Genomic DNA, 53,030 nt, shown 5'->3' with positions numbered 1-53,030 from the left:
TGGAGGCGATGGGCCGGCAGCCCGTCGCCACCGCGGCGTCGGGCAATCCGCAGCTGAGCACCCTGGTCGCCGCGGTGCAGCAGGCGGGCCTGGTGGACACGCTCAACAACGCCGAAGCGGTCACCGTGTTCGCGCCCGTCAACGACGCGTTCGCCAAGATCCCGAAGGGCGACCTGGACAAGGTCCTGGCCGACCAGGACATGCTCAAGAAGATCCTGACCTACCACGTGGTGGCGGGAAAGATCGCGCCCGGACAGCTGGCCGGCATGCACAAGACGCTGGAGGGCCAGGACCTCACCGTCAGCGGCAGCGGCAGCGACTTCAAGGTCAACGGGACCTCGGCGATCGTGTGCGGCAACATCCCGACCCGCAACGCCACCGTCTACCTCGTCGACAGCGTCCTGATGCCGTCCTGACCGAGACCGGAAGGGCACCTGCGCAACCGGGGGTGCCCTTCCACCACGACGAAGGAGGCGCCCTCATGCGCCGCCGTCTTTCCGCAGCTTTGACCGGCCTGCTCGCGGCCGCCGGCGGCGTCTGCGCCGCCGAACTGACCGCGTCGCTCACCCGCCCCGCGGCCTCACCGCTGGTCACCATCGGCGGCACCGTCATCGACGCCACCCCGACACCCGTCAAGGAGTACGCGGTACGGACCTTCGGGACGTACGACAAACCGCTGCTCATCACCGGCATCGTGGGGACCCTCGGGCTGCTGGCCGCGCTGGTCGGCGTCCTGGCGATGCGCCACCGCACCGCCGCCGTCGCCGCCATCGGCCTGGCCGCCGCCGCGGGCGCCGCAGCCGCGCTGACCCGCCCGGACGCCTGCCCCCTGGACGCCCTGCCCGCCCTGCTCGCCGGAGGCGTCACGGCGGCTCTGCTCACGTGGCTGATCATGCGGTTGCCCGGGTCCGCCGAGCCGGCCCCGTCATCCGAGCCCGTGCCTGCCGGATCCGCCGGCCGGCCGGACGGTGCGATGGTCACGTCCGAGTCGGGTCAACCGTCAGGCGGCACACCACCCGCCGTGACCCAGCGGCGGCGGTTCCTCATCGCGGCCGGTACGACGTCGCTCGGCATCGTCGCGGGTGCGGCCGGGACGGCGCTGCTGCGGCGGCACGGCACCGAGGCTGCCGACGCCGCCCGGGACGCCGTGACCCTGCCCGCCCCGGCCGATCCCGCCCCACCAGCGCAGACGACGCCGGGCTTCTATACCGCGACGAAGGACTTCTACCGGGTCGACATCGCGCTGACCCTGCCCCGCATCGACCCTCGCGCCTGGTCGCTGACCATCGGCGGCATGGTCGACCGGCCGGCCCGGCTCAGCTTCGACGACCTGCTCAAGCTGCCGCTCATCGAGCGCGACGTCACGCTCAACTGCGTGTCCAACGAGGTCGGCGGCCCGTACATCGGCACCGCGCGCTGGCTCGGCGTGCCGCTGGCCGCGGTGCTGCGGGCCGCGGGCGTGCAGGCCGGTGCCGACCAGGTCGTCGCCCGCGCCGCCGACGGCATCACCATCGGGACTCCCGCCGCGGCGGTCCTCGACGGCCGCGACGCGATGCTCGCCCTGGCCATGAACGGGCAGCCGCTGCCCGCCGAGCACGGCTTCCCCGCCCGCATGCTCACTCCCGGCCTGTACGGATACGTCGGCGCGGCCAAGTGGATCACCTCGCTGGAGCTCACCACCTTCGCCGGGTTCGACGCGTACTGGGTGCAGCGCGGCTGGGCCGCTCAGGCGCCGGTCAAGACCGCGTCGCGGATCGACCGGCCCACCCCGCTGGCGCGGCTGACCCCGGGCCCGGTGGCCGTGGCCGGGGTCGCCTGGGCACAGCGGCGCGGCATCAGCGCCGTGCAGGTCCAGGTCGACGACGCGCCGTGGCGCCCGGCCCGGCTGCTGCCGACGTCGTCCACGGACACGTGGGTCCAGTGGGTGTACGACTGGACGGCCACCCCCGGCAATCACACCCTGCGGGTACGCGCTGTCGACGGCACCGGGGCGATGCAGGCCGAACACCGGGCCGCACCGTTCCCCGACGGCGCGACCGGCTGGCACACCCGCCTGTTCACAGTCGACGCCACCCGGCCGCCGAGCTGAGTGCACCGGCGCACCGGCTACCTCAGCAGGTGGGTCCGGTCGGGGACGGTCTCGTCGGGCTCGCGGCTCCGCGGCCGGCCGTACCGGCGGATCTCCTCGGCCCAGCGCCGGGCTGACGCGTCCGCCTCGGCCCGGCCGGCGACGACCTCCTGATAGCGGTAGCCGGCCTGATCCGCCATGCCCAATGTGTACGCGACGACCGGCCACCGTCCGGTGTGCACCCGCCACAGCCGCACGGCGCCCGCGGGATCGCGGCCAGTCGCCAACATGCGGCCAATATGCGGACCTTGGACAATCCGGCACCTGCATTCAAGATCAAATCAAGAAAGTTAATGCGGCAGCTTTGACAACTTAAGAAAATCAAGATACTAATTAATCGTCGGTATGGCGTCGAAGGTGAGGAGCCGAGGGTGGACTGGCATGAGCTGACGAACCTGACGCACGGTCAGCCGTTCGTGGTCGAGCGGGTGCGTCTGGCCGGCAGCGGCGTGGCGATCGAGGGCCGGTTCGAGCCGCCGCAGCTGGCTCAGCTCAGCGTCGACGATCAGGTGTTCGTCGCGGCGTTCGTGCGGTCGCACGGTTCGATCAAGGAGATGGAGCGGATCTTCGGGGTGAGCTACCCGACGATCAAGTCCCGGCTGAACCGGATCGCCGAGCAGCTCGACTTCGTCGACACCGACCCGCCGCCGCGCAGCGCGGACGTGCTCGAACGGCTGCGGCTGGGCGAGATCAGCGTCGACGACGCGCTGGCCGAACTGGAGCGGTCGCGGTGATCCCGCAGCTGCTCACGGTGCGCTACCGCCGTGCCGGCGGCCGCCTGCGGCGGCTGTACGTCCCGCTGCTGCCGGTGCTGCTGGTCCTGTCGCCGGTGCTGCTGCTCGCCGTGCTGGGCGGGCTGACCGCGTGCCTCATTTACGGGGTGCGGCCGGTCGGCGCGCTGCGCGGCCTGGGGCGGCTGGTGTGGGCGCTGCCCGGCACCAGCTTCGAGATCGAGCAGGGCCCGGCGGCCGTGCTCGTAAGCATCAGATGAGTGTGGGGAGAAGCGAGATGAACGAGCAGCGCCGCCAGATCCTGCAGATGCTGGCCGACGGCAGGATCACCGCCGATGAGGCCGAGCGCCTGATCGACGCCGTCCAGCGCGAGGGGACGGAGCCCGTCGCCGGGGGCACGGCCCGCCCGAAGGTTCGGCCCAGGTACCTGCGCGTCGTGGTCAACGCGAACGACCTGGTCGAAGGGCCGTCCCGGATCAACGTCCGCGTGCCGCTGCAGTTGCTGCGCGCCGGGGTGCGGCTCGCCAGCCTCGTCCCGCCGCAGGCGCTGCACCAGGTCAACGCGGAGCTGCACCGCTCGGGCGTGCCCATCGACCTGACTCAGCTCAAGCCGCAGCAGCTCGAGGAGCTGATCGAGCACCTCGACGAGATCAGCGTGGACATCGACTCGGTCGACGGCAAGGTGCAGGTGTTCTGCGAGTAGTGCCGCCGCCCGGGACGCCGTGAGGCTCGCCGGGCGCCGATCCCGTCAGCATGCTCGGCCAGGTCGACTGTTTTCGGCCGCCCTTCAGATCCGCGGCGCCATGTCGCCTGCTGCCTTTCTTCATTGCCGCTCGCCGGGTTACCCCGTCTATCCAACTACCTTGACAGTCACAGTAGTGGGATCTACGGTGTAACGCAGGAGGTGAGGTATGAGCACAAGCAAAATCACGTCCGACCTGCTACGTGGCAACACGGACACGATGATCTTGCGGTTGCTGATGGAGGCGGACCGCTACGGCTACGAGATCGTCAAGCTGATCGCCGAACGCTCGCAGGGCGAATACGAACTGAAGGAAGCCACGATGTACTCCAGCGTCCGGCGCCTGGAGGCCGACGGCGACATCACGTGGTACTGGGGCGACGAGTCCCAGGGCGGCCGCCGCAAGTACTTCAAGATCACCGACAAGGGCCGCGCCACCTACGCGCACAACAAGACCACGTGGGAGTACGCCAAGCGTGTGCTCGACACGCTGCTGTGAAGGGCGGACAACCATGACCGACAGGCTGAACCAGTACCTCGACGGCGTCTTCGCGCCCTACGAGGGCACCCGCAGCATCACCGAGCTGAAGGCCGACCTGCTGGCCGACCTGCAGGAGCGATACCGCGAGCTGCGCGCCGAGGGCAAGGACGAGGCGACCGCGTTCGAGCTGACCGTCGACAGCATCGGCGACATCGAGGAGACCGTGCAGGAGGTCACCAACCTGTCCCGGACCCTGGAGCGCCAGGTGGTGACCCGCTTCGACGCCAGCGCCCTGGAGGGCAGCGACTTCGCCGGCGTCTCGGCCCGGTCCGGGCGGTTCGGGTCCAGCGCGCTGCGCGGCTCGGACTTCTCCAACGCCGACCTGGCCGGCAGCAGGTTCAAGAGCAGCGACCTGAAGGACACCAGCTTCGACGGCGCGAACCTGACCGACGCCGTCCTGACCACGGCCGAGCTGAAGGGCTCGACCTTCCGCAGGGCGCGGCTGGTGCGCACCGACTTCAGCATGTCCGGGCTGCACGAGGTCCGGTTCGAGGACGTGGCGCTCACCGACGTCGCGTTCCGCCAGACCGACCTCAAGCGCACCGTCTTCGCCCGCTGCACCTTCACCGGCGTCGACTTCAGCCAGTCCGACCTGCGCGGCCTCACCTTCGACGGGGAGACGTTCACCGGCGTGAAGTTCGACCAGGCGGGGCTCGAAGGGGTGTCGCTGCGCGGCGCGATCCTGCGCGACTGCTCCTTCCGCGGCGGCTGGAGCAAGAAGTACTACAAGGCCCTGCGCACCGTGAACTTCGACGGCGCGCGCCTGGACAAGCTCACCTACGCGGCCCTCAAGGGCCTCGGGTTCACCCCCGCCAACGTGATCGTCGAATAAGGAGCAGCCACCCCCATGGACACCCCACCCCCCGCGATCCACGTCAGCGGGCTGCGCAAGTCATACGGAAGACTCGAAGTCCTCAAAGGCGTGGACTTCACCGTCGCCGCGGGCAGCATCTTCGCCCTGCTCGGCTCCAACGGCGCCGGCAAGACCACCGTCGTGCGGATCCTGTCGACGCTGCTCAAGCCGGACGCCGGCACGGCCGGCGTCGCCGGGTTCGACGCGGTGGCCCAGCCGGAGCGGGTCCGCGAGTCGATCAGCCTCACCGGCCAGTTCGCCGCGGTCGACCAGATCCTCACCGGCCGGGAGAACCTCGTCATGGTCGCCCGGCTGCGCCAGGTGAGCGACCCCGGCCGGGTCGCCGACGACCTGCTGGCGCGGTTCGGCCTCACCGAGGCGGGCGCCCGCCGGGTGGCGACCTACTCGGGCGGCATGCGCCGCCGGCTCGACATCGCGATGAGCCTCATCGGCGATCCGAAGGTCATCTTCCTCGACGAGCCGACCACCGGCCTGGACCCCGAGGCGCGCATCGAGGTGTGGAAGGAGATCCAGGGCCTGGCCGACAGCGGCACCACGGTCCTGCTGACCACGCAGTACCTGGAGGAGGCGGAGAAGCTGGCCGACCGGATCGCCATCCTGCACCAGGGCACGATCATCGTCTCCGGCACCCTGGCCGAGCTGCGCGGGCTGCTGCCCGCCGCGAAGGCCGAACTCGTCGAACGCCAGCCCACCCTCGAAGAGATCTTCCTGGCCGTCGTCGGAAACAAGGAGCAGTCGTGAGCGCGCACGTCCTGTCCAACACCGGTGTCATGCTCGGCCGCTCCATCCGGCACGTCACCCGCAGCATGGACACCATCATCACCGTCACGATCATGCCGATCGCGTTCATGCTGCTGTTCCGGTTCGTGTTCGGCGGCGCGATCCAGGCCGGCACCGACAACTACACCAACTACCTGATGCCCGGCATCCTGCTCATCGCGATCTCCAGCGGGATCTCCTACACCGGATTCCGGCTGTTCAACGACATGCAGAGCGGCATCTTCGAACGGTTCCACTCGATGCCGATCGCCCGTTCGGCGGTCCTGTGGGGACACGTGCTGACGTCGGTGGTGTCCAACGCCATCTCCGTCGTCGTGATCATCCTGGTCGGGCTGCTCATGGGCTTCCGGACCTCGGCCGGAGTGCTGGACTGGCTCGCCGTGGCCGGGATCCTGATCCTGTTCACGCTGTCGCTGACCTGGCTCGCGATGATCGCCGGCCTTGCGGCGTCGTCGACCGACGGCGCCACCGCGTTCTCGTACCCGCTGATCTTCCTGCCGTTCATCAGCTCGGCGTTCGTGCCCACCGCGACGATGCCGGCCGCGGTGCGGGCCTTCGCCGAGAACCAGCCGGTCACCTCGATCGTCAACGCGCTGCGGGCGCTGTTCGACCAGCAGCCGGTCGGCACCGGCATCTGGGTCGCGCTCGGCTGGTGCGCCGGGATCCTCGTGGTCGCGTACGCGTTCGCGATGCGGGTCTACCGCCGCAAGGTCGCCTGAACCACCGCGCAGGCCCGCACGCCCGGCCCGCACCGTGCGGCGGTTTCGGGGAAACTGCAGGATTCCCTCACTTGATGACTGCAGTTTCCCCGAAAACGGTCCCGCGTGCCGAAGGACAAGCGGGCCGGGTCAGACCAGGATGCGGCCGGTGAGGATGGCGCGGCCCGCGTAGATACCGCAACAAGCGGATCTTCCTGGCCGCCGGCACCTCGCCCGCCTGCGCCGCGCCGGCTGACGCGTAAACGGGTGGCTCCCCGGCGGCGGGCACGCGATCCTGACGGTCATGGGAGTCCTCGATGCGGTGGCGGCTCGGGTCGCGGCCGGGGCGACGGTGGTGTTCCGGCCCACCGGCAACTCGATGGTGCCGCTGATCCGCAGCCGCGACCGGGTCACCGTCGCGCCCGTCGACCCCGCCGCGGTGCAGCCCGGCGACATCGTGCTGGCGCGGGTGGCGGGCACGGTCTACCTGCACCTGGTGTCGGCAGTCGACGCCGCGAACTGCCGGGTGCAGATCAGCAGCAACCGCGGCCGGGTCAACGGCTGGACCAGCCACGCCAGGGTGTACGGGATCTGCACCCGCGTCGAGGACGCCGACCGGCCGCGTACCGAGGGAAAGGTCAGGAACGCCGAGCCGTGACGGGCTTGCGCGCCTCGATGAGGAAGCGCTGCGCGTGCGACACGAACGAGCCGTCCCGCCGGATCCGCCGGTGCAGGTCGGCCAGCCGCTCGCGGTAGCGCTCGACGCTGAAGGCGTCGACGGTCCAGATCACCTTGCGCAGGAACACGATGACCGCCGCCACGTCGTGGAACACCACCCGCAGTGTCGCCTCCCGGACGTCGCGCACCTCCAGCCCCGCAGCCTCGGCCCGCGCGACCCGGTAGCCGGTCAGCCAGTGCTCGGGAATCTCCTGCGGCCCCTTGAAGAAGCTGGTCAGCTCGATGTTGGTGCCCGCCCCGATCTGCTGGGACAGGAACGTGCCGCCGGGTGTCAGCACCCGGGCGATCTCGGTCCAGTCCGTGACGGTCGGATGGCGGCTCACGACCAGGTCGAACGACGCGTCCGGGAACGGCAGCGGCGCGTCCTCGGCCACGTGCTCGACCGTGCCGCCGAGCGGGGCCAGGTTGGTCCGGGCGATCGCGAGGTTCGGCGGCCACGCTTCCGTGGCGGCCAGCACCGGTGGTGCGGCGGGGATCTTCGCGAGCACCTCGCCGCCGCCGGTCTGGATGTCCAGCGCGGCGTGCGCCGTGGCCATCCGCTCGGAGATCAGGCGGAGGTACCCCCACGGCGGCCGTTCCTCGGTCGCGCGCCCCTCGAACCAGGAGAAGTCCCAGCCGTCCACGGGAACGGATGCGCCCTCCGCCACGAGCCGCTCGAAGTCATCCATGATCACCAGCCTGCCAGCCGCGTCAACCCGATTCGGCGCATCGGGCCAGGGCGGTGCTCAGCCGCGGGGGAGCGGGGCGGCGAAGATCTCCGTGTAGTGGTTGCTGACCGGATGGTCGCTGCGCATGAGTGACAGCGCGGCGGCCGGCCAGGCCGGTCCCGCGTACGCGTCGAGCCGGTCCAGCACCTCGCGCCACTGGCCAGGGTCGAGCCGGTCGCCGGGCCGGGCCAGCGTCAGGTGCGGCTGGTACGGCCGCGCGTCGAACGGCACATCCGCCCCCGCCAGCGCGCCGCGCAGCCGGGTCGCGAGATCGTGCAGCACCTCCAGGTCACCGTCGAGGCCGGTCCAGGCCGCGCCCGCGCGCCCGTTGTCGAACCGGCCGCCCCCGGTCAGCCGCAGCCGGGGCGCCCGTACGGTGCCCGCCGCCGCGGTGCGCATCGCGGCCTGCGCGGCGGCGGTCTGCGGGTCGTCGAGGATGCCGAGGAAGGCCACGGTGACGTGCCACTGTTCGGGCGGCACGGGCCGCAGCGAAAGGCCCTCGGCGTGGGGACGGCTAAACGGCAGCTGGGAGGCGACGGCGGCCAGGTCGGCGACCGCCGCCGCGGGCGGGTAGATCGCGATGAACAGGCGCTGCGTCACGGCAGCAAACCTACGGCCTGTTTCATAACTCGGTGGAGTCGTGAGACAGCGCCCTTCTCGGGCGTCCGCTCCTCACTCGGGGTGAGGTGGGTGCGGTTCCCGCGTCGTTGGGGCTGGTTTCGCCTGCGCGGGTGCGCGGGCCAGAGCCTTCCCCTCGGCGGGCTTTGGTGACCGGGCCCCCTGCGTGGAGGTCCCGGATCTGGGGATGGTGCTGCTCGGCCCAGATGGCGAGGTTGACCGCGGCGTTGAGGTCCCGGTCGGCCTGGTACCCGCACGCGCCGCAGGTGAACGTGCGTTGCTCCAGGGGCATGGACGGGTTCACGGTCCGGCAAGGAGCGCAGGTCTTGGTCGACGGGTACCAGCGGTCGACTGAGGTGAGGTGGCCGCCGCGCCACTGCTGCTTGTAGGTGATTTGGCGGGCCAGTTCGCCCCAGGCGGCGTCGGCGACCGCTGCGGCCAGGCGCCGATTGGTGAGCATGCCGGTGATGGCGAGGGTCTCGATGGCGAGCTTGTCGTGGGTCTTGACCAGCTTGTTGGAGACCTTGTGCAGGAAACGGCTTCTGATCGCCGCGATCCGGCCGTGGTGGCGGCCCAGCCGGGCTGTGGCTTTGGCGCGGTTGCGGGAGCCGGGCGGTTTGCGGGTGACGGCGCGGGCCAGGCGGCGCTGCCGTGCCATGCCCGTCCGGGAGGGCCGCGGCCAGTCAGCGACCCGTGCGGCTTCGGTGCCGTCGGCGCGGCCGGCCACGACGAACGCGGCCAGCCCACGGTCGACACCCACCCACGTGGTACCGCTGTCGGGCTGGTGGCGGGCAGTATCGTGCAGGTCAGCGGCTTCGCAGGTCAGCGACACCGCCCACCGGCCGGCCCGGCGGCTGACGGTCGCCGACAGGACTTTGGCCCTGCCCTTGGCCAGCATCCGCCGCAGCCGCCGGGTGTCCTCCCGTACGGCGATCGTGCCGATGCCGGGCAGGGTCACCGTCCGTGGCCCATGCCCACCGATCCGGATTCCTGCCTTACCCGCGGCGGAGGTCTTGCTGCGGATCCGAAACGACAACTGCGCGCGCTTCTTCGATTTGAACCTGGGAAACCCGATCCGGCGGCCTCTGCGATCGCCGTTGCGCGACGCCGTGTACGCAGCCAGCCCGCGGCCCAGATCGACGGCCGCTTCCTCGAACACCTGCTGGCACACCTCGGCCCGCCAGGCCAGGCCGGTGGCCTGCACCGTGGTGGTGCCGTCGGCGGCGGCCACCAGCACCCGGCCCGCCGCGGCCGAGCGCTTCCACGCGTTGAACTCGTTGATCAGGTCGAAACCCGACCACGGCACCTTGCTGACCGTCCCGCCGCGCTTGCCGTCCAGGGCCTGCTTGACCAACCGCAGGCACTGGTTGTAGCCGAACCGGGCCGCACCGGCATGCCGACGCAGCACGACCTCCTGCTCGACGTTCGGGTCCAGACAAAACCGGAACGTGGTGAAACGGCCCACGACAGCACCCTGCCACACACCACCGACAACACCCACGACCAGCAAAGCCCGCACATACCACGACCGGAAACCCGTGACGCCCGACGCCGCCGATCACTTATGAAACACGCCGTAGCGGCCCTGGCCACGGCCGGACAGCCCAGGCCCGGCTCCGCGCCCGTGGCCGGAACCGCCGGACGCTCAGCCGCGTCAGGGCAGGGACCCGACCGTGCTGTTGAGCACGCCTAGCAGGAGCTTCTCGTCGACGGGTTCGCTGAACGCGCTGTAGGTGACCTGGATGAGGGTGTGCCCGACCCGGACCAGCATGATGATCAGCGTCCCCTCGAACGAGATGCCGGAGATCTCGGCAGTCATCGCCAGATCCGCCCGCCAGGCCTGGTCGCCCAGCGCGGGTGCGCGGGCCGCGTGAACGGTGTAGTGCAGCGGGGTGCCCTCGCTGGTCGTCTGCGTGAACCGGGGACAGGACGCCCGCGCGTTCTCGGCCACGGTCAGTGATTCGGCGGGCACGGGCTGCGTGAACGAGCGGACCGTGACGTAGATCGACGAGGTGGTGATCTTGTCGCCGTCGGTCCACCGGCCGCGGGCGACGATCGGCTGTTGCTCGTCGAGGTCCGTCAGGTAGGTCTCCTCGACCAGCGCCGTGCAGCGCTCGGGGTCGTCGAGGACGGAGGTGCCGCTGCTCGTCGATTCCGGCTCCGTACGCCAGCCCCGGGGCAGCACGTTGGCTCCGGCGTCGGCGACCTGCTGAGCCTCGGCCTGGGTGAGTACGCGGTCCGCGGCGGCGCCGGACCGGGTGGGGGCCGGAGCGGGAACGGCGGCTGCGGGGGAGTCGGTCATCGCCGACAGGGTGCTGCCCGCGGCGAGGCCAGCGACGACCACCACCGCGACCGTGGCGGTGAGGACCGTGGAGCGGATCCACGGCCGACGCGGCTGGGCGGCGGGTACGAGCGCGGCTGCCCGCCTGAGCAGGATCACCAGCACGCCGACGGCGAGCGCGGCCAGCGCGCCCTGGATCACGATCCGGTCCAGCAGGAAGTCCGCGTAGGACAGGTTGATCCGGGTGCTGCAGGCGGTCTCGCGCAGCCGCAGCAGCGGCGTGCACCGGCCCAGGATCGCGGCCGCCTGCTCCCCGATGATCACAGCAGTGGCGCAGGTGAGGGCCGCGACCTGGCCGAGCAGGAGGCCGCGCCGGTGCCGGGCCGCGATCACCCCGCCCACCGCTGCCTGGATGGCGACGGCCAGCGCGAGCTGGGCGTAGGAGTGGTACGAGACGAGACCGGGCGATCCGTAAGCGACCTGGTGCAGCACTGCGCGCAGGGCGAGCGTGAGGACCATGAACAGCCCTGCCCCGGCGAGCCCGGTCAGCGCCGCCGCCCGCGTCTCCGCAGCGTGGGGCAGGTCCGGCCGGTCGGCGGCAAGGCCGCGCGGGGCAACGTCGTACGCGCTCGCCGGAACGCGGTCGGGCGCTGCGGGCCGGCGCAGCAGCGCGGCGAACGGGAAGAGGGAGGCGACCAGGACCGCCGGTACGGCCAGCGGGCGGTGGGCGAACAGCTGCAGCGGCGGGTACACGGCGGAGAACAGGCTGAAGCCGGGCCCCTCCCAGAGCTGCTCGCCGAGGGTCGTGAAGTCGGCGGCGGTGAGGTGGTAGAACCGGCCGATCAGGTAGGGCGCTGAGCGCAGTTCGAGCCAGATGCCGAACCAGACGGCGAACATGGTAACCGTGGCCGCGACGCCGCCCAGCCAGGCCCACCGGGTGTGTGCCCCGCGCAGCACGGGCAGCCAGGCGCGTGCCGCGGCTGCGCTGAGGGCAGCCTGGATCAGGATCCCGGCGGTGAGCGCCGCCGCGCCGACCAGCCCGGCGGTGAGGCTGACCCCGGCGACCTCGACGCTGCCGGCCAGCGGCATCCTGCCCGCGCCCGTCTCGCTGCCGAACACGCCCCACACGGCGGGCGTCTCAAGGCTCGACGCGAGGTCGCCGAGCAGGCAGCCGAGGCTGAAGCCCAGTGCACCCGGCAGCACCGACACGCGTGGCCCGTACACCGACAGCAGCTCGGCGCGCCACGCCGCCGCGGCCAGCACACCGATCACGACCGGTGCCACCAGCCAGGCCATATAGCGGCCGGCCGGGGTGCCGTCGTGGGGGAGAGCGAAGCCGGCCATCCGGCTCAGCGAGCCGGTGGCGATCATGGTGGTCAGGCCGGCGCCGAACAGCTCGCCGAAGCCGGGACGCAGTGTCGTGCGCGGATGATCGATGGCGTGCAGCCTGGCCGCGGCGGCGGGGTGTACGCCGAATCGGCGGCGCCATGACACGGCGGTGTCCCTCGCCGCGGTGGTCATCACCCGGCGCAGCCCGTCGGCCGCGCCGTGCTGGGCGGCGCGCGCGTCGGCGTGGAGCTCGCGGGCACGCAGCACCGAGTTGCGCACCAGGTAGACGATCAGTACGAACATCGCCGTGCGCAGCCCGGTGTCGAGGGTGTCTGGCAGATAGTCCGGAGCCGCCCACGGCGCCCTCGCCGGGTCGGTGATGATCCACGGATGCAGGATCGCGACTGTCATCGGCAGCAGCGCGACCACGACGAACGCCCGCCACAGGGCCGTGGCGGCGTAGGCGATGTCGACGTCGCGGTTGCGCAGATGGGCGAGTTCGTGCAGGACCACGGCGCGGAAGGTCGCCGGGTCGGTGATCCGCAGGGGCACCAGCCCGGCGTTGATCCGGACCCAGTACCGGCCGGTCCGGCCGAAGGCGAGCCCGCCCGGCGTGCCCGCCGCCGGGTCGAGCATGAACCGCGGAAGCCTGCGCAAGCCCATCTCGGCGGTGAGGTCGAGCAGGCCGGCGTACAGGCGTGGGAAGTTCTCCGCGGTGACCGGCACGAGCCGGGCCCGCCGCCGAGTCCACCATGGTGCGGCCAGGTAGAGACCGAGCGCCAAGGCCAGCAGCAGCGCCAGTCCGGCCAGGATCCACCACGCCTCGTCCTGCTCGAACGGGGCCAGGCAGCGGCTGGCCTCCGCCCGGTCGCGTTCGGACGCCGCGAGCACGCCGGGATCGAGGGACAGGTCGAGTCCGCTGCGCCGCAGCAGTTCGCCGCACCGAGCGTAGACGAACATGCCCGCCGACGCCTTGCCGGGCAGCCGCATGTACATCACGCTGAACGCGTAGGTGCCGGTGCCGAGGATGGCCGCGACCAGCGACAGGAAGCGCAGGGTGGTGCCGGAGAGTACGGCGGAGGCGGAGCGGGGCGGGGCGGCGTCGGCCACGGTCACCCGCCGTTGCGCAGGGCTCCGGCGACGGAGTCGGCGAGCAGCCGTGACCGGCCCTCGTCGATGCCCGCCTGGGTGCACTTGTCGAGCACGATGGAGCGGACGTGGGCCAGTTGCGCATCGTCGATCGCGGGGGTGGCGGGTTCGGTAGCGGCGGCGTCACGGCGGGCCCGCCGCAGGGACAGCCGTGACCGCAGGCTGGTGCCGTACTGCTCGGTGAGGTAGCGCATCACCTCGGTGACGACCGCCAGCACCACGGGGGTCATCAGGGCGGCCATGGTCTCCACGCCGAAGCCGAGCATCTCGTCGTCGCCCGAGCCGCCGGCGGTGAGCCGGGCGGGGTCCTTGCGGTAGGCGGCGTCGAGCACGGTGAAGAGCTCGTCCTCCTCGGGGGCTACCTGCGCGGCGACCAAGCGGGCCAGGTCCTGTTCGGCGGTGACGATGTCGGAATCCACTCACGGAAGGATAGGTTCCGATCACCGTAAGTCAGAAACGGATGTCGATTTGCTGACAGAGGCGATGGATCACATCGCCGGACACCGCCGGCCCGGCCCGCGGCGGCCGGATGCGCCGCCGCGGGACCACCAGCTTTTCCGGCGCCTACCCCTGCGGCGAGTCCTTGACGAACACGAGGCCGTCGGTCCTGGACAGGTGGGCCGGATCCAGTGGGGCGTAGCCGAACCAGGCCGACTCGCGCGGCGGGGGAGCCGCGTCGCCGAACAGCGCGGCCAGGGCGTGCGAGTCGACGAGGAAACGATCCTCCGGCAGCGCGTACAGCATCCCTTCCAGGGTGTCCGTAGGCGGCGTGTCCACCCCCTGGTGGCGGATCGTGCCGAGGGCCGTGGCTAGGAACGCGTACTCCGTGCCGAGGCGGGCGTGCGCCAGTGAGCCCGCGCCCCACCACTCCATCCGGCCCTGCCACATGCCCATCACGGCCTTCTCCCGCTTGAGGTGCAGGTTGTGCGCGTGGACGAGCACCGGGCCGCGGCCGGCGAGCGCGACCAGGTTGTCGGCCATCATCGAGTCCCGTACGCCGAGCAGTCGCGTCATCCGGCCCGGCGAGGTGTCGGCCAGCCAGTGGTGGTAGCGCAGCAGGCCGACCGCGGCGCGCCCGTACAGGCGGGCCCGTTCCCACTCCTCCCGGGAGGACGCTGCGATCAGGTGCGGCGTCTCCGCGTCGAGGAGCGCCACCAGGTCGTCAGCGAGCAGCCGCAGCCGCCCGGCCGCGGCCGACTGCCCCACGGAGCGGGCCGGGTTCATCATCACGGCCGGGTCGACCCACCGGCCCGCGTCGTCCAGCAGCCCCTCGATCGTGCCAGCCGGGCAGGGCAGCAGCTCAGCGTCCAGCCGGGACGCGAGGTACGCGTACAGCGTGGTCAGCGCCTCCTGCGGGCTTTCCGGCCCGCTGATCTCCAGCGGACCGTCGATTCCCGCGAAGCGCACCTGCTCAGGGGCGGGCCTGCCGTCGTTGTACGCCCGCATCCACCGCACCAGCTCACGGTTGGCGGCCGAGGCGCCGAGCCCGTGGCTGAAGCCGTTCGCCATCACCTCGTCGAGGCTGCCCTTGCCCGAGGTGACGTAGTCGTCGACGGCCAGCGCCAGCAGGCAGTCGCTCTCGATCGCGATCGTCCGGTACCCCTCCTCGACGAGCTGCTGGAACAGCTCGTTGCGGACTTCGAGCAGCAGATCCTCGCCGTGGGTGGGCTCGCCCAGGGCCAGCACCCGCGGCCGCGACGGCAGCAGCCGCAGGACCTCGGCGGCGGAGAACGCACGCATGGTGTCTCGAATCGCACTAGTCATGCCTCTACACAGTATCGTTGAACCCACCGTTGAGACTTTCCCGAGGAATCGACTGCGATGACGGGCCAGAACCCTCAACACGCGGTATACCTGAGGCCGGTGGACCTGGCCCGCGTGCACGGCCTGTCCACCCAGGCGGTCCGGAACTACGAGGACGCCGGGATCATTCCGCCCGCCGCGCGCACCCCCACCGGCTACCGCCGCTACACCCCGCTGCACGCCCAGGCCCTGCACGCCTTCCTCGCCCTGCTGCCCGGACACGGCCACCAGACCGCCACGGCGATCATGCGGGCGGTCGACCGGGACGCGGCCGACGACGCGCTGCGCCTGCTCGACGAGAGCCACGCCCAGCTGCTCGACGACCGCCGGACGCTGCAGGCCGTCGAAGCCGCGCTGCGCGACCTCGCGCCCGTGCCGCAGGAACGCGGCGACACGTTCATCGGCCCGCTCGCCCGGCGGCTCGGGCTGCGCCCGGCCACGCTGCGCAAGTGGGAACGCGCCGGGCTCGTCGAGCCGCGCCGCGACCCGCACACCGGCTATCGCGTCTACAGCGCCGCCGACGTACGCAACGCCCGGCTGGCCCACCAGCTCCGCCGCGGCGGCTACCGGCTGGCCCAGATCGCACCGCTGCTCGCCCAGGTCCGTGCGGCGGGCGGTGTCGCGCCGCTGGAGTCCATGCTGCACGACTGGCGCGCCCGGCTCACGGCACGCGGCCGCGCCATGCTCACCGGCGCGGCCGCCCTGGACGCCTACCTCACCGCCCGAGCCGAAACACCACCGACGGCCCGCTCGTAGGCAGGGCGGGGTCGCCGGTCAGCGCCCGGCGCGGCGGAGCATGCCGGCGGCCAGCGGGGCCCGGTCCAGGTCACCGGCGGCGATGCGGGTGCGGATGGTGCGGCGCACGATGGCACCGGCCAGCGACGGCAGGTGCCGGGCCAGGAACAGCTCCACCCGCCCGCGGCCGGTGGTGGCCACGTCGCGCGGCGCCTTACGCGCGGCCGCGGCGCGCAGGATCGCCCCGACGACGCCCTCGACGGGCTCGTACCGGGAGACGCCCTGCAGGGACAGGCCCGCCTCGGCGGTGGCGTCGTGGATCGGAGACGCGACCATGCTCGGGTACACGACGCTGACGCCGATGTGCGAGCCGACCTCCAGCCGCAGCGCGTCGGCGTAGGCGACCAGCGCCCGCTTGCTGACCCCGTACGCGGCGGCGAGGGGCAGTGGCAGCAGCGCCATCCGGCTGGACACGAACACGACGCGCCCGCGGCTGCGCTCCAGCGCGGGCACCGCGGCGGCGGTGGTGTGCCACGCGGCCATCAGGTTGACCTCCAGCTGGGTGCGCGCAGCGTCGCCCGGCGGCAGCTCGGCCGGAGCGGGCCCGCCCACCCCCGCGTTGTTGATCAGCAGGTCCAGCCCGCCGAGCAGCTCGACGGCCGCGGCGACCGCGCCGGGCACGGCCGTCCCGTCGGTGAGGTCGCAGGCCAGCACGGGCGTGCTGCCGACGCTGCCCTCGTGCAGGTCCAGGCCCACGACGCGGGCGCCGGCGAGTTCGAGCCGGGCGCACAGGATGCGCCCGAAGGTGCCGTTCGCGCCGGTGACGATGACGCGCTTGCCGTCGAGCCGGGTCATCGGGTGCTCTCCTTGGCGGTGGTACGGGTCCAGGCGACGCCCTGCCCGCGGCGGGCCCGGTCGGCCCCCGCGGCGAGTTCCTTCGCGGCGAGCGCGAGGTAGGCGTCGAAGTCGATGCGCATGGCGGGGCGGCGCTCGCCCCAGCGCTCGCGGGCGGCGCGGTGTTCGGCGGCGATGTCGGCGGCCTGCGCGGCGGCGGTGGGCAGCGCATACTGCCCGGACACGTGCGCGGCGGCGAGCCGGGCCTGGGCTTCGACGACGGGCAGGCCGGAGCCGGTGGACTGCATGAGCCCGACGAACATCAGACCCGGCGCCTGCTGGTGGAACACGTGCCGGAACAGCGGCAGCCGGTCCGCGCCGTCGCCGAGCAGGGCTTGGTCGAGGAACGGCAGGTCGATGTCGTAGCCGGTGCACCAGACGACGAGGTCGATCTCTTCCTGGGTGCCGTCGGTGAAGTGCACGCGGTCGCCGTCGAAGCGGGCGATGCCGGGCCGGACGGTGATCTCGCCATGGCTGATGCGGGACAGCAGCGCATCGGACAGCGTCGGGTGGTCCTGCAGGAAGCCGTGCTCGGGCTCGGGCAGCCCGTACGCCGACAGGCGCCCGACGGTGAAGCGCAGCATGGTCTGGCTGATGCGCTGGCGCACCCGCCAGGGCAGGCGCTTGGCGAGCGCGCCGTTGAGGGTGTCGGACGGCTTGCCGAGCAGGTGCTTGGGCACGATCCAGACGCCGCGGCGCACCGACAGCAGGGTGCGCGGGGCGACGTGGGAGGCGTCGACGGCGATGTCCATGGCGGAGTTGCCGCCGCCGACGACCAGCACGCGCCGCCCGGCGAGCTGCTCGGGGCCGCGGTAGTCGTGGCTGTGCAGCTGCTCGGCGGTGATCTCGCCGGGGTAGGCGGGGGAGGGGAGCTTCGGGCGGCTGTTGTGGCCGTTGGCGATCACGACGGCTTCGACGTGGACGGTGGTGACGCCGTCGGGCCCGGCGGCGGTGACGCGCCAGCCGTCGCCGTCGCGGACCACGCCGGTGACGGTGTGCCGCAGCCGGACGGAGGCCGGCAGGCCGAAGCGCTGGGCGTAGTCGAGCAGGTAGGCGGCGATGCGGGTGTGGTCGGGGTAGTCGGGCCAGTCCGCGGGCATGGGCAGGTCGGCGAACTCGGTGCGGGTCCGCGAGGTGTTGAGGTGCAGCGTGCGGTATGCCGAGGAGTGCGGCGCCCCGTACACCCACAGGCCGCCGACCTGCGCCGCTGCGTCGAAGGCGACCGCGGGCACGCCCCGGTCGGCCAGTGCCTTGAGCGTGGCCAGCCCGGCTGGACCGGCGCCGATCACGGCGACGCGTGGCGTCATCGCGTACCCTCCCCAATATCCAACGTCTGTTGGATATTGGCTCGTGGAGGCGTCTCCCGTCAAGCCCCGGGGTGTCCGACCGCAGTCGTAGGCTGCGGGCGTGCCCGTTCACCAGCTGTCGCGCGCCGACGCGCGCCGGATCGCCGTGCGCGCCCAGCTGCTCGGCCGCCCCCGGCCGGGCTCGCTGCTCGACGTGGTCCGGCAGCTCACCCTGCTGCAGTACGACCAGACCGCCGCCGTCGCGCCCAGCGCCGACCTGGTGCTGTGGAGCCGCCTCGGCTCGGCGTACCGGCCCGCGGACCTGCAGGCCGCACTGGGCGACCAGCGGCTGGTCGAGGTCCAGGGCATGATCCGGCCCGCCGAGGACCTCGCGCTCCACCGGGCGGACATGGCCGACTGGCCCGGCCGCGGCGAACTCGCCGACTGGCTGGAGTTCCGGCAGGACTGGGTCGCGGCCAACCGCGGCTGCCGCCTGGACATCCTGTCCCGGCTGCGCGCCGACGGCCCGCTGGCCGCCCGCGAGCTGCCCGACACCTGCGACGTGCCCTGGCAGTCCAGCGGCTGGACCAACGACCGCAACGTGCAGCGGATGCTCGACCTGATGGAGGCCCGGGGCGAGGTCGCCGTCGCCGGGCGCGACAGCCGCGGGCGGCTGTGGGACCTGGCCGAGCGCATCTACCCCGACGACCACGTGGTGCCGGCCGAGGAGGCGGCGCGGATCCGCGCCGAGCGCCGGCTGCGTTCGCTGGGCATCGCCCGCAGCCGTGGGGTGAGCACCCAGGCCGAGCCGGGCGACGTACTGGAGGCGGGCGAGCCCGCCGTGATCGAGGGCGTACGCGGCCGCTGGCGGGTCGACCCGGCGCAGCTGGACCAGCCTTTCCAGGGGCGGACGGTGCTGCTGTCGCCGCTGGACCGGCTGGTGTTCGACCGCAAGCGGATGACCGACCTGTTCGAGTTCGACTACCAGCTGGAGATGTACAAACCGGCCGCGAAGCGGCGCTGGGGCTACTGGGCGCTGCCGATCCTGCACGGCGACCGCCTGGTCGGCAAGCTCGACGCGACCGCCGACCGCAGGGCCGGGATGCTGCGCGTGGACGCGATCCACCAGGACGCCCCGTTCCCGAAAGCCCTGTCGGCCGCCGTGCATACGGAGATCGCCGACCTGGCCGGATGGCTCGGCCTGGGCCTGGACCTGCCCGGCGACTGACCGGAGCCCGGTCAGCGCGGCGCGTACATGCGGTCCAGCCAGCGATGCGTGTACGTGCGGAACTCACGCCGCTCGCGCGCGCCGTTGGCCCCGGACAGCAGGCCGACCACGTGCGCGTGCACCGACCACACCAGGCCGCGTACGGCCAGGTGCGGCTGCGGCTCGCTGAGCACCCCCGCCGCGTCGGCGTCGGCCAGCAGCTGCTCGACGGCGAGGTAGAGCGGCTGCGAGTAGCGCTGGTCCAGCTCGGCGTGCCGGTCCGGCTCCAGCCAGCGGCGCAGCCAGAGGCCGGTGGTCTCCGGCCGGTCCTCCAGGAAGTCGATGAACACGTCTACCAGCTCGTGCAGCGCGGCCAGGGCCGGCTCCGGGCCGCCCGCCAGCCCGGCGCGAGCCGCCTCGACGGCCCGCAGCAGCGCCTCGCTCTCGTCGGCGAACACGCTGGCGAAACAGGAGTCGTACAGCGCCGCCTTGGTGCCCACGTGGTGGTGCACCGTGGCGACGTCGACCCCGGCCGCCGCGGCGACCTCGCGCATGCCGACGGCGTCGAAGCCGCGCCGCGCGAACAGCCCGGCCGCCGCCTGCACGATCGCCTCCGGGGTGATGCGCTGCTCGCTGCGCTTGGGTCGGCCGGGTCCACGGCGAGGTGTGGTCATGCGCTCCATCGTGCCCTACTATCCAGCAAACGTTGGATTACACCCGCGTGCGGGCGAGGAGAAGTCATGGACGAGACGGCGCGGCTGCCCCGTGGCGGCATGCTGGCCTTCGCCGGCGGGTCACTGGGCATGGGCACCTGGGTCACCGTACCGGGTCTGCTGCTGCTCTACTTCCTCACCGACGTGCTCGCCGTCGCCCCGATCGTCGCCGGGCTCGTGCTGCTGCTGCCCAAGATCGCAGACGTGCTGCTGCACCCGTGGGTCGGCCACCTGTCCGACACCGACCTCGCCCGGCGCGGCCACCGCCGCCTGCTGATGACGATCGGCTGCGGGCTGCCGCTCGCGTTCGCCGCGCTGTTCCTCGTGCCAGGCGGGCTCACCGGCAACTCCGCCGCGGGCTGGGTCGCGATCGCGTTCATCGCGGGCAACCTGCTGTTCGCCGCATACCAGGTGCCCTACCTGTCCACGCCCGCCGACCTGTCCATCGGCTACCACGAGCGCACCCGCCTCATGGGCTTCCGCATGGTCGTGCTCACCGTCGGCATCCTGCTCAGCGGCGTGCTCGCCCCGATGATCGCGGGTAAGGAGAATCCGACCCGGGGCGGATACGCCCTGATGGGACTCATCCTCGGCGCGGCGATGCTGGCCACCATGGTCGTCGGCATCGGCGGCGTACGCCGGCTCACCGCCGCCGCCCCGAGCGCCGTCACCAGCGCGGGCCACGGCAGCGCCGGGCTGCGCGCACTGCTGTCCGCCCTGCGCGACCCGCAGTACCGCTGGCTCGTCGGCTCGTACCTGGCCATGTCCACCACCACCCATCTGGTGCTGGCCGCCGTGCCCTACTTCGCCGAGTACGAACTCGGCCGCCCCGGCCTGACCACCGTGCTGGTCGCCGCGTTCGTCGCACCCGCCCTGATCGCCACCCCGGTCTGGGTCGTCGTCGCCCGCCGCATCGGCAAGCAGCCCGGCCTGCTCATCGCCCAGGCCGCCTTCGTGCTCGGCTCGCTGGTGCTCGCCCTGGGCAGCGCCGCCGGGCTGCCCGTGCTGATCGGCGCGGTCGCCGTGCTCGGCATCGCGTTCGCCGCCATGCAGCTGCTGCCGTTCTCCATGGTCCCTGACGTCATCCGGGCCAGCGGTGCCGATGGCACCACCCGGGCGGGCACCTACACCGGGGTGTGGACCGCCGCCGAGGCCACCGGCGGCGCGCTGGGCCCGTATGTCTACTCCGCCTGCCTGGCCATCGGCGGCTTCGTCGCCAGCACCGCCGGGACCAGCGTCGTGCAGCCCGAGACCGCGCACACCTGGATCCGTCTCGGCTTCGGCCTCGTCCCGGCCGTGCTCATGATCGTTGCCATGCTGCTGCAGCGTAAGTACACCCTGGACCGCACGCTGCGCTGAGCACCCGTCACGGCGACGCCGACCCGCTCGCAGACGGGCGCGGCGGATCGAACACCGCCAGGCGCGGGTCCACGGCCAGCCCCGCGACCTGCTCGCTCAGCGGCGCCCACTGGATGCTCGCGGGCAGCGCCGCCCGCACGTCCGGCGTGTTCGTGATCGTGATCAGCACCATGCTGTGCCCCGAGTAGGACACCACCGACCACCACTCGGCGTCCTCGCCCAGCCGGTACCCGGCGCGCGCCGTCTCCGGCGTCTCGTGCAGGCCGTACTGCTCGACCACCTGGTCCTCGGCCACCCGCGACAGGCGGCAGAACGCCAGCCGGGCACAGTGCTCCGGCGTGGGACGCAGCGTCGTCGGCGCGACCGAGATCGTCACCGTGCCCAGGCCGCTGGCCGTGTAGACCCGCACACTCACCGTCAGCGCCGCCGGCGCGATCTCCGGATCCAGCAGCGCGGCCACCGGACGCAGCTCACCGCGCGCATCCAGGCCCAGGTCGACACGCTCCAGACCGTCCGGGCCCACGTTGGACCGGAAGTAGGCGGCGACCGCACAGCTCAGCTGCTCGCGCCGGGCCTGCTCCGGCATCACCGTCGCACCCGGCAGCGGCAGGACGCCGTCCAGCGCCGTCAGCCGGTCCAGGCCGCCCAGACCGCTCGTGCCGGGCGACGGGAACGCCGACGGCAGCGGGCTCGCGGCGACGCCCGCGGCCGAGGGCAGCCCGGCCATGCAGTCCTCCGGCAGGAACGGGGTGCCCCGCGGGGCCGGGCGCAGCACGTACACCGCCAGGCCCGCCGCGGCCAGGGCGACCACGGTCACGGCCGCCGTCACCGCGCGCATCCTCCGCCGCCGGGTGCGGCCCGTCGCGATCAGATCAACCGAGGTGTACGCGAGCGCGGGTGCCCGCCCGTCCGCCGGGAACCCGCCGTGGTGGCGGCGCAGCAGGCGCTCCATGGTCCGCTCGGCAAGCGCGTCCGGCGGCTCGCCGGAGTGCCAGCGGCGGTAGGCGGCGACCAGCACCTGCCGGGTGAGCCGGTCGGCCGTGTCCCAGTCACCGCACCGGCCGTAGGCCAGCCTGCGCAGCCGTCCGCTGTAGACGGCGGCGAACTCGGCGTACTCGGCCTCCCAATCGCGCACGGCACCAGTGAACACGATCGATCACCATGCCGTCATCAGTCGACGGGAGAACGCTCTCCCCGCTGTGCGCAGCGGTGACGGTCGTGGGGGCAGCGGGCGGGGAACTGCCGTGGCACCATGCGGCATGGCCGACATCAGGAACACGAAGCTCACCGGGATCCTGCTCGCCCCTGTCGTATGCACGGTGCTGCTGGTGGCAGGTGTCTTCGCGTTCCTGGCGGGGCTCGGCCTGACCGGCAGCAACATCATGGACTATGCCGACGTGGACTACGTCTACGCGCTGGCCGCCGTCACCGTCACCGCGCTGACGGCCTTCGCGGCGTACCGGCTCGCCGGGCTGTTGCGGGCCCGGGGCGTGTGGACGGTCCCGGCGGTGCTCGTCCCAGCCGTGGCGTTCGCGATCCTGCAGCTCGACAAGGGCTTCGGCAAACCTGCGGCGGGGCTGGCCTGGCTGGCCGGGCTGATCGTCGTGCTCGCCGTCGCGGCGCTGCTCGCGCACCGCGGTCTCACCCGTACCGCGTGGATCGCCGGGGTGATCGGGGCGATCGCGGTGGCCGACGTCGCGGTGATCGTGCAGCTGTGGCCGGCCACCGCGTTCGACCCCGAGCACGGCGAGATGCTGGACGGCGCGTACGCGCCGCTGTGGCTGCTGTTCGCGCTCGTCGACTACGACTTTGGGCTCGACCCGAACACGTGGTCCATCGGCGACTCCCTCGACCTGCGCGAACTCGGCTACCCGATGTACGCCGTGATCGCGCTCGGCTACGTGATCCGCTCCCTGCGTCCCGGGTCGAAGCCTGTGCTCTCGGGTACGCCGACGCCGGACTGAGGTTCCGGACTATGCGCCGCGGTGCTCGGCCCAGCGACGTGCGGCTCGCGCGACCTCTGCCTTCCACGGCTCGGGATCGGCTCCGCTGATCTCGGTCCAGAGGACGGAGTTCGCCGAGACGAACGCGGACACCGCCTCGTCAGGCGCGGCGGCGAACGCGGGCACATCCTGGCCCCACCGTTCGGCGTCCTTCGGGTGATGCCCAGAGCGGATCATGTGTAGCGCCACGCCCGCAGTGTCGATCCACGCTGCCCCCAAGGTCGGCCAGGCCCAGTCGACAAGCCGGGCCGAGGGACCGATCAGGATGTTGTGTGCCTGCGTGTCGGTGTGGGCGATCGTGTCGCCCGCCAGCAAGTAGGCGCGGTCCCCGGCGTACTTGGCGAAGCGGTCGGGCATCGTGCGGAGGTTGACGCCCGCCGGTGTGGGGAGGTCTGCCAGGGCGCGCAGCATGTCGGCGATCTTCGGCAGGTCCGGTGAGCCGGGCGACAAGTCGGCGTGTCGGTGGCCGTCGAGGTAGCCGAATCCGAGGACGTCCCAGCCTGCGGCTTCCACGTGGAAGAGCAACGGTGCGGACAGGTCCCGCACAGTGCTGTTGATCATCGCCTCGTTGGCCTGGGTCCAGACTGCGCGCTTGTGGTCGGCGGGAACGCCCTTGAGGAAGTAGCGGTCTCGGGCCGTGTGCATCACCATGCCGACCAGGCAGTTGCGGCCAGAGCCGACGTGTTCCTCGCGCGCGAACGCGCCGGCCTCCTTCTCGATCAGGCACCGCAGCTCGGCGGGTAGGTCGTGCCAGGAGACGCGAGTGATCATCGTCTGCCCCCTTCGTGCCGGCTGCGACGAGCGGTCACGTTACCGCACGTCGCGGTTGCCCCGGCCGGTTCGGCCGGGGCAACCTCTGGCGTGTCAGTACGGTGCGTCGTCTCCGGCGTTGCAGGAGCACTTGTTCCCAGCGAGCACGGTCTTCTCGACGTTGACGAACTCGATCGCCGTCACCTCTCGCGGCGGCTCAGGCCGCTGCGACAACGCGACCATGACCGGCTGCGGCCGCTCCGGGGCCAGTGTCGGTGCCATTGATAATCACCTCCCCGCTTTCTCGGTGCTGGCAGTAGCGCTCCATCGGCGACTTGGCCTTTCGGTAGAGCTGCACCAGCGGCATGCACGTGCCACACGTCCCCTGGACGCTGCACCCGGTGCATCCGCCTTGCCTGGTGAGCAGCCCGTCGGCGATGCCGCCGAGTCGGCGCAGACCCTCTACGCCCTCGGCGAGAAGGTCGATGTTGGGGTCCCGGCCGATCTTGCAGACCGACGCCTTGCCGTGCGGGTCCACGTGGAAGAACGTGTGCCCGGCGTTGCAGCCCGTGAAGGGCTTGCGCTTGGCGATCAGCGGGATCGACTGCACGGCGAGCGGGTTCGCATCGCCCTGGATCGTCGGGGCCATGTTGCTGAACACGTGATACGGCACGCCCATGCCTTCGGCCAGAGCGCGCATCCCGTCCACCTCGGTGTCGTTGGTCGTGGTGGCCAGCAGGTTGAAGTTCATCGGCAGCCCGGCCTCGGCTCCGGCCGTGATCCCGCGGTGGAACCTGTCGAACGCTCCCCGTCGACGAACGAGCGCGTCATAGCTCTCGGCGGTCGCGCCGTAGACGCTGATCGTGATGTGGTACGCCGGCCGCTCCCGCAGCAGGTGCAGGATCTCCGGCTTCCACAATCGGGACGCGTTAGTCGAGATCGAGATCATCATCCCGAGGTCCCAAGCGTAGGCGTAGCTGTCCATGAACAGGTTGTCGATCAGCGGCTCCCCGCCGGTCATCTGCAACCACACGACCCCCGCATCCCGCAGAACGTGCAGCATCTGGACCCGCTGCTCCCAGCTCATCCCCTCGAACCGCTTGAGCCCGAGGTAGCAGTGCTCGCAGTCGAAGTTGCAGCCGAGGTTGAGTTCCCACGACGCCCGTCCGTACCCGAGGACGCCGGGTTGGCGGACCTTGACCGCCTCGTTCAGCGGCTGGTCCCGCAGGTCCATGCCCCATCCCGCGCCCGCAGCGGACGACAGCCATTCAGGCACGGTGCCATTGCGGGCCGACAGGTCGTAAAGCTCTTCGTAGTGTGCGGCAGGGATGCGTATACCCTGCTCACTGCCAGGCCGGAGGATCAGGTGCCCCTCGTTCAGGAAAGGGGCAGCGATTAGCTGGTGCACGTCTATCAACTCCTGAGGGAGTAGGTGGCGGGCGACGCCTTGAGATCAGCGGCCGTCCCGGGTTCCGGCCTTTGATCGCGCCGAACAGCCGGACTGGCGCTCATTCGTCAGTGGCCGCTCGGGCGGTGACCTGCTCGTGCGGTTCTCACTCCTTAGGTCCTTATGGGCTGCGGCGCGATCGCAATGCGGCCCGGACCGCCAACGCCACAGCCGCCGCCAGGTCCTCTTGGCGAACTGTCCGGAACGGGTTGGCCGCTTCGTCGCGCCACAGGTCCACCTGAAAGCCACCCTTGGACACAGCGATCACGTATGCCTCCACGGACGCGCCCACCACCGAGGCTCCCGTCAGGTCGCCGTGCAGGCAGATCCGCAGCGACGTGTCGGTCGCGGCTTCAGCCAGCGCCGTGAAGATCGTCGCCTGTGCGGAGGTCAACTGCCGGATGTCGGTCATGATGACCACCGCCACCAGCGGCGTTGACGGCCGCAGGAGACCGACACGGCGAGTGGGATCACCGGCAGATGCGCCGTGGGCCCTACCAGCGCGGCTACGGCGCGCTCGAACTCGGCCCGCCGCCGTAGCAGGGAGCCGAGCTGAACGCATGGCAGTGGCCGGGAGCAGGCGCACATGCCGTTGTCCGGCTGATGCGCCTCCGCCACCCGCTCGGCGCTGTCGATCTGCGTTCTGGCGAGCATCAGCCACTCACCCAGGTCGGGAAAGGCGCCGGCTGCGGGTGTCACCCGCGACGGGTCGATCTCAGTCAACATTCTTCGCCCGCGCCTTCGCGTGCTTGCTGCCCCGCAGGTCGGCGTATGCGATCCAGTAGGGCGAGTTCTTGACGGTCGCGCCGAGCGCCGTCGCCAGACCCTCGCGCGCGAGCGCCCTGCCAGTGCAGGCCTTCCACCGCGGACAAGCCGTACATTCCCCGGCTGCGTTCCTGGGGTGTCCGGTGAACACCTCTCGCGCGAGCTGCCACATGGTCGGATCGACACAGCCGTCCGGCGACTTGACCGGCGGATCGTCAAGATCGATGATCGGGTTGTGCGAGTGTTGCTCAGCCACTGGCGCCACACCTCCTTCGCGATGCCGGGGTGCGCTCGCGATCCGTTCCACCGCGAGCGCACCCACCGAGCGGCCGCGCCACCCCCGTCTCGCCGGACAAGGAGCAACACAGCCCGCCTTCTGGCACCGAACGCCGCCCAGAGCTGAAGATCGGTGGTCCCGCGGCGATCGAGGCTGACCTATGGGCGTGACGGTGCGTAATGAATATCCCGTGCTCGGTAAGCATCGGGGAATGTCGCTGTGCCACCTCGGTGCCGAACTTCTGCCGAACTTGGCGGCCTCGGTCATGTCGGATCTCTGAATCGTGGGAGAGACTGGCGCCATGCTGCTGAACGGGAAACCCGTTGATCTGGACCAGCTGAAAGTTCTCGGGCTCACCAACTATGGGCATTTCACGTCCATGCGAGTGGATGCGGGCCGGGTTCGCGGGCTGACACTGCATCTTGACCGGCTCACGAGGGACTGCCGTGCTCTGTTCGGCGTCGATCTCGACCGTGACGAGATCCGCAACCATGTCCGGCAGGCGGTGGACGGCTTCGCTGGTTCGATCGTCGCTAGGGTCACGGTCTTCGATCCGGAGTTGGATCTCGGGCATCCTGCCAGCGCGTCCAACCCGCAGGTGCTCGTCACAACGCGTTCCGCTGCGTCAGCACCGTCTCCACCACTGGTGCTCACGACCCGAAGCTATGAGCGGGACGTGCCGGGCGTAAAGCATGTCGGCCTGTTCGGGACGATGTACCACCGGCGGCAAGCCCAGATCGGGGGGTTCGAGGACGTCCTGTTCACGGACGCGGAGGGTTACATCTCCGAGGGCGCAACCTGGAATATCGGCCTGATCGAAGGCGGCGAGGTCGTATGGCCGGCGGCACCGGCCTTGCCGGGAATCACCATGGAGTTGATCCGGAGAGAGCGGGCAGGGGTTTCACGACAGGTCAATGTGGCCGATCTAGGTCAATACGTCGGTGCGTTCGTTACCAACGCCGCAATCGGAGTCCGGAGCATCGCCTCGGTCGACGAGACACGCTGGACGAGTGAGGACGCCATCCTGGAGCAGATCCGGAAGGAGTACGGCGCCATCCCGGGCGAGCCGCTTTGATGAGCTTCGCATCGACATCTCTAGCGATGCGCTGACCGGCGACATCGACTGAAGGAGCCGCAGGTGGCCACCGTTCGCCAGTGGTCCGGAAGTGAGGTCCGGGCGCTTCGCGAAGCACGTCGAATGAGTGTTAGGGAGTTCGCGGAGCATCTGGGCGTGTCGGATCGCATGGTGTCCAAGTGGGAAGCGGGCGGAAAGTCGATCAAGCCACGGCCCATGAATCAGGCAGCTCTCGATACGTCCCTCGACCACGCGGGAGAAGACGCGCGTGCACGCTTTGCATTGCTGGTCGATGCGTCGGTACTCGCTGCCATACCTGAACAGGCGTCTGCGCCTGAAATAGCCCACGTCCGCCATCCGGCCGATGGCAAGCTGATGGCGCTCGTCGATGCTGGTGTCTATCTCAGCGGGCCAAGCGACGAGCCGGTTTGGCTTCCCGGCTTCTACATCGACGTGTACCCCATGACGAACGCGGACTACTCGCGGTTCGTTGAAGCGACTGGTCACCAGCAGCCCGCGCACTGGCCAGGAGGTATCTGTCCTTCGGAGCTATCAAATCATCCGGTGGTCTTCGTGACCTGGAACGACGCCAGCGACTACGCGCGTTGGGCGGATAAGAGCCTGCCCACCTCGCAGCAGTGGGAGAAGACCGCGCGAGGTACGCGAGGAAGCGTGTATCCCTGGGGAAACCAGCGGACGCCAGCCAAGTGCAACGTACGCGAAGGTGGCATCGGGACCACGACGCCCGTCGGCCGCTACCAGAGCGGTACGAGCGTCTACGGAGTTTACGATCTTTGCGGCAACGTGTGGGAGTGGTGTCGGACTGAGACGACGCCAGGGCGTTACGAGCTCAAAGGCAGCGCCTTCACCAGCGGGTTTGAGCGCGCTACTCCCTCAAACTTCAATGACGCGGATGCTTCGATGTTTGATGACGACACGGGGTTCCGCTGTGTGGTCGCTGCGGACGCCATGCAGGCGCTTCTGACCGCATGACAGGGTGAACGGCCGCCAGCACCCAGCCAGCCTCTCGAGTGAGCCGACGCCGGATTGGCTGGCAGCGCGCTGCAGGCGGACCGGATCGGGTCAGCCTGCAGCGCGCCCCCGTCAGTCTGCGGCCGGGGTGCCGTCCACCTGCTCGACCTGCTGGATGAGCTGCTTGAGCTGCGTGATCTCGTTGCGCAGGGCGGCCTGCCCGGCGGCCGTGAGGGTGACCCAGGTGCGGGGCCGCTTGCCCTCGTAACCCTTCTCGATCTGGATCAGCTCGGCCTTCTCCAGGACGGTCAGGTGCTGCCCGAGGTTGCCCGCGGTCAGCTGCAGGGTGGTGCGCAGGAACCCGAACTCGACCTGCCGGGCCTGGTGCGCGATGGCCATGATGCCGAGCCGGACGCGCTGGTGGACGACGTCGTCGAGGCCGTTGGCGGGGTGCTCGGTCATCATGCGGGGACCTGCGCAGCCGGTCGGAACCAGGCGAACGCGGCGGCGCCCAGCAGCAGCATCCCGGCCGGGACGAGCAGATACGGCAGGAAGAACCACGGCGACGACGTGTGGATGACCTGAGCGCCCTGCACCAATCCGATCGCCAGGTAGCCGAGGCTGAACGCGAGCAGCGCCCAGTGCCGTTCCACCCACGCGAGCACCAACAGGGCCAGGCCGATCACCGACCCGGGACTGGCCAGCCCAAGGACCAGCCAACCCCCCGGCCCGGGGGTGGGGTAGGTCGGTTCCGTGGAGAAGGGATCGGCGGGGAGGGGCGGCAGCGGATGGTAGATCAGCCAGATCGACGCGGCCGCCATGAGGACGGCCAGGATGATGCCGACGACGATGTACGGGCGCACGGGCGTGCCCACCCCGCGCCGCCGTGCCTGCCTGAGGTAGAAGCCCGCGATCAGCGCGTAGGCCGCCACCAGCGCGACAGTCCAGTATCCGAGCACCGTGGGGTTCTCCCCGGCGCAGACCGTGTGGTTGCCCTGCGAGCGGCAGGTGTCGAACACGTCGAGGTAGGGGGCGTAACGGTAGACGGGTATCGCGATCAGGGTGATCGCCGCGAACACCAGCAGCGGGAACCAGGTGGCCCGCTGGGCGGCCCGGACCTGGCGCGTCAGGTCGCGTACGGCCGCCAGCAGCTCGCGAGGGGAGTCCTCGCGTGGAGCGGATTCGTCTGTCATGAAGTTAGCTTTGCATTACAGACCAATCCGTGCAAGAGAGCTTCCCTGCCTTTCTGGGATTGGCCAGGGCGATCCGCAGAAGGACGGGCGGTGTTGGGGCGGCGTCGACCGGCATTGATAATGATCGAGTACTGCCCGCTGGGTTGCCGCCGCTGCCGGAGAGTCAGGATGCCCTCGTTTCTGTTCACCACCTGGGACGGTGGCGGCAACGTGCCGCCGGTGCTCGGCGTCGCCGCCCGGCTGCACCGGCGCGGCCACCAGGTCCGGGTGCTGGGCCACCCGCAGCAGCGGGCGGCCGTCGAGGCGGCCGGGCTGCCGTTCGAGCCCTACCGGCACGCCGGGCGCTGGTCGGCGACCGCGCCCACCAGCGTGGCCCGCTGGTCCTGGAACTACGTCCGCCTGTTCACGTCCAAGCGCAGCACCGCCGACGTGATCGAGGCGCACCGCCGCTCGCCGGCCGACGTCATGGTGCTCGACTGCATGCTGCTCGGCCCGTTCCTGGCCGCGCAGCGCCTCGGCGTCCCGCACGTCGCCCTCATGCACACGGTGTACGGATACCTCGGCGGCTCCTTCAGCTCCGGCGCCGTCGGGTTCGTCGGGCGGCTGCGGGGGATGGGGCCGACGCGGCTGTGGGGCAAGGCCGACCTGAGCATTCTCGCCGGGCTCGCCGATTTGGACGAGGCCGCCTCGGTGCCCTCCACGCTGCGCTACGCCGGACCGGTCTGGCCGATGGGCGCCCCAGCCCCGGTGCGGCACGAGGCCGCCCAGCCGCGCATCCTGATCAGCCTCAGCACCATCTTCTACGCCGGCCAGACCGCCGTCCTGCAGGCCGTCCTGGACGCCGTCGCCGACCTGCCCGTGCAGGTCGTGCTGACCACCGGCCACGCGACCGCGCCCGAGGACGTGCGCGCCCCGGCCAACGTGGAGGTGCACCGGTTCGTGCCCCACGCCGAGATCCTCCCTACCGTCTCCCTGGTCGTCGGCCATGCCGGGCACAGCACCACGATGCTGGCCCTGGCCCACGACCTGCCCATGGTGCTCATCCCGATGTCCCCGCTGGGCGACCAGCCCGACGTCGCACGGGCCGTGGCCGGGCAGGGCGCCGCCGAGGTGCTGGCCAGATCCGCGTCGGTCGCCGAGATCCGGGCCGCGATCACCCGCATGCTCGCCGACGGCCCGCACCGGGACGCGGCGGCCAGGCTCGGCGCGCAGATCCGTGCCGCCGACGGCGCGGACACCGCCGCCGATCTGATCGAGCAGCTCGCGTGAAGGAGGGGCGGCCGCGAGGTTGACAGCATCCGTACGATCTGCGCGTGACCTCGATGAACGTGCTCTGGACATGGCTGCGGCGGGCCGCCTGGGTGGTCTCGGCCGGATGCGCGGCCGTGGCCGTCTGGAGCCTGCCCTCGGCGCCGGAGTCGGCTGCGCTGCTGATCGTGCCGATGACGCTGACCCTCGGCGTGACGATGCCGGGCATGTTCTACGCACTCGGGCGGTCCGGGCAGGATCCACGGGCGATGTGGCGTTTCCTGCGCTGGATGCTGGCCCCGGCCCCGCGCTGGGCGGTGATCCTGTGGGCCCTGCTGCTGGCCGCCGGGTTCGGGGTGATGGCCATGGTGATGGTGCGCAGGAGCCCGGAGCCCGCCGACAACGTCTACGCCTTCGCCGCCATCGGCTGCTATCTCTCGTTCAGCGCGTCGCTGATCTACCACGCGCTGCTGCGTACCGGCCGCCCGGACTTCTCCCGTCCGCTGTTCTCCCGTGAACCCGCCACCGGCGGGGACGGCGCCGCCTGAGCTGAGGTCAGGCCGCGGGTTCGCGGCCGTGCACGCGCTGGGCGGGGAGCTGGTGCAGCCAGACGACCAGCGCCCGCAGGATCTCCCGTTCGAACGCGACGCGGGCGGCCTCCGTCGCGGAGGCGGCATGAGACTCCAGCTGCCCCTGCCGCACCCGCAGCAGTGCCTGCGCCCGCGAGGTGAACTCGTCGAAGTCGGCCTGGTCGGCGTCGAGGGCGAGCAGCCCCTGCAGGACCAGGTCGTCGGCGGTCGCGTTGGCGTCGACGGTGATCAGGCGGGCCTTCTGCCGTCGGCAGCCTGCCTCGGTGACCGAGAGCATGGTGCGGTTGGCAAGCCGCGCCGACACCGGCGGGGAGCGGTCCTCGGCCAGATCGCCGCTGCGGCGCAGCCGGTTGACCGCCGCGAGCACGCGGGGCAGCCCGACGGCGGCGCGGGGGCCGACGATGCGCTGGTGGCGGGCCTGCAGGTCGAACGCGGTCGACGGCTGCTGGTGGAGCAGGACCAGCAGGACGTCTTCGAGCGTGAACGTCATGCGGCCTCCGTCGACTTCTACAGGCTGTAGAAGTTAACAGAACGCGGCGCTGCGACCAGAAAGACCAATACGCTCTCAGTCTTCACAAGCGTGACCGCGGTCACGGGCTCCGGCATGGTGCGTAACACGTTTGCCACACCGATGTGACAGGAGCAAAACCCCTCATGCTCAGACGTACTCTCGTGGCCGCCCTCCCGGCGCTGCTGCTGGCCACGACCGCGTGTGCCGAGCAGTCGGTCGGCGACCCGAACGCCCCCGCGGGCTCGGCGGTCGCGTACCCGAGCAAGACCCTGCAGATCATGGCCCCGGCCGGAGCCGGCGGCGGCTGGGACACCACCGCCCGCACGCTGCAGCAGGCGCTGCAGGGCGCCGGGCTGCTCGGCGGCCAGTCCGCCGAGGTCCGCAACGTCACCGGCGCGGCCGGCACGATCGGCCTGGCCGAGCTGGTGACCAGCCACAAGGGCGACGCCCACCAGCTGATGGTGACCGGCCTGGTGATGGTCGGCGGCGTGGTGACCAACAAGTCGCCGGTGGACCTGTCGCAGACCACCCCGATCGCGACGCTGACCGCCGAGTCCGAGGTCATCGTCGTCAAGTCCGACTCCAAGTACCAGACGCTCAAGCAACTGGTCGACGACATCAAGGCCGACCCGACGTCGGTCAAGTGGGGCGGCGGCTCCGCCGGCGGCACCGACCAGATCCTGGTCGGGCTGCTGGCCAAGGCGGCGGGCGCGGACGCGTCGACCGTGGCCAAGCAGTACATCGCCTATTCAGGCGGCGGCGAGACCAAGGCCGGGCTGCTGTCCGGCGACATCAGCGTCGCGGTCTCCGGCACCAGCGAGTTCGCCGACCTGGTCAAGGCCGGCACCGTGCGGGCGCTGGCGGTGTCGAGCGCGACCGGCGGCGACGCCGGGCTGGGCACCCCGACGCCGAGCATCAAGGAGTCCGGCTACGACCTGGAGCTGATGAACTGGCGTGGCCTGGTCGCCCCGCCCGGCATCAGCGACGCCGAGAAGGCCGCCGTCATCGCGATGGTCGACAAGCTGCACGCCTCGGCCCAGTGGCAGCAGGCGCTGACCGACAAGAAGTGGACCGACTTCTACCGCACCGGCGGCGAGGCGACCACCTTCTTCGCCGACGAGCACACCCGGATCAAGGCCGTGCTGACCGAGATCGGCCTCGGCTAGTGTCCGACGCTGCGAACACCCCGGGGGCGGCCAAGGCCGCCCCCGGCCCCATCATCGCGGCGGGCCTGCTGTTCGCCGTCGGGGCGCTGCTGTTCACCCAGGCCCTCACCCTGGCCGCCGACCGCGGCTACGCCCCGTCCGGGCCTGCCCTGGCGCCGGTCATCGTGACCGGGCTGTGGGTGCTGGTGTCGCTGGCCTACCTCGCCGAGTCGATCAAGGCCCGGGGTGCGGCGGCCGAGGGCGGCGGCAGCTGGCGTACGCCGTTGCTGCTGCTGGCCGCGCTGATCGTGTACGCGCTCGTGCTGAAGTACACCGTCACCGGCTACGTCCTGGCCACCGCGGCTTTCATCCTGGCCACGGCGCGGCTGCTGAGCACCCGCCCGGTCCGTGAGGTGATCGTGCGGGACCTGCTCGTCGCGGCGGGCCTGTCCGTGGGCGTCTACCTCGTGTTCACCCGCCTGCTCGGCATCGTCCTGCCCGCCGGAGTGCTGCCCCTATGAGTTCACTGTCCAGCCTGCTCGACGGCTTCGCGTCCGTGCTGAGCCCGCAGAACCTGCTCTACGCCGCGATCGGCGTCACCATCGGCACGCTGGTCGGCGTGCTGCCCGGCATCGGCCCGGCGCTCACCATCGCGCTGCTGCTGCCCGTGTCGCTGCAGCTCGACGACCCCACCGGCACCCTGATCATGTTCGCGGGCATCTACTACGGCGCCATGTACGGCGGGTCGACGACCTCGATCCTGCTCAACACCCCGGGCGAGTCGGCGTCGGTGGCCACCTCGATCGAGGGATACCGGATGGCCCAGCGCGGCCGTGCCCGCGCCGCGCTGGCCACCGCCGCGATCGGCTCGTTCGTGGCCGCGACCATCTCCACCGTGCTGCTGGCGTTCGTCGCCGAACCGATGGCGAGCTTCGCCGTCACGTTCCGTGCCTCGGACTACTTCGCCCTCGCGGTGCTGGCCATGGTCACCGTCACCGCGCTGGTCGGCGCGTCCCTGCCCCGCGGCCTGATGTCGCTGACCTTCGGGCTGTTCCTCGGCCTGGTCGGCATCGACTCGCTCACCGGTCAGGCCCGCTTCACCTTCGGCGTGCCCGAGCTGCTCGACGGCGTCGACGTCGTCACCGTCATCGTCGGCCTGTTCGCCATCGGCGAGACGCTCTACATCGCCTCGCGCCTGAAGGACCTGCCCGCCAAGGTCGCGCCGCTGGAACCGGCCAAGGGCGGCTTCGCGTGGCTGAGCCGCCAGGACTGGGCCCGGTCCTGGCCCGCCTGGCTGCGCGGCACCCTGTTCGGGTTCCCCTTCGGCGCGCTGCCCTCCGGCGGGGCCGAGATTCCCACCTTCCTGTCGTACACCGTCGAGAAACGCCGTTCCAAGCACCGGGACGAGTGGGGCAACGGCGCGATCGAGGGCGTCGCCGGGCCGGAGGCCGCCAACAACGCCTCCTTCTCCGGCGTGCTCGTGCCGCTGCTCACGCTCGGCATCCCGACCTCGGCCACGGCGGCGGTCATGCTCGCCGCGTTCGGCTACTTCGACCTGTCGCCCGGCCCGCAGCTGTTCGAGAAGTCCCCGGACCTGGTCTGGGCGCTCATCGCGTCGCTGTTCGTCGGCAACGTGATGCTGCTGGCGCTGAACCTGCCGCTCATCCGCATCTGGGTCAAGGTGCTGCAGATCCCCCGGCCGCTGCTGTACACGGGCATCCTGGTCTTCGCCACCCTCGGCGTGTACGCCGTCTCCGGCAGCGTCGTCGACGTGCTCATCGCGTACGCCATCGGCGTGCTGGCCATGTTCATGCGCCGGTTCGACTTCCCGATCGCGCCGGTGATCCTCGGGCTGATCCTCGGGCCGATGATGGAGACCCAGTTCCGCCGGGCGCTGCTGCTGTCCGACGGCGCCCTGTCGGTGTTCGTCACCCGCCCGCTGACGGTGACCCTGCTGTCCCTGGCGGTCGTCGCGCTCGCGCTGCCGCACCTGCCGAAGGTGTGGGCCCGGCTGCGCGGCGGCAGCGGCGCCCGGCGCCTGTCGTTCGCCGAGGACGACTGAGAACGCGGGCTGTGCCGGAGTGTTGCCGGCACAGCCCGCTCACCGCTGCGAGCCGTGCCAGGTGTAGCGGTGCTCGGGGCGGCCGGTGCCGCCGTAACGCAGCCGCACCTCGGCCCGCCCGGACCGGACCAGGTGCTCCAGGTAGCGGCGGGTGCTGACCCGCGACAGCCCGGCCAGCTCCGCGCACTCCACCGCCGACAGGTCCCGCCCGCTGTCGCGCAGCACCCCGGCGACCAGGTCCGCCGTGGCGGGGGACAGGCCCTTGGGCAGCGCCGCCCCGGACTGCCCGGTCAGGCCGAACAGTCTGTCCACCTCGGCCTGCCCCACCCGCGGCTGCTCAGCGAGCCGCCGCACCCGCGCTGTGTACCGTTCCAGCTGCTCGCGCAGCGTGTCGGCCGCGAACGGCTTGATGATGTAGTGCACGACCCCGCCGTGCAGCGCGGCCCGGATGGTCTCCACGTCGCTCGCGGCCGTGATCGCCAGCACGTCCACCGGGTACGCCGCCTCCCGCAGCCGCCGCAGCACCTCCAGCCCCGAGATGTCGGGCAGGTAGATGTCCAGCAGCACCAGGTCCGGGCGCAGCCGCTCGACCGCCGCGAGGGCCTCCGCGCCGGTGTGCGCCGCGCCCACCACGGTGAAACCCTCGACGCGCTGCACGAATCCGGTGTGGATCCGCGCCACCATGAAGTCGTCGTCGACGACCAGCACCCGCGTCATGCCGGCTCCCGCCGCCGCGGCAGCCGCGCCGCGAACGCCGCGCCGTCGACCGTCACCGAACCGCCGCGAGCGGCGCAGATCTGGCTGATCAGGGCCAGCCCGATGCCGCGCGGGCGTTCGCCGTCCTTGGTGGTGTAGCCCCGGGTGAAGACCGCCTGGGCCAGCTCGTGGGCCACGCCGCTGCCCGAGTCGTGCACGCGCACCTCCACCTCGTGGTCGTCCTGGCGGATCAGGACCCGCACCCAGCCGCCCGCCGGGGCGGCGTCGATGCCGTTGTCGATCAGGTTGCCGATCACCGTCACCAGGTCCGCGACCAGCTGGCCGTCCGGCAGCGCGGACAGCGCCGACGCGTCGTCGAGCGCCAGCTCCACCCGCTGCTCCGCCGCCGCGCTCGCCTTCGCGATGAGCAGCGCGGCCAGCGCCGGGTCGGCGATGCGGGACTGCACCCGGTGGCTGAGATCCTCCTGGGCCTGCCCGGCCCGGATGATGAAGTTCACGGCGTCGTCGTACTGGCCGAGCTGGATCAGGCCGGAGATGGTGTGCAGCCGGTTGGTGAACTCGTGCGCCTGCGCGCGCAGGGTGTCGGTCGCGTGGCGGCTCAGGTCCAGCTCGCGTTCCAGCGACGTCAGCTCGGTCCGGTCCCGCAGGGTGGTCACCGAGCCGACCGTACGGCCCTGGACCAGCACCGGCATCCGGTTGAGGACCAGCACCCGGGACTGGAACAGCACCACGTGGTCGGGTTCGCCGCCGTCGCCGGTGAGCAGCTGCACGAGGTCGCCGGGCACTCCGAGCCCGTGCAGGGGCTTGCCGGTGACGTCGTCGGGCAGGTCCAGCAGGCGGGCCGCCTCGTCGTTGGCCAGCGTCACCCGGCCGGCGGTGTCGAGGCCGAGCAGGCCCTCCTTGAGGCCGTGCAGCATCGCCTCCCGGTGCTCGACCAGCCCGGCGATCTGCCGCGGCTCCAGCCCGAGGGTCTGCCGCTTGACCCGCCTGGCCAGCAGCAGCGAGCCGCCGACGCCGAGCGCGGAGCCCAGCAGCAGGTAGGTGAGCAGGTCCGGGGTGGCCTCGGCCAGCAGCTGCGGCCACGACGGGTAGGTCTGCCCGGCCACGACCAGGCCGAGGATCCGCCCGTCGGCGGGGTCGATCACCGGTGCGTGCGCCTCCAGCACCCGGGCCGGGGTCAGCACCTCGCCGTGCCAGCCCTTGCCGGTCAGGCCGTCGCTGCCGCCCAGGTCGGCCAGGCGGCCCGCGTCGGGGCCCGTGAGCAGGCGGCCCTGCCCGTCGGTGAGCACCACGAACGAGACCCCGTTCGCGCCTCGCGCGGTCTCGGCGGCGGCGGCCAGCGAGTCGTACCAGACGTCCGGGCCCATACCCTGGCGGATCGTGTCGTTCCAGGCCAGGCTCTCGGCGATGGAGCGCAGCTTGGTGCCCTCGTCGCTCTCGAAGGCGGCCTGGGCCTCGGCCATCGACACCGCGGCGACCGCGCCGACGGCCAGCAGCACGATGCCGAGCTGGAACAGCAGCAGCTGCCTGGCCAGGGAGAACTGCCGGCGCATGGTCCCTCCCAGGGCTCGGGCACCGCTAGGGTGGGCGGATGCTTCGTCGTACCGTACTCGCTGCTCCGCTGCTGGCAATGCTGGCCGCGGGCGGCTGCGGTGCCGACCGGGAGCCCGATCTGCGGCTGATGGTGCCCAACGCGCCGGGCAGCGGCTACGACATCACCGCCCGCACCGTCGCGACGGCGCTGCACGCCGCCGACGTGCACCGCAGCATCGAGGTGTTCAACCTGCCCGGCGCGGGCGGCATGGTCGGGCTGCAGCGGCTGGTGTACGAGCGCGGCAACAGCGGCCTGATCATGCTGATGGGCCTCGGGCTCGTCGGGGCCCAGCACACCCTGCCCGTCCCGGCCCGGCTGTCCGACGTGACCGCGCTGGCCCGCCTCATCCAGGAACCGGAGATCGTCGTGGTCACCCGCGACTCGCCGCTGACCTCGCTGGCGGACCTCGTCGCGGCGTGGCGGGCGGACCCGGCGGCGCTGTCGGTCGGCGGCGGCTCCTCGCGCGGCGGCCCCGACCACCTGGCGGCGATGCTGATGGCCGACGCGGCCGGGATCGCCCCGCCGACGGTGCGCTACCGGCAGTTCGACGGCGGCGGCGCGCTGCTGGCCGCGATCCTGGGCAAGCGGGTCGCGTTCGCGGTGTCCAGCCTGGGGGAGTACGCCGAGCAGATCGAGGCCGGGCAGCTGCGCGTGCTGGCGGTGACCGGCCGAAGCCGCGCGCCCGGGGTGGACGCGCCGACCCTGCTCGAATCCGGCCTCGACGTCGTCTTCGACAACTGGCGCGGGCTGGTCGCGCCGCCGGGGCTGTCGGCGGAGCAGCGGGCCGTGCTGTCGGGCATGGTGGCGCAGCTGCGGGCGTCGCGAGCCTGGCAGGAAGCCCTCGCCGGGCACCGCTGGACCGACGCCTATCAGGACGGCGACGCGTTCACGGCGTTCCTGCGGGAGCAGGACGAGTCGGTCACCCGGATCCTCGACGGCATGGGCCTGGCGCTGCCCAGCGCGTCAAGCCGCTGACCGCTGGACGGCCAGGGCGGCGGCCGGGCGCCGCCAGGACGCGCGCAGCCAGGCCGCGGCACGGGGCACCGTCAGCGCGTACCCGATGCCGAAGATCAGGGACGCGATCAGGGCCAGCGGCCGGGAGAAGTCGTCGATGGGCCGGAAGATCTGCCAGTGGGTCAGGTAGATGTACATCGAGCTGGTGGCCAGCAGCGCGGCGACCCGGTTGAGCAGGGGCAGGCTGGGTAGGTCGGTGATCCAGACCAGCACCAGCAGGCCGGTGACGATGACGGCCTCGCGGCCCGCGTCGCCGAACAGGCCGGGCACGGTGGCGACCACGGCGGCGCTGACCGCAACCCGCTGCCAGGTGCGCTCCGCGCGCGCGATGGCCCAGCCCAGCGCGAACAGCCAGCACACCACGAGCGGGGTCGCCAGCTCGACGCCGGGCACGAGCTGGTAGCGGCCGATCAGGCCCACCGTGGCCAGGGCGAGGGGCAGCGCGAACGGCCGCCGCCGCTCCAGCCGGTCGAACGCGGGCAGGCACAGCGCCGCCAGCAGGATCAGCAGGTAGTAGACCAGCGCCTCGACGAACCAGAAGTGCCACCAGTAGTTGTCGGCGTGCTCCGGCGCGAACAGGTAGCCGAGCAGGAACACGCTGGCCGGTTCGTAGTCGTCGGTGAGCAGGTACATGGCGCCGATCCAGGTGACGGCCCCCAGCACGATACGGGCCGTGCTGCGGGCGAGGTGGCGTACGCGTTCGCGGCGCTCGGCGGTGGTGAGGTGGAAGCGGGCGAAGTTGAACCCGGCCACCCCGATCAGCACGTGGGCGCCGCCGGGCAGGTCGAAGACCTGGATGTGGCTGCCGACGATGAGCACGATCGCGATGGCGCGCAGCGCGACGGTCGTGTCGACGCGCACCCGCCGCCGGCGTGGCGGGGCGCTCCCGGCTGCTGCGGTGGTGCGCTCGGCCGTCGCGGCCAGCTCGCCCACCGGTGTCGTGTGCCAGCGCTCCGGCAGGCGGCCGAGCAGTTGTTCCAGCTTGATCGACATGTCGACGTAGGACAGGGAGTCGCCGCCGAGGCTGACGAAGGTGTCGGTGTCGCGGATGTCGTGGTGGCCCAGGACCCGGGCGAAGGTCCGGTGGACGTCGCTGCCGAGGGCCGGGGCGGCCTCGGATGGGGTGGCCAGCGCCCGTACGGCCGGGTAGTCGGGTTTGCCGGAGGCGAGGCGGGGCAGCTCGGCGACGGCGGCGGTGTGGATCACGCGGGCGGGCAGCCCGTGGGCCTCGGCGACCAGCTGCCGGACGTGCTCGGGGCAGTGGCCGCCCTCGTAGGCGACGGCCAGGCTGTCGTCGTCGCCGGTGCAGCTGGCGGCGACGCCCGCCTGGCGCAGCCGGGCCTCGATCTGCTGCAGGTCCAGGCGCAGGCCGAAGATCTTCGTGAACCGGCTGCGCCGCCCGACGATCTCGAACAGGCCGCCGGGGGTGCACCGGGCGAGGTCGCCGGTGCGCAGCTCGTGCACGGTGCGCCCGAGGGCCAGGTCGGCGGGGCTTTCGGCGTAGCCGAGCATGACGTTGGGGCCGCGGTAGACCAGCTCGCCGACGCCGTCGGGGGCGTCGTCGGCCGGGCTCAGGTGCAGGCTGCCGCCGGGGACGGGTACGCCGATCGCGTGCGGGCTGTGTTCGGCGAGTTCGGGCGGCAGGTATGCCATCCGGGCGGTGGCCTCGGTCTGGCCGTACATGACGAACAGGTCCCAGCCCGCGCGGCGGCCGAGCGCGGCGAAGCGGCGCACCCGCTGCGGGTCCAGCCGCCCGCCGGCCTGGGTGACGTAGCGCAGGCTCGGCAGCGTCATCCGGTCGAAGCCGACCCGGTCCAGCAGCTCGAACGTGTAGGGCACCCCGGCGAAGCTGGTCGCGCGGTGCGCGGCGAACAGCCGCCAGAACTCGGGCTCCACCACAGACAGGTCGGTGAGCAGCAGCGACGCGCCCCGCAGCAGGTGACTGTTGATCACGGAGAGGCCGTAGCAGTAGTGCATCGGCAGGGTGGTCGCCGCCCGGTCGTCGGCGGTGAGGCCGAGGTACGTGCCGATGGACTCGGCGTTGGCCTGCAGGTTCTCCCGCGACAGCCGGACCAGCTTCGGTGAGCCCGTCGAACCGGAGGTGCTCAGCAGCAGCGCCAGCTCCGGGTGCAGTTCGTGCGCGGAGGTGGCGCGCACCTCGTGGACCGTCTCGCCCGCCACGACATCGGGGTCGTAGGCGGCGCGCAGCGCCTCGAACGCGGTCGGGCTGTCGCCGGGCGCGAGCAGCACGGGGTGCCCGGCGGACAGCGCGGCGAGGTAGTTGACCAGCGCGTGGACGCGATTGGTTCCGGTGACCATGACCAGCCTGCGCCGGACGCCCAGGAAGCGGGCGCGTTCGGCGACCAGTTCGGCCAGGTCGCTATAGGTGAGCACGCCCGCGTCGGTGATCAGCGCCGGGCGGTCGCCGTGCAGCGCGAGATCCCGGGCGAAGGGGACGCCGGAGGTGGACGGGTCGGTGGCTACCAGAGTCATGAGGGGGCCTTAGGGCAGGCTTACCAAATCTAGGTTAGGATTTCCTAACTTCTACAGCCTGTCAAACCTGGGAGAGGAGACGGCGTGCGTACCAATCTCCGGCGCAGCACCGCCTCGACGATCGGTAACGGTGCCCCGCGCAAGGCCGCACCCCGCACGGGCACGGCCGCCTTCCTCGCCGCGGCCGTGTTCCTCGCCGCGGGCCTCACCGCCTGCTCGGGCAGCGAGCCCAAGGACGTCACCGTCTACAGCGGACGCACCCAGACACTGGTCCAGCCGCTGATCGACGAGTTCACCAAGAAGACCGGCATCACCGTCGACGTGCGCTACGGCACCACCGCGCAGATGGCCGCGCAGCTGCAGGAGGAGGGCGACAAGTCCCCCGCCGACGTGTTCCTCTCCCAGGACGCCGGGGCCCTCGGCGCCGTCGCCAAGGCGGGGCTGCTCGCCCAGCTCCCGGCCGAGCTGCTCGCCAAGGTCCCCGCCCCCTACCAGCACACCGGCGGCCAGTGGGTCGGCGTGACCGGGCGGCTGCGGGTCTTCGCGTACAACGCCGACCAGGTCAAGCCCGCGGAGCTGCCCAAGTCGGTGCTGGACGTGACCGGGCCGCAGTGGAAGGGCCGGCTGGGCGTCGCGCCCACCAACGCCTCGTTTCAGACGTTCGTCACCGCCATGCGGGTGCAGCACGGTGACGCCAAGGCCAAGGAGTTCCTCGGCGCGATCAAGGCCAACGAGCCGCAGATCCGCGACAACAACATCGTCATCGTCGGCGAGATCAACGACGGCAAGCTCGCGGCGGGCCTGGTCAACCACTACTACCTGTTCGAGAAGGCGGCCGAGCTCGGCGTCAGCCCCGACCAGCTCAAGGTCAAGCTGCACTACTTCGGCGACGGCGACACCGGCGGCCTGCTCAACGTCTCCGGCCTCGGCCTGCTGAAGAAGGCCACCGGCAACGACAAGGCCAGGCAGTTCATGGACTACCTGCTCGGCGCCGACGGCCAGACCTACTTCGCGACCAAGACGTTCGAGTACCCGCTGATCGCGGGGGTGCCCGCCGCCCCCGGCCTGCCCGTGCTGGCCGACCTGAAGATCCCGCCGATCGACCTCAACGACCTCGACACCCTCGCCGCCTCCGTCGGGATGATCAAGAGTTCGGGGCTGACCTCCTGAACACCCCCACCGCAACCGGACGGCGGGCGCGCACCGGCGCGCCCGCCCCGCGCGGCGTCCGCCACCGGCTGCGGCGGCTCGCCCCGCGCCCGGCGCTGCTCGCCGGCAGCCTGGCGGCCGTCGCCGTCGCGCTGATCCCGCTGGTCTACCTGGGCGTACGCACCACCGAGGCGGGCGGCGCGCGCATCCGCGCCGAACTGCTCACCGGCACCACGCTCGACCTGGCCGCCGTCAGCCTGTCGCTGGCCGCGGTCGTCACCGCCGGCTGCCTGCTGCTCGGCGTCGGCGCGGCCTACCTGGTCACCCGCACCGACCTGCCCCTGCGGCGCACGTTCGGCGTCGTCGCGGCACTGCCGCTGGCCATGCCGACCTACGTCGCCGCGTTCGGCTGGGTGTCCATCGTCGACGGCTTCCACGGCTTCTGGCCCACCGCGCTGGTGCTGACCTTCTGCTCGTACCCCTACGTCTACCTGCCGGCGGCCGCGGCGCTGATCAGCGTCGACCCCGCCACTGAGGAGGTGTCGCAGTCGCTGGGCCGCGGCGCCTGGCGCACCTTCACCGGCGTCACCCTGCGCCAGATCCGCCCGGCCGTCGTCGCCGGCGGGCTGCTCGTCGCCCTCTACGTGCTGTCCGACTTCGGCGCCGTCGCGCTGCTGCGCGTCAACACCTTCACCCGCGCCGTGTTCACCTCGTTCGACCTCGGGTTCGACCGCACCGGAGCACTGGTGCAGGCGACCGCGCTGGTCGCGGTCACCCTCGTCATCCTCGGCGCCGAGCTGGCCGTACGCCGCCACGACACCCGATACGCCAAGGTCGGCGCCGGAGCGCGCCGCCCGCCGCACATCCTGCGGCTCGGCCCGTGGCGGGCACCGGCGCTGCTCGCGATGGCCGCCGTCGCCGCCGGCAGCTTCGCCGTGCCGGCCGCCGCGCTCGTGCACTGGACGGCCGAAGGTGTGTCCCGGCCGGGCTCGCTCGCCGAGATCGCCACCGCGGCCGGCAACTCGATGGGCGTGTCCGCGCTCGGCGCCGCGCTGACCATGCTGCTGGCCCTGCCGATCGGGCTGCTGGCCGCCCGCGCGCCCGGCCCGCTGGCGGCGGTGCTCGACCGGCTGACCTACCTCACCCACGCGTTGCCCGGCCTCGTCGTCGGGCTGTCGCTGGTGTTCTTCGGCATCAACGTCGCCTACCCGCTCTACCAGACGCAGTGGCTGCTCGCGCTGGCGTACGCCACCCTGTTCCTGCCGCTGGCCGTGGGCGCGGTCGCCGCGGCCGCCGCCCAGTCCCCGCCCAGCCTGGAGGAGGCCGCCCGCTCGCTCGGCCGCGGGCCGTGGACGGTGCTGCGCACCGTCACCCTGCCGCTGACCCTGCCCGGCATCGGCGCGGGCGCGGCACTGGTGTTCCTCACCTGCATGAAAGAACTCCCGGCCACCCTGCTGCTGCGGCCCACCGGCATGGACACCCTGGCCACCGAGCTGTGGACGCACACCTCCGTGGCCGCCTACGCCGCCGCCTCGCCGTACGCGGCGCTGCTGGTCCTCCTGTCGGCGGCACCGGTGCTGGTGCTCGCCCGCCGCGCCCTCACCCCCGGAGGCAGACCGTGAACGCACTCGTCGTCCGCGCCGCACACAAGGCGTTCGGGCAGGTGAAGGCCCTCGACGGGGCCGACCTGGCAGTGCCCGGCGGGACGCTCACCGCGGTGCTCGGCCCCTCCGGCTGCGGCAAGACCACCCTGCTGCGCTGCGTCGCCGGGTTCGAGCGCCTCGACGCCGGTGAGATCGCCCTCGGCGACCGGCCGGTGTCCGGACCCCGCGCGCACGTCCCGGCCCACCGGCGCGGCGTGGCCGTGGTGCCGCAGGACGGCGCCCTGTTCCCGCACCTCGACGTCGCCGGCAATGTCGGCTACGGGCTCGACGCCGCCGCCCGCCGCGCCGGCCGCATCGACGAGGTCCTGGAGCTGGTCGGGCTCGCCGGATACGGCAGCCGCCTGCCCCACCAGCTGTCCGGCGGGCAGCAGCAGCGCGTCGCGGTGGCCAGGGCGCTCGCGCCCCGACCCCGGCTGGTCCTGCTCGACGAGCCGTTCAGTGCGCTCGACGCCGGGCTGCGCGCCGAGGTGCGGGCCGACGTACGCGCCGCGCTGCACGCCGACGGGGCCACCGCTGTCCTGGTCACCCACGACCAGGGCGAGGCGCTGTCCATGGCCGACCAGGTCGTGGTCATGCACCGGGGCCGGGTCCGGCAGCAGGGCACCCCGCTGCAGGTTTACCGCACGCCCGCCGACCCGTGGGTCGCCGCGTTCGTCGGCGACGCCGTGCTGCTCACCGCGACGGCGGACGGCGGCGGCGCGCGTACCCCGCTCGGTGCGCTCGACCTGCACCAGCCGTGCACCGGCACCACGACCGTGCTGGTGCGGCCCGAGCAGATCCGGGTCCTGCCACCCGGCGACGCGGCCGCCGCGGTGCCCGCCACCGTGCGCCGCCACCTGTTCCACGGCCACGACGCGGTGCTGGACCTGACCCTCGACGACGGGACGCCGGTCACCGCGCGGCTGCTCGACGACCCGAGGGAGTTCAGCCCGGGGACCCGCGTCGCGCTCACCGTCAGCGGACCGGCGCACGCGCTGCCCGCCGGTGCCGAGTGACCGCCCGCAGAACAGTTCCGCGCCGCCGTCGTTGTCCCCGGTGAGCGCACAGCGGAACCCGACGACACCAGCGCCTGGACGGTTCGGAGATGAATGACGGCGACGGGCGCAGACGCGCCTCCGGCGAGCTTGAGGGCCAGGTTATGAACGTCCTGTGGGCGGGCGGCCGGTCGATGACCCCTGCCGAGGTGCAGGCGCGGCTCGAACACGCGCCCGCGTACAACACGGTGCAGACGATCCTCATCCGGCTTGTGGACAAGCAGCTGGTGCGGCGCAGGCGGGTGGGCCGGGCGCACGCGTACGAGCCCGTGCGCAGCGAGGCCGACGCGGCCGCCGCCCAGCTGCGCGCCACGCTCAGCGGGGTCGGCGACCGGCGGCTCACGCTGCAGCGGTTCGCCGAGACCCTCGACGACGCCGAGGCGCAGGTGCTGCGGCGGCTGCTGTCCGACATGTCCCCGGTGGAACCGTGACGACCTGGGTCTACCTGCCGCTGCTGCTGTCGGCGCTGCTGCCGTACGCGTCGCGGCTCATGGCGGGCCGGGTCGCGCCGTCCGCCGCCGCCCGGACCGTCGCCGTCGCCGCCGCCGCGGCGGCCGGTGGGTACGTGTGCTGCCTGGCGCTGCTCGCACTGACGCTGTTCGACGACCTGCCGCCGCTGTGGCGGTTCGACGACCGCCCGGAACTCGGGCTGCCCAAGCCGGTGCCGGGCCTGGTCGCGCTGATCGCGGCGCTGGCGCTGCTGACCGGCGCGGTGCGCCTGATCCGCGAGATCCTGTTGCGCCGACGCGTGCTGCGCGAACTGCGCGAGGCGGGCCGACCGCACGCCGGGCTCGTGGTCGCAGACTGGGCGGAGCCGTTCGCGGTGGCGGTGCCGGGCAGGCCGGGGCACATCCTGGTCACATCTGGGATGCTGCGGGCGCTGAGCCCCGCCGAGCAGCGGGTGCTGTTCGCCCACGAGAACGCCCACCTGCGGTGTCGTCACCACCGGTGGGTCACGGCCGCGAGCTGGTCGGCCGCGCTGAATCCGCTGCTGGCTCCGATGGCGGGGCTGGTCGGCCGCCTGGTGGAGCGGTGGGCCGACGAGGAGGCCGCGGCGGTCGTCGGCGACCGGCGCCTGGTGGCGCGGGCTGTGGCGAAGGCGTCGCTCGCCGGTCACCGCAGGCAGGTCGCGCCCGCGATGGGCATGAGCGGGTCGGGCGCGGTCGAGCGGGTCATGGCGATGCAGGGGCCGCGCCAGCCCAGCCGCTGGCCGGCGCTGGCCGGGGTCACCGTGCTGTCGTTGGCGCTGCTGGCAGCCACGGCGGCGGCCGCGGTCGAGTTCGCCGGGGTGGCCGGCGCCTGGCTGGGCATGCTCGGCTGAGGCTCGCGCGCGTCAGTGGCAGGTGCCCGACCCCGAGTCGGTGAAGGCCGCACCGGGCTGGCCGATGAACTGCCAGCGGTAGGAGTCCGGCTCCAGGGTCAGCTTGAGCACGCCGTAGGTCCGGTCGTCGCGGGACTCGGAGTTGACGGCGACCTCGTCGCCGAACCGGTAGAGGCTCGCTCCGCCGGTGCCGACGACGAACTGGCGGATGCCCCGGCCGTCGTCACGGACCCCGGCGGGATCCTGCGGCGCGAAGCGCTCGTAGTTGTGGTTGTGCGCGGTGAGCACCAGCTCGGCCCCGCGGTCGTAGAGGATCTGGTAGAGCGGGCGCATCCGCGGCTCGGCCGTGTGCTTGCCGCCCGAGGTGAACAGCGGGTGGTGCCACATCGCGACGGTGCACCGGGCCGGTTCGCGGTCGAGGACCTCTTCGAGCCACCGGGCCTGCGGCGAGTCCGGCCCGCAGGCGACCTGGTCGCACTGGCTGTTGAGGACGAGCACCTGCCAGCCCGCGACGTGGTAGGCGTACCAGCCCTCGCCGTGCCTGCCGACGTCGGCGCCGAAGTAGTCGTAGTAGGCCTTGCCGTCGGACCTGCGCAGGTCGTGGTTGCCCAGGACGGGGCGGGTGCGGTCGCGGTGGCGTCCCCAGTTGGGGTCGTAGCAGCGGCGGAACTGCTTCGCGGAGCCGTCCATGTAGGCGTTGTCGCCCAGGGTGAACACGGTCCCCGGGATGTCGTCGAGCAGCTTCGCGGTGATCTCGTCCCCCTTGCTGGTGCAGCTGGCGATGTCACCGGCGCCGACCAGCACCGGCGGCCTCCCCTCGGACGCGCCGCCGAACGCGACGACCATTCCGGCCGCCAGCACCGCGACGATCAGCGACGCGCGGCCCGCCACGCTGCCGAGCACGCGCCTGACCCTCCTGTTCATCTGAGAACCCACCAAGAGATGATGAAATAGCCCTAAACGGCCCGACCTCCGACACGCCGTAGGAATTCGGTAGTGACATCTCCTCGCATCCACGTCGGATCCGGGCACTCGGCAACCTGTGTTCCGGTCGGCGCGTCTTCAGGACTATGACGACTCATCGGGTCACCCGCTGCGGGACGGCGCTGCTCATCGCCTCGCTGGCCCTGGCCGCCGCTCTGACCGGCTGTGCCGGTGGGCAGGACGGCGGCTCGGCCGGCGCCGGCGGGCCGGCCACCACGGGCTGCGCGTCACCCGCGCCCGCGCCGAGCCCGATCGAGACGGCCGGGCCCACCATGTACGGCAGCATCGGTGCGCTCGACCATGCCTCTACCTGCGCGACGCCGACCACAGCCAGGCGGACCTGCTGGCGCTGTCCAGGCGGATCAGCGACGACACGGCTTACTGGCGCGAGCGGGGGATAACCGTGCACGAGACCGGCCCGCGCTACGACGGCTCCGGGGTGACGGTCGGCGTCGAGCAGGTCGAGCGGGCCCGGATCGAGCTGCCGAAGCGCTACGGCACGCGGATCCCGATCGAGGTGACGGAGTCGCGAGGGTTCGCGCTGCTGTGAGCGGGCTACGGGAGCCGGTAGTCGTACGCGGCTCCGGGCGGGTCCTCGCCCACCCGGCCGTCGATCGTCTCCCGGATGAGGTCGGCGTGGCCGGTGTGCCGGGCGTACTCCTCGATCATGGCGACCAGCAGCCGCCGCATGGTCAGCAGCGTGCCGTCCGGCGCGGTGTATACGGTGTCCACTCCGGTCTGTGCGAGGACGGCCGCGACCACCTGCCGGGACCGGGCGACGGCCTGCTCCCACAGTTCGTAGAGGTCCTCGGCGGTGTCGGCGGCGGCGGAGCGCCACTCCCAGCCCGGCCCGGCGGTCAGCTCCGCCTCGGCCCACGGCGACGGCAGGGGCGCTCCGGCCAGGTCACCGGTGAAGTTGACGTCCTCCATGTAGGCCAGGTGCTTGAGCAGCCCGCCCAGCGTCATCGCCGAGGCGCCGACGCTCGCCCGCAGAGCGGTGCCGTCCAGGTCGGCGCACTTCCACGCGAACGTGGCCCGCTGCCGCTCCAGCGAACCCAGCAGCGTCTCCGCCTCGCCGGCCACGGCCGGCGGCTCCGGATAGCCCTCCACCTCGACACTCGTCATGGGCGTCGCCTACCCCACGGCGGAGTCCGGCAACCGTGCCCGGCGCCGTGCGGCACCGCCTAGGCCATCGCGTTGTCGCCGCTCCCGCCGAGCCACTGCCGGGCGGCCGCCACCAGCGCCGCGACCCCCACGCTGATCGTGGGCTGCTCGACCGGGGCGTATCGCGGGGAGTGGTTCGACGGCAGCGACCCGGCGACCCGGGCCAGCTCCCGAGGGTCCCCGGCCCCGGCGAACGCGCTCGGATCGGCACCGCCGAGCAGCCAGAACACGAGCGGGGCGCCCGCTGCCGCGGCGAGCACGCCGACGTCCTCGCTGCCGGTCACCGGGCCGGGGTCCAGGACGCGTTCGGCGCCGACGACCCCGGCCAGCGCGGCACGGATGCGCTCGGCGGCGTCCGGGTCGTTGATCACGGCCGGTGCTGATTCGGTGATCTCGATTTGCGGCTCCCGGGGCGCGCCGGAGGCCTGGGCCTCGGCCCGCACGATGCGCTCGATCGCGGCCAGCACGCGCTCGCGTACCACCGTGTCGAACGTGCGGACCGACAGCAGCAGCTCGGCCCGGTCCGGGATGATGTTGTTCTTCGAACCGGCGTTGAGGGCGCCGACGGTGACCACCGCGGTGTCGTTGCCGGAGATCTCCCGGGCGACGATGCCCTGCAGCCGCATGACGGTCGCGGCGGCCATGACGACGGGGTCGACGGTGGTCTCCGGCCGCGACCCGTGCCCGCCGGTGCCGTACAGGGTGACCCGCAGCGAGTCGGTCGCCGCGAAGGCCGGGCCGGGGCGCAGGCCGACGGTGCCGGCCGGAATCGGGGCGACGTGCTGGCCCAGCACCACGTCGGGCCGCGGGATCCGGTCGAACAGGCCGTCGGTCACCATGGCCGACGCGCCCGCGACAAGCTCCTCGGCGGGCTGCAACACGGCCACGACGGTCCCGGTCCAGTCCCCGCGCGAGGCGGCCAGGACGGCGGCCGCGCCTAGCAGGCAGGTGACGTGCATGTCGTGGCCGCAGGCGTGCATGACGCCCTCGGCCTGGCTGGCGTAGGGAAGCCCGGTGGCCTCCTGCACGGGCAGGGCGTCCATGTCGGCCCGCAGCAGCACCGTCGGGCCGGTGCCGTTGGCCAGCACGCCGACCACGCCGGTGGTGCCGACGTGCTCCGTCACCTCGAAGCCGAGGTCGCGCAGCCACGCGGCGCCTAGCTGCGCGGTGCGCCGCTCCTGGAACGACAGCTCCGGGTGGGTGTGCAGGTCGCGGTAGACGTCGCGCAGCCGTTCGGCCAGGTCCGGTTCCATGACCGCCAGCCTAGGCCGGGGGGCGCGGATCGGTCTTGGACATTCGGTTCAGGAATCGGCGTTCGCTGCTAACATAGACGTTCGAACAAGTGTTCGATTATGGTGTGGCTGCCGGCTTCTGAGCAGCCCGAACTTCGAAGGGTGGTCAGCGCGTGGAACGCCTACAGGCGGTAAGGGCCCGGCATGGCGAGCTGTCGGAGAGCGTGCGCGACAGCCGGGTGCTGTACGCGGTGCGCCGGGACTGGTCTCATCCGGCCACCCACGAGTTCGTCCTGCCGCGGTTGACCGAGGCCGACGCGGTGCGCGCCGCCGTCGCCGACTTCCGGTACTGGCGCTCCGGCCCGATGCGCCCCCGCCTGAGCGTCGTCCAGATCAGCGCGAACGACCTGCGTATTCACGGTCGGCGCTACGACTGCATGGCACCGGACTGCCCGCGGTGACCCGATCGGGCCCATGGCCGAACGGTGTGCACCTGATCTACGCTCCAGGGCGGCGTCACCGGATCCCGCGCGGGGCGAGGACCGGGTGGCGACCGGCGAGGTGGGGGACATGCCGGACGGGCAGCTGTACGACACCATCGGGGCCGGTTACACCGTGACGCGGCGTACCGAACCGCGTATCGCCGCGCAGGTCTGGGCCGCGCTCGGCGACGCGCGGACGGTGCTGAACGTCGGGGCCGGCACCGGCTCCTACGAGCCTGCCGATCGCGACGTCACCGCCGTGGAGCCGTCGGCGCTCATGCGCGCGCAGCGCCCCGCGGGGGCGGCGCCGTGCGTGGCCGCCGTCGCGGAGAGCCTGCCGTTCGCCGATCAGGCCTTCGACGCGGCGATGGCCTTCGCCACCCTCCACCACTGGCGGGACCCGATCGCGGGCCTGCGTGAGATGCGCCGCGTCGCCCGCCTCGTCGTGGTGTTCACCCACGACACCAGCGACGCCGGCTGGCTGCACCGCTTCTGGCTCACCCGCGACTACCTCCCGGAAGCCGGAACCCTCGTCGCCGGCCGGCCTTCGCTGGAGGAGCTGGCCGGTGCGATCGGAGCGCGCGCCGAGCCGGTGCCGATCCCGTGGGACTGCGCGGACGGCTTCTTCGAGGCCTACTGGCGCAGGCCCGACGCCTACCTGGACGAGAACGTCCGCCGCGGCGTGTCGGTCTGGGCCAGGGTCGGGCCCGAGGCCGAGCAGCGGGCGGTGCGCGGCCTCCGCGACGACCTGGCCTCGGGACGGTGGGCGGAACGCAACCGTGAACTGGCCGGTCTCGATGCCGCGGAACTCGGCCTCCGGTTGCTCATCGTCTGAAACCCGGCGGAGTCGCAAACCCTTTCTGGCCACCCGGCGCGGACCGGCCTGGCAGCTGTTCATGGAGCTGCCAGGCCGGTCGGGCTGAGTTTCCGGAGCCGTCCGCCGGACGTGCCGCTTGCCGCGGTATTCCAGATTGTCGATGTGCTTGCGAGCGGTTAACAGCGGCGGCGCTGGTGGTCGCCGTCGCGGCGCTCGACAGGCGCTGAGGACCGGGCGCCGGTCTAGACCCGGCCGGCCCGGTGCGCGCGGGCCGCCTGGAGCTGCGCCTCCCGCTCCCGCATGCCGTCGTGGAACTCGTCGAAGAACGCGCCGACGGCCCGGCGGACCCGGCGGTACGAACCACCGGCCACCCGCACCGCCCGCACGGGCGCCGAGCGGCGCACTCGGCTGGTCACCACGGGCACCGCGGCCGCGCCGAGCACGAACCCGGCGCCGAGCCACACCACGCGCCGCATCACGACCACCGGCCGTACGTCAGGACGCCATCCTTGCCTCGCATGAGCTGCCTCCTCGCACGACCGGGTCGGGACTGCGGAGGCGATACCCGCCTGGCGTCGCGATAACCCTCGACCGCTCCGCCACCGGTGCTCAGGCAGGTGTGTGGCGTTCGTCTCCGAGCCGGACGGTTTCGGCCGGGATTACGGGCGCGGAGGACGGGGATGCAAGAACACGAACGGAGGTAACAGTCATGGAGACGATCGCAACGCTGGCAAGCGCACTCGACGTCACGACCGACGACGTGCAGGCATACGTGCAGCAGCTCGTCGGCCAGCAGGGCGAGGCCGCGGTGGTCGCGCAGCGCGGGACCGGCGCCGCCGAGACGGTGCTGACCGACGAGGCGGCCCGGCGGGTACGCGTGCAGCTGACCCACTGACCCGTGACGGCTCATCGAACCGAGGAGTGAGAAACCGTGTACCTACGCTGCCGCACCGGCAACACGGTGACCGATGCCGAGTTCGCGTTCCTGGCCGGGCTGCCCGGCGGGCAGTACCAGCTGCCCCACCGCGTGACCTGCGACCTGCAGGAAGGCCACGGCCAGGACCACATCGCCTTCGTGCAGTGCCTCGACCAGGCTGAGCAGAGCGCCTGGTGGCTGACCTGGACGCGCGACGGGCGCTCGCTGATCGAGCTGCCGTACTGCTGCGACGACTGCACGCCCGCCGACGCCTGCCTGCTGCCCGAGGGCCACGACGGGCGGCACAGCCCGCAGCTGACCACGGTGCTCGCGCCGCCGCCGGACCTGCACCTGTTCGCGGCCGCGCCCACCCGCGCCAGGTGAGCAGCCGCGGGCGCCTCAGCCGGACTCGGCGGCAGGCTCCGCGGCGCGCAGGCGGGTCAGGACCCCGTCGTACATCGCCCAGCCGTCGAGTTCGGCGTGTTGTTCCGGCTGCCAGCCGCGATGGAGCGCTTCGTCGAGGACGGCTCGCACCACGCCCGGCCGGTTGAGGTTCAGGTAGTCGCCGTCACGGGACACGGCACCGGCGTGCGTGTACCCGCCGCCGGACACCACCCGGCCCGGCCCCTCGGCGAAGACGACGTTCAGGCGGCCGGGCGCGCCGTCACGGCCCAGCCGAACGTGGTCGCTGCAGTCGTGCAGCCGCCGTACGCCGTCCACCACCTCCACGCGGTGCGTGTGCGAGACGGTCCAGCGGTACGTCACCTGACCCACTGACAGCGCCCGTGTCCTGCGCCGTCCCATGCGGACAGGCTAGCGGCCGGGTCGGTCAGTCCGTTATGGGCAGTCCGGCGAGGAACCGGGAGACCGGCCGGACGAGTTCGTGAGGCGCGGCCGTGGCAGCGTCGTGCGACGCGCCCGGGACGATGAGCGCCTGGGCGTGGGGGAGCGCCTCGGCCAGCGCCCGGCAGTTCTCGGCGAAGTGCTCCGGGCTGCGCGTCCCGGCGGCGAGCAGGATCTCGGCGCCGGCGGCGGCGTAGTCGCCGGGTGGCCCGTCGTGGTCGCGGATGCGGCGCAACTCAGCCGCCGCCGCCGGCA

60 protein-coding genes and 1 pseudogene (2 of these 61 cut by a window edge) are annotated in these 53,030 nt (G+C 72.1%); 32 read left to right on the top strand and 29 right to left on the bottom strand.

Annotated elements, in window-relative coordinates:
• Window positions 1–416, top strand: partial view of a fasciclin domain-containing protein gene (locus Cba03nite_RS22090; protein ID WP_203749383.1) — the 3' portion only. It extends 181 nt beyond the left edge of the window; 416 of the gene's 597 nt are visible here — the last part of the coding sequence; its start codon lies beyond the left edge, outside the window; it ends in the stop codon at window positions 414–416.
• Between the two features lie 65 nt (window positions 417–481).
• Window positions 482–2,089, top strand: coding sequence for a molybdopterin-dependent oxidoreductase (locus Cba03nite_RS22085; protein WP_203749379.1), 1,608 nt, complete (start codon window positions 482–484; stop codon window positions 2,087–2,089).
• Between the two features lie 17 nt (window positions 2,090–2,106).
• Here Cba03nite_RS22085 and Cba03nite_RS22080 read toward each other — a convergent pair whose 3' ends face one another.
• Window positions 2,107–2,358 (bottom strand): hypothetical protein, encoded by a 252-nt coding sequence (locus tag Cba03nite_RS22080; RefSeq protein WP_203749376.1) that lies wholly within the window; start codon window positions 2,356–2,358, stop codon window positions 2,107–2,109.
• Between the two features lie 141 nt (window positions 2,359–2,499).
• Between Cba03nite_RS22080 and Cba03nite_RS22075 the strand changes: the two genes are divergently transcribed.
• From Cba03nite_RS22075 to Cba03nite_RS22040, 8 genes are all read left to right on the top strand, one after another.
• A complete protein-coding gene (locus Cba03nite_RS22075; protein ID WP_203749373.1) occupies window positions 2,500–2,862 on the top strand; it encodes a DUF2089 domain-containing protein in 363 nt (120 codons plus the stop codon).
• A complete protein-coding gene (locus Cba03nite_RS22070; protein ID WP_239125941.1) occupies window positions 2,859–3,119 on the top strand; it encodes a hypothetical protein in 261 nt (86 codons plus the stop codon). Before Cba03nite_RS22075 ends, Cba03nite_RS22070 begins: the two co-directional genes overlap by 4 nt.
• Before the next feature lie 17 nt (window positions 3,120–3,136).
• Window positions 3,137–3,562, top strand: a complete 426-nt coding sequence (locus tag Cba03nite_RS22065; RefSeq protein ID WP_203749369.1) for an SHOCT-like domain-containing protein — start codon at window positions 3,137–3,139, stop codon at window positions 3,560–3,562.
• Window positions 3,563–3,770: 208 nt separating this feature from the next.
• Window positions 3,771–4,100: a PadR family transcriptional regulator gene (locus Cba03nite_RS22060; RefSeq protein WP_203749366.1), complete on the top strand. Its 330-nt coding sequence runs from the start codon at window positions 3,771–3,773 to the stop codon at window positions 4,098–4,100.
• Window positions 4,101–4,113: 13 nt separating this feature from the next.
• Window positions 4,114–4,974, top strand: coding sequence for a pentapeptide repeat-containing protein (locus Cba03nite_RS22055; RefSeq protein WP_203749363.1), 861 nt, complete (start codon window positions 4,114–4,116; stop codon window positions 4,972–4,974).
• Between the two features lie 15 nt (window positions 4,975–4,989).
• On the top strand, window positions 4,990–5,757 hold the full coding sequence (locus Cba03nite_RS22050) for an ABC transporter ATP-binding protein (RefSeq protein ID WP_203749360.1): 768 nt from the start codon (window positions 4,990–4,992) through the stop codon (window positions 5,755–5,757).
• 29 nt (window positions 5,758–5,786) lie between these two features.
• Entirely contained in the window at window positions 5,787–6,515 is a 729-nt protein-coding gene (locus Cba03nite_RS22045; RefSeq protein WP_203749463.1) for an ABC transporter permease, read from the top strand.
• Window positions 6,516–6,798: 283 nt separating this feature from the next.
• Window positions 6,799–7,152 carry a S24 family peptidase gene (locus tag Cba03nite_RS22040; protein ID WP_203749358.1) on the top strand — a complete coding sequence of 118 codons (354 nt, stop codon included), beginning with the start codon at window positions 6,799–6,801 and terminating at the stop codon, window positions 7,150–7,152.
• Here the strand turns inward: Cba03nite_RS22040 and Cba03nite_RS22035 are convergent.
• From Cba03nite_RS22035 to Cba03nite_RS22010, 6 genes are all read right to left on the bottom strand, one after another.
• Window positions 7,133–7,900: a class I SAM-dependent methyltransferase gene (locus tag Cba03nite_RS22035; protein ID WP_203749356.1), complete on the bottom strand. Its 768-nt coding sequence runs from the start codon at window positions 7,898–7,900 to the stop codon at window positions 7,133–7,135. The genes Cba03nite_RS22040 and Cba03nite_RS22035 overlap by 20 nt on opposite strands.
• Before the next feature lie 57 nt (window positions 7,901–7,957).
• Window positions 7,958–8,539, bottom strand: a complete 582-nt coding sequence (gene thpR, locus Cba03nite_RS22030; protein ID WP_203749354.1) for an RNA 2',3'-cyclic phosphodiesterase — start codon at window positions 8,537–8,539, stop codon at window positions 7,958–7,960.
• Between the two features lie 22 nt (window positions 8,540–8,561).
• Window positions 8,562–10,022 carry an RNA-guided endonuclease InsQ/TnpB family protein gene (locus tag Cba03nite_RS22025; RefSeq protein ID WP_203749352.1) on the bottom strand — a complete coding sequence of 487 codons (1,461 nt, stop codon included), beginning with the start codon at window positions 10,020–10,022 and terminating at the stop codon, window positions 8,562–8,564.
• Window positions 10,023–10,211: 189 nt separating this feature from the next.
• Window positions 10,212–13,283: a M48 family metalloprotease gene (locus tag Cba03nite_RS22020; RefSeq protein WP_203749350.1), complete on the bottom strand. Its 3,072-nt coding sequence runs from the start codon at window positions 13,281–13,283 to the stop codon at window positions 10,212–10,214.
• A complete protein-coding gene (locus tag Cba03nite_RS22015; RefSeq protein ID WP_203749348.1) occupies window positions 13,280–13,735 on the bottom strand; it encodes a hypothetical protein in 456 nt (151 codons plus the stop codon). The genes Cba03nite_RS22020 and Cba03nite_RS22015 overlap by 4 nt, the downstream gene beginning before the upstream one ends.
• Window positions 13,736–13,880: 145 nt before the next feature.
• A complete protein-coding gene (locus Cba03nite_RS22010; RefSeq protein ID WP_239125940.1) occupies window positions 13,881–15,056 on the bottom strand; it encodes an erythromycin esterase family protein in 1,176 nt (391 codons plus the stop codon).
• 123 nt (window positions 15,057–15,179) lie between these two features.
• Here Cba03nite_RS22010 and Cba03nite_RS22005 point away from each other — a divergent pair, with 123 nt between their 5' ends.
• Window positions 15,180–15,875: a TioE family transcriptional regulator gene (locus Cba03nite_RS22005; protein WP_239125939.1), complete on the top strand. Its 696-nt coding sequence runs from the start codon at window positions 15,180–15,182 to the stop codon at window positions 15,873–15,875.
• An 18-nt stretch (window positions 15,876–15,893) separates the two neighbouring features.
• Here the strand turns inward: Cba03nite_RS22005 and Cba03nite_RS22000 are convergent, their stop codons facing one another.
• Both Cba03nite_RS22000 and Cba03nite_RS21995 read right to left on the bottom strand, forming a co-directional pair.
• Window positions 15,894–16,709 carry an SDR family NAD(P)-dependent oxidoreductase gene (locus Cba03nite_RS22000; protein WP_203749336.1) on the bottom strand — a complete coding sequence of 272 codons (816 nt, stop codon included), beginning with the start codon at window positions 16,707–16,709 and terminating at the stop codon, window positions 15,894–15,896.
• The gene (locus Cba03nite_RS21995) at window positions 16,706–18,055 is read right to left on the bottom strand and encodes a flavin-containing monooxygenase (RefSeq protein ID WP_203749333.1); all 1,350 of its coding nucleotides are present in this window, start codon (window positions 18,053–18,055) and stop codon (window positions 16,706–16,708) included. The genes Cba03nite_RS22000 and Cba03nite_RS21995 overlap by 4 nt, the downstream gene beginning before the upstream one ends.
• Before the next feature lie 100 nt (window positions 18,056–18,155).
• On the opposite strand from Cba03nite_RS21995, the gene Cba03nite_RS21990 reads away from it, so the two are divergent.
• Window positions 18,156–19,262 (top strand): DNA glycosylase AlkZ-like family protein, encoded by a 1,107-nt coding sequence (locus Cba03nite_RS21990; RefSeq protein ID WP_203749330.1) that lies wholly within the window; start codon window positions 18,156–18,158, stop codon window positions 19,260–19,262.
• An 11-nt stretch (window positions 19,263–19,273) separates the two neighbouring features.
• Here the strand turns inward: Cba03nite_RS21990 and Cba03nite_RS21985 are convergent, their stop codons facing one another.
• The gene (locus tag Cba03nite_RS21985; protein WP_203749328.1) at window positions 19,274–19,915 is read right to left on the bottom strand and encodes a TetR/AcrR family transcriptional regulator; all 642 of its coding nucleotides are present in this window, start codon (window positions 19,913–19,915) and stop codon (window positions 19,274–19,276) included.
• A gap of 66 nt (window positions 19,916–19,981) precedes the next feature.
• On the opposite strand from Cba03nite_RS21985, the gene Cba03nite_RS21980 reads away from it, so the two are divergent.
• Window positions 19,982–21,313, top strand: coding sequence for an MFS transporter (locus tag Cba03nite_RS21980; RefSeq protein WP_203749326.1), 1,332 nt, complete (start codon window positions 19,982–19,984; stop codon window positions 21,311–21,313).
• 7 nt (window positions 21,314–21,320) lie between these two features.
• Here the strand turns inward: Cba03nite_RS21980 and Cba03nite_RS21975 are convergent, their stop codons facing one another.
• Entirely contained in the window at window positions 21,321–22,448 is a 1,128-nt protein-coding gene (locus Cba03nite_RS21975; RefSeq protein WP_203749324.1) for an RNA polymerase sigma factor, read from the bottom strand.
• A gap of 124 nt (window positions 22,449–22,572) precedes the next feature.
• On the opposite strand from Cba03nite_RS21975, the gene Cba03nite_RS21970 reads away from it, so the two are divergent.
• Window positions 22,573–23,277, top strand: a complete 705-nt coding sequence (locus Cba03nite_RS21970) for a hypothetical protein (protein ID WP_203749322.1) — start codon at window positions 22,573–22,575, stop codon at window positions 23,275–23,277.
• Window positions 23,278–23,286: 9 nt separating this feature from the next.
• Here Cba03nite_RS21970 and Cba03nite_RS21965 read toward each other — a convergent pair whose 3' ends face one another.
• From Cba03nite_RS21965 to Cba03nite_RS21945, 5 genes are all read right to left on the bottom strand, one after another.
• Window positions 23,287–24,087 carry a hypothetical protein gene (locus Cba03nite_RS21965; protein ID WP_203749320.1) on the bottom strand — a complete coding sequence of 267 codons (801 nt, stop codon included), beginning with the start codon at window positions 24,085–24,087 and terminating at the stop codon, window positions 23,287–23,289.
• 196 nt (window positions 24,088–24,283) lie between these two features.
• Window positions 24,284–25,474 (bottom strand): radical SAM protein, encoded by a 1,191-nt coding sequence (locus Cba03nite_RS21960; protein ID WP_203749317.1) that lies wholly within the window; start codon window positions 25,472–25,474, stop codon window positions 24,284–24,286.
• A gap of 160 nt (window positions 25,475–25,634) precedes the next feature.
• Entirely contained in the window at window positions 25,635–25,925 is a 291-nt protein-coding gene (locus Cba03nite_RS21955) for a hypothetical protein (protein WP_203749314.1), read from the bottom strand.
• Window positions 25,922–26,239: a hypothetical protein gene (locus tag Cba03nite_RS21950; RefSeq protein ID WP_203749310.1), complete on the bottom strand. Its 318-nt coding sequence runs from the start codon at window positions 26,237–26,239 to the stop codon at window positions 25,922–25,924. Before Cba03nite_RS21950 ends, Cba03nite_RS21955 begins: the two co-directional genes overlap by 4 nt.
• Entirely contained in the window at window positions 26,229–26,534 is a 306-nt protein-coding gene (locus tag Cba03nite_RS21945; RefSeq protein ID WP_203749308.1) for a hypothetical protein, read from the bottom strand. Before Cba03nite_RS21945 ends, Cba03nite_RS21950 begins: the two co-directional genes overlap by 11 nt.
• A gap of 322 nt (window positions 26,535–26,856) precedes the next feature.
• Between Cba03nite_RS21945 and Cba03nite_RS21940 the strand changes: the two genes are divergently transcribed.
• Together Cba03nite_RS21940 and Cba03nite_RS21935 are read left to right on the top strand one after the other, a co-directional pair.
• Complete coding sequence (locus Cba03nite_RS21940; protein WP_203749306.1) at window positions 26,857–27,630, top strand: aminotransferase class IV family protein; 774 nt, start codon at window positions 26,857–26,859, stop codon at window positions 27,628–27,630.
• A 63-nt stretch (window positions 27,631–27,693) separates the two neighbouring features.
• On the top strand, window positions 27,694–28,623 hold the full coding sequence (locus tag Cba03nite_RS21935) for an SUMF1/EgtB/PvdO family nonheme iron enzyme (RefSeq protein ID WP_203749303.1): 930 nt from the start codon (window positions 27,694–27,696) through the stop codon (window positions 28,621–28,623).
• A 111-nt stretch (window positions 28,624–28,734) separates the two neighbouring features.
• Here the strand turns inward: Cba03nite_RS21935 and Cba03nite_RS21930 are convergent, their stop codons facing one another.
• Together Cba03nite_RS21930 and Cba03nite_RS21925 are read right to left on the bottom strand one after the other, a co-directional pair.
• A complete protein-coding gene (locus tag Cba03nite_RS21930; RefSeq protein ID WP_239125938.1) occupies window positions 28,735–29,067 on the bottom strand; it encodes a winged helix-turn-helix domain-containing protein in 333 nt (110 codons plus the stop codon).
• Entirely contained in the window at window positions 29,064–29,795 is a 732-nt protein-coding gene (locus Cba03nite_RS21925; protein ID WP_203749293.1) for a hypothetical protein, read from the bottom strand. Before Cba03nite_RS21925 ends, Cba03nite_RS21930 begins: the two co-directional genes overlap by 4 nt.
• A 168-nt stretch (window positions 29,796–29,963) precedes the next feature.
• Between Cba03nite_RS21925 and Cba03nite_RS21920 the strand changes: the two genes are divergently transcribed.
• Together Cba03nite_RS21920 and Cba03nite_RS21915 are read left to right on the top strand one after the other, a co-directional pair.
• Complete coding sequence (locus Cba03nite_RS21920) at window positions 29,964–31,064, top strand: glycosyltransferase (RefSeq protein WP_203749291.1); 1,101 nt, start codon at window positions 29,964–29,966, stop codon at window positions 31,062–31,064.
• 44 nt (window positions 31,065–31,108) lie between these two features.
• Window positions 31,109–31,591, top strand: a complete 483-nt coding sequence (locus tag Cba03nite_RS21915; RefSeq protein WP_203749289.1) for a hypothetical protein — start codon at window positions 31,109–31,111, stop codon at window positions 31,589–31,591.
• 7 nt (window positions 31,592–31,598) lie between these two features.
• Here Cba03nite_RS21915 and Cba03nite_RS21910 read toward each other — a convergent pair whose 3' ends face one another.
• On the bottom strand, window positions 31,599–32,123 hold the full coding sequence (locus Cba03nite_RS21910) for a hypothetical protein (protein ID WP_203749286.1): 525 nt from the start codon (window positions 32,121–32,123) through the stop codon (window positions 31,599–31,601).
• A 164-nt stretch (window positions 32,124–32,287) separates the two neighbouring features.
• Here Cba03nite_RS21910 and Cba03nite_RS21905 point away from each other — a divergent pair, with 164 nt between their 5' ends.
• From Cba03nite_RS21905 to Cba03nite_RS21895, 3 genes are read left to right on the top strand one after another with little or no spacing between them, the layout of a single operon-like run.
• Window positions 32,288–33,310: a Bug family tripartite tricarboxylate transporter substrate binding protein gene (locus tag Cba03nite_RS21905; protein ID WP_203749283.1), complete on the top strand. Its 1,023-nt coding sequence runs from the start codon at window positions 32,288–32,290 to the stop codon at window positions 33,308–33,310.
• On the top strand, window positions 33,310–33,810 hold the full coding sequence (locus Cba03nite_RS21900; RefSeq protein WP_203749280.1) for a tripartite tricarboxylate transporter TctB family protein: 501 nt from the start codon (window positions 33,310–33,312) through the stop codon (window positions 33,808–33,810). Before Cba03nite_RS21905 ends, Cba03nite_RS21900 begins: the two co-directional genes overlap by 1 nt.
• A complete protein-coding gene (locus Cba03nite_RS21895) occupies window positions 33,807–35,351 on the top strand; it encodes a tripartite tricarboxylate transporter permease (RefSeq protein ID WP_203749277.1) in 1,545 nt (514 codons plus the stop codon). Before Cba03nite_RS21900 ends, Cba03nite_RS21895 begins: the two co-directional genes overlap by 4 nt.
• Before the next feature lie 39 nt (window positions 35,352–35,390).
• Here Cba03nite_RS21895 and Cba03nite_RS21890 read toward each other — a convergent pair whose 3' ends face one another.
• Window positions 35,391–36,068, bottom strand: a complete 678-nt coding sequence (locus Cba03nite_RS21890; protein WP_203749274.1) for a response regulator — start codon at window positions 36,066–36,068, stop codon at window positions 35,391–35,393.
• Window positions 36,065–37,621, bottom strand: a complete 1,557-nt coding sequence (locus Cba03nite_RS21885) for a sensor histidine kinase (protein WP_203749271.1) — start codon at window positions 37,619–37,621, stop codon at window positions 36,065–36,067. Before Cba03nite_RS21885 ends, Cba03nite_RS21890 begins: the two co-directional genes overlap by 4 nt.
• A 38-nt stretch (window positions 37,622–37,659) precedes the next feature.
• On the opposite strand from Cba03nite_RS21885, the gene Cba03nite_RS21880 reads away from it, so the two are divergent.
• Window positions 37,660–38,637, top strand: coding sequence for a tripartite tricarboxylate transporter substrate binding protein (locus Cba03nite_RS21880; protein WP_239125937.1), 978 nt, complete (start codon window positions 37,660–37,662; stop codon window positions 38,635–38,637).
• Here Cba03nite_RS21880 and Cba03nite_RS21875 read toward each other — a convergent pair.
• Window positions 38,626–41,169 (bottom strand): AMP-binding protein, encoded by a 2,544-nt coding sequence (locus Cba03nite_RS21875; RefSeq protein ID WP_203749267.1) that lies wholly within the window; start codon window positions 41,167–41,169, stop codon window positions 38,626–38,628. The two genes, Cba03nite_RS21880 and Cba03nite_RS21875, sit on opposite strands and share 12 nt — an antisense overlap.
• Before the next feature lie 120 nt (window positions 41,170–41,289).
• Here Cba03nite_RS21875 and Cba03nite_RS21870 point away from each other — a divergent pair, with 120 nt between their 5' ends.
• The 5 genes from Cba03nite_RS21870 to Cba03nite_RS21850 all read left to right on the top strand — a co-directional run bounded on the left by Cba03nite_RS21870 (window position 41,290) and on the right by Cba03nite_RS21850 (window position 46,337).
• On the top strand, window positions 41,290–42,339 hold the full coding sequence (locus Cba03nite_RS21870) for an iron ABC transporter substrate-binding protein (RefSeq protein WP_203749454.1): 1,050 nt from the start codon (window positions 41,290–41,292) through the stop codon (window positions 42,337–42,339).
• A 68-nt stretch (window positions 42,340–42,407) separates the two neighbouring features.
• The gene (locus tag Cba03nite_RS21865) at window positions 42,408–43,940 is read left to right on the top strand and encodes an ABC transporter permease (RefSeq protein WP_203749451.1); all 1,533 of its coding nucleotides are present in this window, start codon (window positions 42,408–42,410) and stop codon (window positions 43,938–43,940) included.
• Window positions 43,937–44,977, top strand: coding sequence for an ABC transporter ATP-binding protein (locus tag Cba03nite_RS21860; protein ID WP_203749264.1), 1,041 nt, complete (start codon window positions 43,937–43,939; stop codon window positions 44,975–44,977). Before Cba03nite_RS21865 ends, Cba03nite_RS21860 begins: the two co-directional genes overlap by 4 nt.
• Window positions 44,978–45,066: 89 nt before the next feature.
• Window positions 45,067–45,447 (top strand): BlaI/MecI/CopY family transcriptional regulator, encoded by a 381-nt coding sequence (locus Cba03nite_RS21855; RefSeq protein ID WP_203749260.1) that lies wholly within the window; start codon window positions 45,067–45,069, stop codon window positions 45,445–45,447.
• The gene (locus Cba03nite_RS21850; protein ID WP_203749257.1) at window positions 45,444–46,337 is read left to right on the top strand and encodes a M56 family metallopeptidase; all 894 of its coding nucleotides are present in this window, start codon (window positions 45,444–45,446) and stop codon (window positions 46,335–46,337) included. Before Cba03nite_RS21855 ends, Cba03nite_RS21850 begins: the two co-directional genes overlap by 4 nt.
• 12 nt (window positions 46,338–46,349) lie before the next feature.
• Here Cba03nite_RS21850 and Cba03nite_RS21845 read toward each other — a convergent pair whose 3' ends face one another.
• Both Cba03nite_RS21845 and Cba03nite_RS21840 read right to left on the bottom strand, forming a co-directional pair.
• Window positions 46,350–47,261: a metallophosphoesterase family protein gene (locus tag Cba03nite_RS21845; protein ID WP_203749254.1), complete on the bottom strand. Its 912-nt coding sequence runs from the start codon at window positions 47,259–47,261 to the stop codon at window positions 46,350–46,352.
• 154 nt (window positions 47,262–47,415) lie between these two features.
• Window positions 47,416–47,595 carry a hypothetical protein gene (locus Cba03nite_RS21840; RefSeq protein WP_203749251.1) on the bottom strand — a complete coding sequence of 60 codons (180 nt, stop codon included), beginning with the start codon at window positions 47,593–47,595 and terminating at the stop codon, window positions 47,416–47,418.
• 129 nt (window positions 47,596–47,724) lie between these two features.
• Between Cba03nite_RS21840 and Cba03nite_RS21835 the strand changes: the two genes are divergently transcribed.
• Complete coding sequence (locus Cba03nite_RS21835; protein ID WP_203749248.1) at window positions 47,725–47,871, top strand: hypothetical protein; 147 nt, start codon at window positions 47,725–47,727, stop codon at window positions 47,869–47,871.
• A 5-nt stretch (window positions 47,872–47,876) separates the two neighbouring features.
• Here the strand turns inward: Cba03nite_RS21835 and Cba03nite_RS21830 are convergent, their stop codons facing one another.
• Together Cba03nite_RS21830 and Cba03nite_RS21825 are read right to left on the bottom strand one after the other, a co-directional pair.
• Entirely contained in the window at window positions 47,877–48,446 is a 570-nt protein-coding gene (locus Cba03nite_RS21830) for a mycothiol transferase (RefSeq protein ID WP_203749245.1), read from the bottom strand.
• 59 nt (window positions 48,447–48,505) lie between these two features.
• The gene (locus Cba03nite_RS21825; RefSeq protein ID WP_203749242.1) at window positions 48,506–49,738 is read right to left on the bottom strand and encodes an amidohydrolase; all 1,233 of its coding nucleotides are present in this window, start codon (window positions 49,736–49,738) and stop codon (window positions 48,506–48,508) included.
• A 152-nt stretch (window positions 49,739–49,890) separates the two neighbouring features.
• On the opposite strand from Cba03nite_RS21825, the gene Cba03nite_RS21820 reads away from it, so the two are divergent.
• Both Cba03nite_RS21820 and Cba03nite_RS21815 read left to right on the top strand, forming a co-directional pair.
• The gene (locus Cba03nite_RS21820; RefSeq protein ID WP_203749240.1) at window positions 49,891–50,178 is read left to right on the top strand and encodes a hypothetical protein; all 288 of its coding nucleotides are present in this window, start codon (window positions 49,891–49,893) and stop codon (window positions 50,176–50,178) included.
• A 121-nt stretch (window positions 50,179–50,299) separates the two neighbouring features.
• Window positions 50,300–51,028: pseudogene (locus Cba03nite_RS21815) on the top strand (class I SAM-dependent methyltransferase); the annotation flags it as partial.
• Window positions 51,029–51,258: 230 nt separating this feature from the next.
• Here Cba03nite_RS21815 and Cba03nite_RS21810 read toward each other — a convergent pair.
• Window positions 51,259–51,492, bottom strand: coding sequence for a hypothetical protein (locus Cba03nite_RS21810; protein ID WP_203749238.1), 234 nt, complete (start codon window positions 51,490–51,492; stop codon window positions 51,259–51,261).
• Between the two features lie 233 nt (window positions 51,493–51,725).
• On the opposite strand from Cba03nite_RS21810, the gene Cba03nite_RS21805 reads away from it, so the two are divergent.
• Complete coding sequence (locus Cba03nite_RS21805) at window positions 51,726–51,911, top strand: hypothetical protein (RefSeq protein ID WP_203749235.1); 186 nt, start codon at window positions 51,726–51,728, stop codon at window positions 51,909–51,911.
• A 36-nt stretch (window positions 51,912–51,947) separates the two neighbouring features.
• Entirely contained in the window at window positions 51,948–52,316 is a 369-nt protein-coding gene (locus tag Cba03nite_RS21800) for a hypothetical protein (RefSeq protein ID WP_203749234.1), read from the top strand.
• A gap of 15 nt (window positions 52,317–52,331) precedes the next feature.
• On the opposite strand, the gene Cba03nite_RS21795 is transcribed toward Cba03nite_RS21800, so the two are convergent.
• A complete protein-coding gene (locus Cba03nite_RS21795; RefSeq protein WP_203749232.1) occupies window positions 52,332–52,736 on the bottom strand; it encodes a hypothetical protein in 405 nt (134 codons plus the stop codon).
• Between the two features lie 25 nt (window positions 52,737–52,761).
• Window positions 52,762–53,030, bottom strand: the end of a protein-coding gene (locus tag Cba03nite_RS21790; RefSeq protein WP_203749230.1) for an alpha/beta fold hydrolase. The gene runs 547 nt beyond the window's last position; the window shows 269 of its 816 coding nt (coding positions 548–816); its start codon lies off the right edge, out of view; it ends in the stop codon at window positions 52,762–52,764.

Origin of the sequence: Catellatospora bangladeshensis, from assembly GCF_016862575.1 — a bacterium.
In the GTDB taxonomy this organism is placed as follows: Bacteria; Actinomycetota; Actinomycetes; order Mycobacteriales; family Micromonosporaceae; genus Catellatospora; species Catellatospora bangladeshensis.
This window is presented reverse-complemented; position numbering and strand designations above follow the sequence as displayed.

What these genes read in the sequence shown, in the direction of transcription:
- Cba03nite_RS22085 (WP_203749379.1), top strand. Translation starts at nt 482, where the DNA reads ATGCGCCGCCGTCTTTCCGCAGCTTTGACCGGCCTGCTCGCGGCCGCC.
- Cba03nite_RS22080 (WP_203749376.1), bottom strand. Translation starts at nt 2,358, where the DNA reads ATGTTGGCGACTGGCCGCGATCCCGCGGGCGCCGTGCGGCTGTGGCGG.
- Cba03nite_RS22065 (WP_203749369.1), top strand. Translation starts at nt 3,137, where the DNA reads ATGAACGAGCAGCGCCGCCAGATCCTGCAGATGCTGGCCGACGGCAGG.
- Cba03nite_RS22060 (WP_203749366.1), top strand. Translation starts at nt 3,771, where the DNA reads ATGAGCACAAGCAAAATCACGTCCGACCTGCTACGTGGCAACACGGAC.
- Cba03nite_RS22055 (WP_203749363.1), top strand. Translation starts at nt 4,114, where the DNA reads ATGACCGACAGGCTGAACCAGTACCTCGACGGCGTCTTCGCGCCCTAC.
- Cba03nite_RS22050 (WP_203749360.1), top strand. Translation starts at nt 4,990, where the DNA reads ATGGACACCCCACCCCCCGCGATCCACGTCAGCGGGCTGCGCAAGTCA.
- Cba03nite_RS22045 (WP_203749463.1), top strand. Translation starts at nt 5,787, where the DNA reads ATGCTCGGCCGCTCCATCCGGCACGTCACCCGCAGCATGGACACCATC.
- Cba03nite_RS22040 (WP_203749358.1), top strand. Translation starts at nt 6,799, where the DNA reads ATGGGAGTCCTCGATGCGGTGGCGGCTCGGGTCGCGGCCGGGGCGACG.
- Cba03nite_RS22035 (WP_203749356.1), bottom strand. Translation starts at nt 7,900, where the DNA reads ATGGATGACTTCGAGCGGCTCGTGGCGGAGGGCGCATCCGTTCCCGTG.
- Cba03nite_RS22010 (WP_239125940.1), bottom strand. Translation starts at nt 15,056, where the DNA reads ATGCGTGCGTTCTCCGCCGCCGAGGTCCTGCGGCTGCTGCCGTCGCGG.
- Cba03nite_RS22000 (WP_203749336.1), bottom strand. Translation starts at nt 16,709, where the DNA reads ATGACCCGGCTCGACGGCAAGCGCGTCATCGTCACCGGCGCGAACGGC.
- Cba03nite_RS21995 (WP_203749333.1), bottom strand. Translation starts at nt 18,055, where the DNA reads ATGACGCCACGCGTCGCCGTGATCGGCGCCGGTCCAGCCGGGCTGGCC.
- Cba03nite_RS21985 (WP_203749328.1), bottom strand. Translation starts at nt 19,915, where the DNA reads ATGACCACACCTCGCCGTGGACCCGGCCGACCCAAGCGCAGCGAGCAG.
- Cba03nite_RS21980 (WP_203749326.1), top strand. Translation starts at nt 19,982, where the DNA reads ATGGACGAGACGGCGCGGCTGCCCCGTGGCGGCATGCTGGCCTTCGCC.
- Cba03nite_RS21970 (WP_203749322.1), top strand. Translation starts at nt 22,573, where the DNA reads ATGGCCGACATCAGGAACACGAAGCTCACCGGGATCCTGCTCGCCCCT.
- Cba03nite_RS21965 (WP_203749320.1), bottom strand. Translation starts at nt 24,087, where the DNA reads ATGATCACTCGCGTCTCCTGGCACGACCTACCCGCCGAGCTGCGGTGC.
- Cba03nite_RS21955 (WP_203749314.1), bottom strand. Translation starts at nt 25,925, where the DNA reads ATGACCGACATCCGGCAGTTGACCTCCGCACAGGCGACGATCTTCACG.
- Cba03nite_RS21950 (WP_203749310.1), bottom strand. Translation starts at nt 26,239, where the DNA reads ATGTTGACTGAGATCGACCCGTCGCGGGTGACACCCGCAGCCGGCGCC.
- Cba03nite_RS21940 (WP_203749306.1), top strand. Translation starts at nt 26,857, where the DNA reads ATGCTGCTGAACGGGAAACCCGTTGATCTGGACCAGCTGAAAGTTCTC.
- Cba03nite_RS21930 (WP_239125938.1), bottom strand. Translation starts at nt 29,067, where the DNA reads ATGATGACCGAGCACCCCGCCAACGGCCTCGACGACGTCGTCCACCAG.
- Cba03nite_RS21925 (WP_203749293.1), bottom strand. Translation starts at nt 29,795, where the DNA reads ATGACAGACGAATCCGCTCCACGCGAGGACTCCCCTCGCGAGCTGCTG.
- Cba03nite_RS21920 (WP_203749291.1), top strand. Translation starts at nt 29,964, where the DNA reads ATGCCCTCGTTTCTGTTCACCACCTGGGACGGTGGCGGCAACGTGCCG.
- Cba03nite_RS21910 (WP_203749286.1), bottom strand. Translation starts at nt 32,123, where the DNA reads ATGACGTTCACGCTCGAAGACGTCCTGCTGGTCCTGCTCCACCAGCAG.
- Cba03nite_RS21905 (WP_203749283.1), top strand. Translation starts at nt 32,288, where the DNA reads ATGCTCAGACGTACTCTCGTGGCCGCCCTCCCGGCGCTGCTGCTGGCC.
- Cba03nite_RS21895 (WP_203749277.1), top strand. Translation starts at nt 33,807, where the DNA reads ATGAGTTCACTGTCCAGCCTGCTCGACGGCTTCGCGTCCGTGCTGAGC.
- Cba03nite_RS21890 (WP_203749274.1), bottom strand. Translation starts at nt 36,068, where the DNA reads ATGACGCGGGTGCTGGTCGTCGACGACGACTTCATGGTGGCGCGGATC.
- Cba03nite_RS21885 (WP_203749271.1), bottom strand. Translation starts at nt 37,621, where the DNA reads ATGCGCCGGCAGTTCTCCCTGGCCAGGCAGCTGCTGCTGTTCCAGCTC.
- Cba03nite_RS21880 (WP_239125937.1), top strand. Translation starts at nt 37,660, where the DNA reads ATGCTTCGTCGTACCGTACTCGCTGCTCCGCTGCTGGCAATGCTGGCC.
- Cba03nite_RS21875 (WP_203749267.1), bottom strand. Translation starts at nt 41,169, where the DNA reads ATGACTCTGGTAGCCACCGACCCGTCCACCTCCGGCGTCCCCTTCGCC.
- Cba03nite_RS21855 (WP_203749260.1), top strand. Translation starts at nt 45,067, where the DNA reads ATGAATGACGGCGACGGGCGCAGACGCGCCTCCGGCGAGCTTGAGGGC.
- Cba03nite_RS21845 (WP_203749254.1), bottom strand. Translation starts at nt 47,261, where the DNA reads ATGAACAGGAGGGTCAGGCGCGTGCTCGGCAGCGTGGCGGGCCGCGCG.
- Cba03nite_RS21840 (WP_203749251.1), bottom strand. Translation starts at nt 47,595, where the DNA reads ATGGTGGGCCCGGCCGTCTCGATCGGGCTCGGCGCGGGCGCGGGTGAC.
- Cba03nite_RS21830 (WP_203749245.1), bottom strand. Translation starts at nt 48,446, where the DNA reads ATGACGAGTGTCGAGGTGGAGGGCTATCCGGAGCCGCCGGCCGTGGCC.
- Cba03nite_RS21825 (WP_203749242.1), bottom strand. Translation starts at nt 49,738, where the DNA reads ATGGAACCGGACCTGGCCGAACGGCTGCGCGACGTCTACCGCGACCTG.
- Cba03nite_RS21810 (WP_203749238.1), bottom strand. Translation starts at nt 51,492, where the DNA reads ATGCGGCGCGTGGTGTGGCTCGGCGCCGGGTTCGTGCTCGGCGCGGCC.
- Cba03nite_RS21805 (WP_203749235.1), top strand. Translation starts at nt 51,726, where the DNA reads ATGGAGACGATCGCAACGCTGGCAAGCGCACTCGACGTCACGACCGAC.
- Cba03nite_RS21795 (WP_203749232.1), bottom strand. Translation starts at nt 52,736, where the DNA reads ATGGGACGGCGCAGGACACGGGCGCTGTCAGTGGGTCAGGTGACGTAC.